55 protein-coding genes (1 of these 55 cut by a window edge) are annotated in these 55,441 nt (G+C 70.6%); 22 read left to right on the plus strand and 33 right to left on the minus strand.

The features are described 5' to 3' along the window. The first annotated feature begins 192 nt into the window (after positions 1 to 192). A complete protein-coding gene (locus ABZ027_RS16635) occupies positions 193 to 1,056 on the plus strand; it encodes an alpha/beta hydrolase (RefSeq protein ID WP_356768785.1) in 864 nt (287 codons plus the stop codon). Here the strand turns inward: ABZ027_RS16635 and ABZ027_RS16640 are convergent. Continuing rightward, a complete protein-coding gene (locus ABZ027_RS16640) occupies positions 1,053 to 1,946 on the minus strand; it encodes an NYN domain-containing protein (RefSeq protein ID WP_356768787.1) in 894 nt (297 codons plus the stop codon). The genes ABZ027_RS16635 and ABZ027_RS16640 overlap by 4 nt on opposite strands. Positions 1,947 to 2,181: 235 nt before the next feature. On the opposite strand from ABZ027_RS16640, the gene ABZ027_RS16645 reads away from it, so the two are divergent. Continuing rightward, entirely contained in the window at positions 2,182 to 2,334 is a 153-nt protein-coding gene (locus ABZ027_RS16645) for a hypothetical protein (RefSeq protein ID WP_356768789.1), read from the plus strand. Between the two features lie 89 nt (positions 2,335 to 2,423). Here ABZ027_RS16645 and ABZ027_RS16650 read toward each other — a convergent pair whose 3' ends face one another. The 3 genes from ABZ027_RS16650 to ABZ027_RS16660 all read right to left on the minus strand — a co-directional run bounded on the left by ABZ027_RS16650 (position 2,424) and on the right by ABZ027_RS16660 (position 4,794). Beyond that, positions 2,424 to 3,029: a MarC family protein gene (locus ABZ027_RS16650; protein ID WP_356768791.1), complete on the minus strand. Its 606-nt coding sequence runs from the start codon at positions 3,027 to 3,029 to the stop codon at positions 2,424 to 2,426. 48 nt (positions 3,030 to 3,077) lie between these two features. Further along, a complete protein-coding gene (locus ABZ027_RS16655) occupies positions 3,078 to 3,935 on the minus strand; it encodes a PHP domain-containing protein (protein ID WP_356768793.1) in 858 nt (285 codons plus the stop codon). A gap of 217 nt (positions 3,936 to 4,152) precedes the next feature. Then, positions 4,153 to 4,794 (minus strand): DUF6758 family protein, encoded by a 642-nt coding sequence (locus ABZ027_RS16660; RefSeq protein WP_356768795.1) that lies wholly within the window; start codon positions 4,792 to 4,794, stop codon positions 4,153 to 4,155. 161 nt (positions 4,795 to 4,955) lie between these two features. On the opposite strand from ABZ027_RS16660, the gene ABZ027_RS16665 reads away from it, so the two are divergent. Further along, complete coding sequence (locus tag ABZ027_RS16665; RefSeq protein ID WP_356768797.1) at positions 4,956 to 6,206, plus strand: MFS transporter; 1,251 nt, start codon at positions 4,956 to 4,958, stop codon at positions 6,204 to 6,206. A gap of 42 nt (positions 6,207 to 6,248) precedes the next feature. On the opposite strand, the gene ABZ027_RS16670 is transcribed toward ABZ027_RS16665, so the two are convergent. Further along, complete coding sequence (locus tag ABZ027_RS16670; protein WP_356768799.1) at positions 6,249 to 6,845, minus strand: suppressor of fused domain protein; 597 nt, start codon at positions 6,843 to 6,845, stop codon at positions 6,249 to 6,251. Positions 6,846 to 7,344: 499 nt separating this feature from the next. Here ABZ027_RS16670 and ABZ027_RS16675 point away from each other — a divergent pair, with 499 nt between their 5' ends. Beyond that, on the plus strand, positions 7,345 to 8,463 hold the full coding sequence (locus ABZ027_RS16675; RefSeq protein WP_356768801.1) for a magnesium and cobalt transport protein CorA: 1,119 nt from the start codon (positions 7,345 to 7,347) through the stop codon (positions 8,461 to 8,463). A gap of 23 nt (positions 8,464 to 8,486) precedes the next feature. Continuing rightward, complete coding sequence (locus ABZ027_RS16680; RefSeq protein ID WP_356768803.1) at positions 8,487 to 8,999, plus strand: hypothetical protein; 513 nt, start codon at positions 8,487 to 8,489, stop codon at positions 8,997 to 8,999. 34 nt (positions 9,000 to 9,033) lie between these two features. Here the strand turns inward: ABZ027_RS16680 and ABZ027_RS16685 are convergent, their stop codons facing one another. Further along, positions 9,034 to 9,786: a hypothetical protein gene (locus ABZ027_RS16685; RefSeq protein WP_356768805.1), complete on the minus strand. Its 753-nt coding sequence runs from the start codon at positions 9,784 to 9,786 to the stop codon at positions 9,034 to 9,036. A gap of 283 nt (positions 9,787 to 10,069) precedes the next feature. Here ABZ027_RS16685 and ABZ027_RS16690 point away from each other — a divergent pair, with 283 nt between their 5' ends. Genes ABZ027_RS16690 through ABZ027_RS16700 form a run of 3 tightly spaced genes read left to right on the plus strand, consistent with a single transcriptional unit; the run spans position 10,070 to position 13,196 of the window. Further along, on the plus strand, positions 10,070 to 11,422 hold the full coding sequence (locus ABZ027_RS16690; protein WP_356768807.1) for a CBS domain-containing protein: 1,353 nt from the start codon (positions 10,070 to 10,072) through the stop codon (positions 11,420 to 11,422). Continuing rightward, positions 11,412 to 12,020, plus strand: coding sequence for a DUF1003 domain-containing protein (locus ABZ027_RS16695; protein WP_356768809.1), 609 nt, complete (start codon positions 11,412 to 11,414; stop codon positions 12,018 to 12,020). Before ABZ027_RS16690 ends, ABZ027_RS16695 begins: the two co-directional genes overlap by 11 nt. A 42-nt stretch (positions 12,021 to 12,062) precedes the next feature. After that, the gene (locus ABZ027_RS16700; protein ID WP_356768811.1) at positions 12,063 to 13,196 is read left to right on the plus strand and encodes an Mrp/NBP35 family ATP-binding protein; all 1,134 of its coding nucleotides are present in this window, start codon (positions 12,063 to 12,065) and stop codon (positions 13,194 to 13,196) included. Positions 13,197 to 13,343: 147 nt separating this feature from the next. On the opposite strand, the gene ABZ027_RS16705 is transcribed toward ABZ027_RS16700, so the two are convergent. The 5 genes from ABZ027_RS16705 to sigE form a co-directional block, all read right to left on the minus strand. After that, entirely contained in the window at positions 13,344 to 14,000 is a 657-nt protein-coding gene (locus ABZ027_RS16705; protein ID WP_356768813.1) for a hypothetical protein, read from the minus strand. A 230-nt stretch (positions 14,001 to 14,230) separates the two neighbouring features. Then, a complete protein-coding gene (locus ABZ027_RS16710; protein WP_356768815.1) occupies positions 14,231 to 14,671 on the minus strand; it encodes a sec-independent translocase in 441 nt (146 codons plus the stop codon). 199 nt (positions 14,672 to 14,870) lie between these two features. Beyond that, positions 14,871 to 16,577, minus strand: a complete 1,707-nt coding sequence (locus ABZ027_RS16715; protein WP_356768817.1) for a trypsin-like peptidase domain-containing protein — start codon at positions 16,575 to 16,577, stop codon at positions 14,871 to 14,873. A gap of 147 nt (positions 16,578 to 16,724) precedes the next feature. Continuing rightward, complete coding sequence (locus ABZ027_RS16720) at positions 16,725 to 17,720, minus strand: zf-HC2 domain-containing protein (protein WP_356768819.1); 996 nt, start codon at positions 17,718 to 17,720, stop codon at positions 16,725 to 16,727. After that, the gene (gene sigE / locus ABZ027_RS16725; protein ID WP_356768821.1) at positions 17,717 to 18,490 is read right to left on the minus strand and encodes an RNA polymerase sigma factor SigE; all 774 of its coding nucleotides are present in this window, start codon (positions 18,488 to 18,490) and stop codon (positions 17,717 to 17,719) included. The genes ABZ027_RS16720 and sigE overlap by 4 nt, the downstream gene beginning before the upstream one ends. Before the next feature lie 163 nt (positions 18,491 to 18,653). Between sigE and ABZ027_RS16730 the strand changes: the two genes are divergently transcribed. Beyond that, positions 18,654 to 19,352, plus strand: coding sequence for an O-methyltransferase (locus ABZ027_RS16730; protein WP_356769067.1), 699 nt, complete (start codon positions 18,654 to 18,656; stop codon positions 19,350 to 19,352). Positions 19,353 to 19,473: 121 nt separating this feature from the next. On the opposite strand, the gene ABZ027_RS16735 is transcribed toward ABZ027_RS16730, so the two are convergent. After that, a complete protein-coding gene (locus ABZ027_RS16735) occupies positions 19,474 to 19,641 on the minus strand; it encodes a DUF3117 domain-containing protein (protein ID WP_003966491.1) in 168 nt (55 codons plus the stop codon). A gap of 380 nt (positions 19,642 to 20,021) precedes the next feature. Here ABZ027_RS16735 and ABZ027_RS16740 point away from each other — a divergent pair, with 380 nt between their 5' ends. Further along, entirely contained in the window at positions 20,022 to 20,825 is an 804-nt protein-coding gene (locus ABZ027_RS16740) for an enoyl-CoA hydratase-related protein (RefSeq protein WP_356769069.1), read from the plus strand. 78 nt (positions 20,826 to 20,903) lie between these two features. Here the strand turns inward: ABZ027_RS16740 and ABZ027_RS16745 are convergent, their stop codons facing one another. Both ABZ027_RS16745 and ABZ027_RS16750 read right to left on the minus strand, forming a co-directional pair. Continuing rightward, positions 20,904 to 21,482, minus strand: a complete 579-nt coding sequence (locus ABZ027_RS16745) for a DNA-3-methyladenine glycosylase I (RefSeq protein WP_356768823.1) — start codon at positions 21,480 to 21,482, stop codon at positions 20,904 to 20,906. Beyond that, a complete protein-coding gene (locus tag ABZ027_RS16750) occupies positions 21,479 to 21,832 on the minus strand; it encodes a DivIVA domain-containing protein (RefSeq protein WP_356769071.1) in 354 nt (117 codons plus the stop codon). The genes ABZ027_RS16745 and ABZ027_RS16750 overlap by 4 nt, the downstream gene beginning before the upstream one ends. A 130-nt stretch (positions 21,833 to 21,962) precedes the next feature. Here ABZ027_RS16750 and folP point away from each other — a divergent pair, with 130 nt between their 5' ends. Then, on the plus strand, positions 21,963 to 22,823 hold the full coding sequence (gene folP / locus ABZ027_RS16755) for a dihydropteroate synthase (RefSeq protein WP_356768825.1): 861 nt from the start codon (positions 21,963 to 21,965) through the stop codon (positions 22,821 to 22,823). 69 nt (positions 22,824 to 22,892) lie between these two features. Here the strand turns inward: folP and ABZ027_RS16760 are convergent, their stop codons facing one another. Then, positions 22,893 to 23,651 carry a TIGR00730 family Rossman fold protein gene (locus tag ABZ027_RS16760; RefSeq protein ID WP_356768826.1) on the minus strand — a complete coding sequence of 253 codons (759 nt, stop codon included), beginning with the start codon at positions 23,649 to 23,651 and terminating at the stop codon, positions 22,893 to 22,895. Between the two features lie 110 nt (positions 23,652 to 23,761). Continuing rightward, on the minus strand, positions 23,762 to 24,841 hold the full coding sequence (gene dapE, locus ABZ027_RS16765; RefSeq protein WP_356768828.1) for a succinyl-diaminopimelate desuccinylase: 1,080 nt from the start codon (positions 24,839 to 24,841) through the stop codon (positions 23,762 to 23,764). An 84-nt stretch (positions 24,842 to 24,925) separates the two neighbouring features. Between dapE and ABZ027_RS16770 the strand changes: the two genes are divergently transcribed. Next, positions 24,926 to 25,891, plus strand: a complete 966-nt coding sequence (locus ABZ027_RS16770) for a heavy metal transporter (protein ID WP_356768830.1) — start codon at positions 24,926 to 24,928, stop codon at positions 25,889 to 25,891. A 272-nt stretch (positions 25,892 to 26,163) separates the two neighbouring features. After that, entirely contained in the window at positions 26,164 to 26,613 is a 450-nt protein-coding gene (locus tag ABZ027_RS16775; RefSeq protein WP_356768832.1) for an ATP-binding protein, read from the plus strand. 187 nt (positions 26,614 to 26,800) lie between these two features. Here the strand turns inward: ABZ027_RS16775 and ABZ027_RS16780 are convergent, their stop codons facing one another. Then, on the minus strand, positions 26,801 to 27,895 hold the full coding sequence (locus ABZ027_RS16780; protein ID WP_356768834.1) for a bifunctional succinyldiaminopimelate transaminase/glutamate-prephenate aminotransferase: 1,095 nt from the start codon (positions 27,893 to 27,895) through the stop codon (positions 26,801 to 26,803). A 103-nt stretch (positions 27,896 to 27,998) separates the two neighbouring features. Further along, positions 27,999 to 28,319: a ferredoxin gene (gene fdxA, locus ABZ027_RS16785; RefSeq protein WP_003973842.1), complete on the minus strand. Its 321-nt coding sequence runs from the start codon at positions 28,317 to 28,319 to the stop codon at positions 27,999 to 28,001. A gap of 141 nt (positions 28,320 to 28,460) precedes the next feature. On the opposite strand from fdxA, the gene ABZ027_RS16790 reads away from it, so the two are divergent. Both ABZ027_RS16790 and ABZ027_RS16795 read left to right on the plus strand, forming a co-directional pair. Then, on the plus strand, positions 28,461 to 29,516 hold the full coding sequence (locus ABZ027_RS16790) for a GNAT family N-acetyltransferase (protein ID WP_356768836.1): 1,056 nt from the start codon (positions 28,461 to 28,463) through the stop codon (positions 29,514 to 29,516). A 26-nt stretch (positions 29,517 to 29,542) separates the two neighbouring features. Continuing rightward, entirely contained in the window at positions 29,543 to 30,394 is an 852-nt protein-coding gene (locus ABZ027_RS16795) for a transglutaminase-like domain-containing protein (protein WP_356768838.1), read from the plus strand. A gap of 781 nt (positions 30,395 to 31,175) precedes the next feature. Here the strand turns inward: ABZ027_RS16795 and ABZ027_RS16800 are convergent. The 7 genes from ABZ027_RS16800 to mshB all read right to left on the minus strand — a co-directional run bounded on the left by ABZ027_RS16800 (position 31,176) and on the right by mshB (position 38,935). Next, a complete protein-coding gene (locus tag ABZ027_RS16800) occupies positions 31,176 to 31,790 on the minus strand; it encodes a response regulator transcription factor (protein ID WP_356768840.1) in 615 nt (204 codons plus the stop codon). Continuing rightward, the gene (locus ABZ027_RS16805; RefSeq protein WP_356769073.1) at positions 31,787 to 32,974 is read right to left on the minus strand and encodes a histidine kinase; all 1,188 of its coding nucleotides are present in this window, start codon (positions 32,972 to 32,974) and stop codon (positions 31,787 to 31,789) included. Before ABZ027_RS16805 ends, ABZ027_RS16800 begins: the two co-directional genes overlap by 4 nt. 5 nt (positions 32,975 to 32,979) lie before the next feature. After that, entirely contained in the window at positions 32,980 to 33,720 is a 741-nt protein-coding gene (locus ABZ027_RS16810) for an ABC transporter permease (protein ID WP_356768842.1), read from the minus strand. After that, positions 33,717 to 34,640: an ABC transporter ATP-binding protein gene (locus tag ABZ027_RS16815; RefSeq protein ID WP_356768844.1), complete on the minus strand. Its 924-nt coding sequence runs from the start codon at positions 34,638 to 34,640 to the stop codon at positions 33,717 to 33,719. Before ABZ027_RS16815 ends, ABZ027_RS16810 begins: the two co-directional genes overlap by 4 nt. Positions 34,641 to 34,808: 168 nt before the next feature. After that, on the minus strand, positions 34,809 to 37,394 hold the full coding sequence (locus tag ABZ027_RS16820; protein ID WP_356768846.1) for a hypothetical protein: 2,586 nt from the start codon (positions 37,392 to 37,394) through the stop codon (positions 34,809 to 34,811). A 258-nt stretch (positions 37,395 to 37,652) separates the two neighbouring features. Then, complete coding sequence (locus ABZ027_RS16825) at positions 37,653 to 38,066, minus strand: DUF6113 family protein (protein WP_356768848.1); 414 nt, start codon at positions 38,064 to 38,066, stop codon at positions 37,653 to 37,655. After that, on the minus strand, positions 38,063 to 38,935 hold the full coding sequence (gene mshB, locus ABZ027_RS16830) for an N-acetyl-1-D-myo-inositol-2-amino-2-deoxy-alpha-D-glucopyranoside deacetylase (RefSeq protein WP_356768850.1): 873 nt from the start codon (positions 38,933 to 38,935) through the stop codon (positions 38,063 to 38,065). The genes ABZ027_RS16825 and mshB overlap by 4 nt, the downstream gene beginning before the upstream one ends. Positions 38,936 to 39,234: 299 nt before the next feature. Here mshB and ABZ027_RS16835 point away from each other — a divergent pair, with 299 nt between their 5' ends. Beyond that, a complete protein-coding gene (locus tag ABZ027_RS16835; protein ID WP_356768852.1) occupies positions 39,235 to 40,041 on the plus strand; it encodes an SDR family oxidoreductase in 807 nt (268 codons plus the stop codon). Between the two features lie 36 nt (positions 40,042 to 40,077). Continuing rightward, entirely contained in the window at positions 40,078 to 40,962 is an 885-nt protein-coding gene (locus ABZ027_RS16840; RefSeq protein ID WP_356769075.1) for a helix-turn-helix transcriptional regulator, read from the plus strand. Between the two features lie 137 nt (positions 40,963 to 41,099). Here the strand turns inward: ABZ027_RS16840 and ABZ027_RS16845 are convergent, their stop codons facing one another. Then, a complete protein-coding gene (locus ABZ027_RS16845) occupies positions 41,100 to 41,294 on the minus strand; it encodes a hypothetical protein (RefSeq protein ID WP_356768854.1) in 195 nt (64 codons plus the stop codon). 186 nt (positions 41,295 to 41,480) lie between these two features. Here ABZ027_RS16845 and ABZ027_RS16850 point away from each other — a divergent pair, with 186 nt between their 5' ends. Continuing rightward, the gene (locus ABZ027_RS16850; protein WP_356768855.1) at positions 41,481 to 43,622 is read left to right on the plus strand and encodes a prolyl oligopeptidase family serine peptidase; all 2,142 of its coding nucleotides are present in this window, start codon (positions 41,481 to 41,483) and stop codon (positions 43,620 to 43,622) included. Here ABZ027_RS16850 and ABZ027_RS16855 read toward each other — a convergent pair. From ABZ027_RS16855 to ABZ027_RS16885, 7 genes are all read right to left on the minus strand, one after another. After that, positions 43,613 to 44,197 (minus strand): SUKH-4 family immunity protein, encoded by a 585-nt coding sequence (locus tag ABZ027_RS16855; protein WP_356768856.1) that lies wholly within the window; start codon positions 44,195 to 44,197, stop codon positions 43,613 to 43,615. The genes ABZ027_RS16850 and ABZ027_RS16855 overlap by 10 nt on opposite strands. A 14-nt stretch (positions 44,198 to 44,211) precedes the next feature. Beyond that, a complete protein-coding gene (locus ABZ027_RS16860; RefSeq protein WP_356768858.1) occupies positions 44,212 to 44,739 on the minus strand; it encodes an SUKH-4 family immunity protein in 528 nt (175 codons plus the stop codon). Between the two features lie 201 nt (positions 44,740 to 44,940). Next, positions 44,941 to 46,035: a dipeptide ABC transporter ATP-binding protein gene (locus ABZ027_RS16865; RefSeq protein ID WP_356768860.1), complete on the minus strand. Its 1,095-nt coding sequence runs from the start codon at positions 46,033 to 46,035 to the stop codon at positions 44,941 to 44,943. Continuing rightward, complete coding sequence (locus ABZ027_RS16870) at positions 45,998 to 47,011, minus strand: ABC transporter ATP-binding protein (protein ID WP_356768862.1); 1,014 nt, start codon at positions 47,009 to 47,011, stop codon at positions 45,998 to 46,000. Before ABZ027_RS16870 ends, ABZ027_RS16865 begins: the two co-directional genes overlap by 38 nt. Positions 47,012 to 47,020: 9 nt before the next feature. Beyond that, entirely contained in the window at positions 47,021 to 48,061 is a 1,041-nt protein-coding gene (locus ABZ027_RS16875) for an ABC transporter permease (protein ID WP_356768864.1), read from the minus strand. Further along, positions 48,054 to 48,977 (minus strand): ABC transporter permease, encoded by a 924-nt coding sequence (locus ABZ027_RS16880; RefSeq protein WP_356768866.1) that lies wholly within the window; start codon positions 48,975 to 48,977, stop codon positions 48,054 to 48,056. Before ABZ027_RS16880 ends, ABZ027_RS16875 begins: the two co-directional genes overlap by 8 nt. A 7-nt stretch (positions 48,978 to 48,984) precedes the next feature. Beyond that, positions 48,985 to 50,613 carry an ABC transporter substrate-binding protein gene (locus tag ABZ027_RS16885; RefSeq protein ID WP_356768868.1) on the minus strand — a complete coding sequence of 543 codons (1,629 nt, stop codon included), beginning with the start codon at positions 50,611 to 50,613 and terminating at the stop codon, positions 48,985 to 48,987. Between the two features lie 466 nt (positions 50,614 to 51,079). Here ABZ027_RS16885 and ABZ027_RS16890 point away from each other — a divergent pair, with 466 nt between their 5' ends. The 4 genes in view from ABZ027_RS16890 to ABZ027_RS16905 are tightly spaced (each overlapping or abutting the next) and all read left to right on the plus strand, a layout consistent with a single transcriptional unit that may run on beyond the window. Then, on the plus strand, positions 51,080 to 52,954 hold the full coding sequence (locus tag ABZ027_RS16890; protein WP_356768870.1) for an ABC transporter substrate-binding protein: 1,875 nt from the start codon (positions 51,080 to 51,082) through the stop codon (positions 52,952 to 52,954). Then, a complete protein-coding gene (locus ABZ027_RS16895; protein WP_356768872.1) occupies positions 52,947 to 53,996 on the plus strand; it encodes an ABC transporter permease in 1,050 nt (349 codons plus the stop codon). Before ABZ027_RS16890 ends, ABZ027_RS16895 begins: the two co-directional genes overlap by 8 nt. After that, positions 53,993 to 54,952, plus strand: coding sequence for an ABC transporter permease (locus tag ABZ027_RS16900; protein WP_356768874.1), 960 nt, complete (start codon positions 53,993 to 53,995; stop codon positions 54,950 to 54,952). The genes ABZ027_RS16895 and ABZ027_RS16900 overlap by 4 nt, the downstream gene beginning before the upstream one ends. Beyond that, positions 54,949 to 55,441 carry the 5' portion of an ABC transporter ATP-binding protein gene (locus ABZ027_RS16905; protein ID WP_356768876.1) on the plus strand. Its footprint extends 506 nt past the window's final position, so the window shows 493 of its 999 coding nt (coding positions 1-493); it begins with the start codon at positions 54,949 to 54,951; its stop codon lies beyond the right edge, outside the window. The genes ABZ027_RS16900 and ABZ027_RS16905 overlap by 4 nt, the downstream gene beginning before the upstream one ends.

Raw genomic sequence — 55,441 nt, forward strand, 5'->3', positions numbered from 1 at the left:
AACGGCGGTGCCTTCATCCGCGGTCACATCCTCGCCGGCACAGCCACGGAGGTTCCTATCCCCGGCACCGGGCTTTCCGTCCCCGGCTTTGTGAGGAACCGGGCCGTCGACGTTTCCCGCCCCGGGCCACCGACCTGCGCGCCCCGCCTCCCGACCCGGTACGGCGGGACGCCGACCCGATAATCTCCCCCCGTGAGCCGTCGCGTCTCCTTCACCCCGCCCCCCGGCGCCCGCGCCTACCCCCTGCGCACCGCACGCGGTGAATTCGCCGTCGTGGACAGCCCGGTGGTCGGCGCCGAGCCGAGGGGCACCGTCCTGATGCTGCCCGGGTTCACCGGCAGCAAGGAGGACTTCACGCTGCTGCACGAGCCGCTCACGGCGCGCGGATACCGGATCGTGGCGGTGGACGGGCGGGGCCAGTTCGAGTCGGACGGCCCCGAGGACGACGAGTCCGCCTACGCGCGGGAAGAGCTGGCGCGGGACGTGCTCGCGCAGGCCGAAGCCGTCGGGACGCCCGTGCATCTGCTGGGGCACTCTCTCGGCGGGCAGATCGCCCGGGCGGCGGTACTGCTCGACCACTCCCCCTTCCGTTCGCTCACACTCATGTCCTCCGGCCCGGCGCAGATCTCCGACTCCCAGCAGCAGCGCGTGAAGCTGCTACGGGACGCGCTCGCCGTGATGGGCATGGCCGAGGTATGGGAGGCAATCCAGGCGATGGGTCCGCCGGAGGAGGTCGGCGGGCCCGCCGTCGGCATCGGCGACCAGGTCCAGCTGCGGCGCCGCTGGCTGGGTACAAAGCGCGCCCAACTCCTCGCCACGGGACGCGAGTTGTGCACCGAGCCGGACCGGGTCGCCGAACTCGCGGCCGCCCCGCTGCCCTTCCACGTACTGTCGGGCGCCCACGACGACACCTGGCCGGTGACGCTCCTCGACGACATGGCCGTACGGCTCCGGGCGCGCCGGACGGTCGTCCCCGGCGCCGAGCACTCCCCGAACGCGGACCAGCCCGAGCCGACCGCACACGCCCTCGCCGACTTCTGGGACGGCTCCCGCTAACACAAGGTCTGCAGGTGCTCCCAGAACCCGTCCCGCAGGGACCGGCGCAGGTCCGCCTGGCCGCGCAGCGAGTACTGGAGCAGCCCTTCCGCCTCCACCAGGAGTTCCTGGTCCACGGAGCCGGGGAGATAGGGGTGGCCCGGCAGGAGTTCGACGAGTGACTCGCGGCCCCGCGCGGCCAGCCACTTCGCCGCGATCTGCGCGCCCACGAAACGCACGCCCTCGCGGGTGGGACGGGACGCCGTCGCCTCGTAGGCGGGGGCCACGCGCCGGGACACGTACGGCTTGAAGAAGTCGAGGTCGAAGGTGCGCTGGCTGTCGACCTCCCAGAGCAGCGGCTCGGCCTGGTTGCGGCCCTCGGGCGCCTCGATGCCCCACAGGTGCACGCGGGCGCCGTACCCCTGCGCCGCCTCCACCGCGGAGACCAGGTCCTCGTCGCCGCCGAGCAGTGCCGCGTCGCTGATGGCGCGGTGCCGGGCGAGGGACTCCAGGTCGGAGCGGATGAGCGAGTCGACGCCCTTCTGCTGGTTGTTCGCGTTCAGGTTGCCCAGTCGGACCTTGACGTCCGGGAGCTCGGCGATGGACTGCTGCTCCGCCGTGTGGATGCGGCGTCTGGCGCCGTCGTACCAGTAGACCCTGAGCAGCCGGCTGTCCGCGAAGATGGTGCGGGCCCGGTCGATGAGCGCCTCGATCAGCCCCTCGGCGTCGAGGTCGTAGGAGCGGCGGTCCTCCGTACCGGCCACCAGTCGCCCCGCTGCCGCGTACAGGTATCCCGCGTCGACGAAGATGGCGTGCGTCGAGGGCGTCTTCGCCACCTCGGCGAGCATGCGTTGGAGCAGCTCGTTGGTGCGGTCGATGCGGGCACTGAGGGCCGCGAGGTCTTCGTTCATCGCCACCATTGTCCCGGCGGTCACGCTGCGAACACAACTGGTCCCGGTCAGTCTCCTCCCGGTTCGTCCACACCGCTTACCGGTCAGTAGTTAGCCGTTCGAAAAATTTCTTTAGCGTAGGGAATGTTTGTAACACGCATCCCGTTGACTAGTACGGAACAGGGAGCACCGATGCCTCTTGTTCCGTCCGCCAAGTAGTTCTCCGCAGGAGGATGACCAGACGAAGGGAGAAGCCATGCGCTTCGAAATCATGCGACTGGACGATGTCGACGGTACCCCCGTGGACAGCACCGTCGTAGACGCCGCCTCCGTCAACCGTATCGTTCAGCAGGCTGCCTCGATCGGGCAGCGGCTGTGGATCCGCCCGGCCGACGCCTCGGCCTCATAACCCCGGGTCCCTCTCCGTTTTCAGAGCCCCCGTTCGGTACCGATGCCGAGCGGGGGCTCTGCGCGTACCACACGCCCAGGGGCGGCCGCCTATCCCGCTCGGACCACCTGGGTGACCCCGTTGATGATCTGCTGTACGGCGATCGCGGAGAGCATCATGCCCGCGAGGCGCGTCACCAGGACCACGCCGCCGTCCTTGATGACCCGGATGATCACCAGCGAGTACCGCATCACCACCCACAGAACGACATGGACAGCGATGATCGCCGACCACACCGACACCTGCGACACGAGACCGTCGGTCTTCTGGACGGCCAGGATCACCGACACGATCGCGCCCGGCCCGGCCAGCAGCGGCATGCCCAGCGGTACCAGGGCCACGTTGACGTCCTTGGTCTGTTTCGGCTCGTCCGTCTTGCCGGTGAGCAGGTCAAGCGCGACCAACAGGAGCAGCAACCCGCCCGCGATCATCAGCGCGGGCACGGAGACATGCAGGTAGTTGAGGATCTGGTGCCCGAGGAGCCCGAAGACGGTGATCACCCCGCCGGCCACGCACACGGCCTGGAAGGCCATCCGCTTCTGCACCTTGGCCGGGCGGCCGGCGGTCAGTGCGAGGAAGATCGGGGTGATCCCGGGGGGATCCATGATCACGAAGAGGGTCAGGAAGAGGGAGCCGAAGATGGCGACGTCGAACATGAAGGCCTTGCGGAACGGGAGAGGGAAGCGGACGTGCGGGAGGTGACCTCAGGCCCCGCCGGTCCCCGGCACCGGGAAGGCGCCCGTCGCACGTCGCGTGATCTCCCCGTACACCTCGGGGTCGGTCGTGTACTCGCCGAGCGAGACGGTCTTGCGGCTGCCGTGGTAGTCGGAGGAGCCCGTGGTCAGGAGTCCCAGTTCCGCGGCGAGCGCCCGCAGTCGCGTGCGCGCGTCCGTGTCGTGGTCCATGTGGTCGACCTCGATGCCGTCCAGTCCGGCCGCGGCCATCTCGGCGATCGCGGATTCCGGCACCGTACGGCCCCGCTTGGCGGCGGCCGGATGCGCGAACACGGTGACCCCGCCCGCGCCCTTGACCAGCCGGATCGCCTCGAACGGGTCGGTCTCGTGCTTCGGTACGTAGGCCCGGCCGCCGTCCGCCAGCCACTCCTCGGTGAACGCGTCACCCACGGTGGGCACGACGCCGAGGTCGACCAGGGCGGTGGCGACATGCGGGCGCCCCACCGATCCGTCTCCGGCGATCCGCGCGACCTGCTCCCAAGTCACGGGCACACCCAGCTCGTTGAGCTTGGCGACCATCGCCCGCGCCCGCGGCACCCGGTCGTCCCGCACCAGCTCCCGCTCGGCGAGCAGCGCCGGCTCCTCGGGGTCGAAGAGGTAGGCCAGCATGTGCATGGAGACGCCGTCGATACGGCAGGACAGCTCGGCCCCGGTGACCAGCGTGAGCCCCTCCGGCAACGCGGCGGTCGCCTCGGCGTACCCACGGGTGGTGTCGTGATCGGTCAGGGCGACGACGTCCAGACCGGCGAGGGCGGCATTGCGGACCAGCTCAGAAGGGGTGTCCGTACCGTCGGACGCCGTGGAGTGGCAGTGCAGATCGATACGCACGACACGGACTCCAAGCAACGACGGGACAGCAACAGACGCTCCAGGATAACCGGACTTCCACCACCCCTGTCACACCCGCAGCAGGGATTCACCCCCTACACACCCCCACAGCAGCACCCCAAAGGGGCGCGGGGAACTGCGCGACCAGCCACCAAGCACCCGCGGACGACCACGAACCGCGGCCCCCACCACCCAACTCACCCACCCCAGCGGAGCGCTACGGCTTGAGCAAGCGCGGCGACAACGCCCCGCACGGCACCAACTCCACCTCCGCGCCCGCGTCCCGCAGATCCGTCAGCACCAGTTCGTCGTACATCAGCAATCCGGACTGCTCGGGCCACACCACCGCCCACACCCACAGCCCCAGCGCCTCGCCCGCGAAGACGGCGCGGTCACCGGGGGCGCCGGCCACATGCCAGAGCGGGGTCGGACGGCCGGCGGCCAGCACCTTGGCCTGGGGCGGCTTCTCCACGCTCATGTACGGGCCCGGGTCCGGGCCGTCGATGCCCGCATAGCGCGCGCCGAGACCGACGCCGAGTTCCTCGGCCACCAGGATCAGCTCACCCATGCCGCCCAGCGGTCCGGGCCCGGAGCAGGCCACCGCCGTCGCCCGGCCGCCGCTGCGGTCGTCGCCCGCGCAGGCGACGCCGGTGAACAGCCAGCCGACCGGCAGCGGCCACGGCATCCACACCGGCACCTTGGTGCGGTGAACCACCACTTGGAGGGCCTCGACGCTGGGCGGGATCACGGGCTGCACCGGATGCACGGTGCCGTGCAGATCGCACTGCCAGCTATCGGCGAAGAGTCCGGGAGCCCTGACCCGGCCACCACACTTCGGGCAACTGGGTTCGCCCCTCATAGCGCCCCACGGTCCTACCACCCGCCCGCCACGTCAAGGGACGATCACCCGTCCGAGCGGAAGCCGCTCACCTGGGAAAACTAGATGTAGCTTGCATTTATTAGGCACCCTAACCTATTGTGTGTATATACCAACTACCTCACTCGGGATGGGAGCACACGATGGGAGCACGCCAGGACCCCGCAAGCCAGGATCCCTTCGACGCGGGAGCCGGCAGCATCCTGCGCCAGCCCAAGGCGGTGTGGGCCACGGCCGGCGCGTCCGTCGTCGCCTTCATGGGCATCGGACTCGTCGACCCGATCCTGCCGTCCATCGCCTCGGGCCTGAACGCCACCGCCAGCCAGGTCTCCCTCCTCTTCACCTCCTACTTCCTCATCACCGCGATCGCGATGCTGGTCACCGGCTTCGTCTCCAGCCGGATCGGCGGCAAGAAGACCCTGCTGCTCGGCCTCACGCTGGTCGTGGTCTTCGCGGGCCTCGCGGGCACCTCGGGTTCGGTCGGCGAACTGGTCGGCTTCCGGGCCGGCTGGGGCCTCGGCAACGCGCTGTTCGTCTCGACCGCCCTCGCGGTCATCGTCGGCGCGGCGGCCGGCGGGAGCGCGGCCGCGATCCTGCTGTACGAGTCCGCCCTCGGCCTAGGCATGGCGTGCGGGCCCCTGCTGGGCGCACTGCTCGGTGACGCCAGCTGGCGCTACCCCTTCTTCGGCACCGCGTTCCTGATGGCCATCGGCTTCCTGTGCATCACCGTGTTCCTGAAGGAACAGCCGAAGCCGGCCCGGAAGACCTCACTGCTGGACCCGATCAAGGCCCTCGGCCACGGCGGCCTCGCCTCCGCCGCGGGCTCGGCGTTCTTCTACAACTACACGTTCTTCACCGTGCTGGCCTTCACCCCGTTCGTGCTCGACATGACCCCGTACAAGTCGGGAGCGGTCTTCTTCGCCTGGGGTGTGCTGCTCGCGGTCTTCTCGGTGATCGTGGCCCCGCGCCTGCAGGAGCGGTTCGGCTCCCTGAAGGTGCTCGGCGGCTCGCTGGTACTGCTCGCGGCCGACGTACTCGTCCTCGGATACGGCAGCCACACCATGGCCGTGGTCTGCACGATCCTGTCCGGTGCCTTCATCGGCGTGAACAACACCGTGTACACGGAGCTGGCCCTGGGCGTCTCGGACGCGCCGCGTCCGGTGGCCAGCGCGGGCTACAACTTCGTGCGCTGGTTCGCGGCGGCCGCCGCGCCCTACTTCGCGCCGAAGATCGAGGAGTGGACCGACATCCACATCCCGTTCGTGGTCGCGGCGGTGACGGCACTCCTGGGCGCGCTGGTGGTCGTCGTACGCCGGAAGGCGCTCACGCACGAGGCAGAGGAGCTGGAACCGCAGCACGCGACCGAGGACAGCGTCGCCGTGTTCGTCAACTGACACATTTCGGCCACCGGTTGGTGACCTTCCTCACCTGGAGGGTCAGGCCAGCGGGACGGACCTGCGGGACGGATCCCGCAGGTCCGTCCCGTTCGTCAGCCAGCGCTCCTGGAGGGCCTGGGCTCCGTGCACGCGCTTCCAGGCCGCCTCGTTCGGGGTCATCGGCAGCAGCGGCAGGAACCGTACGGGATCCAGGGGGTCATCGAGCTCCAGGTCCTCCACCAGACCGCCGGGCTCGGCGACCAGCACCGAGGTGAACGGGGCGTCGGGCCACAACGGTCCGCCGACGTCGAGGGAGGCTCCGGGAGCCACGATCAGACCCTCGACCTGCGGGGACGCGGCGAGAACGGCGAGCGGACGAAGCACCTTGTCGGTGTCGGCGAGACCGGAACGCACCGACAGGAACAGTTCGGCACGCGGGCCCTTGACCGGGTCGGCGAGCGCCGCCGTGGGGTCGGTCATGGGGTGCGCGGACATGCCGAGCGTGGCGTAACGGACCACCCCGCCCTCCTGGCCGGTGTCCTGGAAACGCAGAACCTCGATGCGGTCCGTGCCGAGGAAGGTGACCGCCGCGCGGGCGTCCGGTGTGCCGAGCGCGGTGCGCAACCGGGCCTCGACCAGAGGAAGAACATCAGCCATGCGGCGAGCATAGAACTCGTCAGTACAGGGCAAAGCAGCGCCTTGACAGTTCGGGCGACTGCTACTCTTGCCCGGTGGTTCGGGGCAGCACGCAGAAGCGTCGCGGTCAAGCCCCGACGCCGACGACACTCCCTTACGAGGGACCGGCCGGAGGAGGTGGGGCTGCAATGGACCGAAGTCGACCGTGCAGTAGCACCCGCTCTTCCCGCCGCTGATGTAGCTGCTCCGGTTCTGGCTGACTGCCACCTCTCGCACTCACTGCACCGCGGAAGAGCGCTTCGTTTCGTTTTACCTGATCTGTCTGATCTGCCTGCCTGAATCAGTACCTGTATCAGTAGCGAAGCTCGCCACCGCGACGGTGCGGTGCTCCCCGCTTTGTGGACGTGCCAAACATTCCTCGCCTCCCTCGAAGAGGAGGCCCCGTGTCAGGACGTCCCCATTCCGGGTTGTTCCACCCGTCGCCGGCGGCCTTTCGTTGCCTGTCACGAAGGAGCCAGCCATGTCGATGATCCGCGACCTGCGTGCCGTGGTCCGCCCGTCCCGCATCTCCCTGCGCAAGGACACCGGCCTCTACGACACCACCCGTGACCCCTCGACGCCCTCCGCCGTCGTCGACTGCGCCGTCTACCGCGACGGCGCCCGCGTCGAGCAGGACAAGCCCCTGACCCCGCACGACGCGATGCGCGTCGTGCGCCGCGACGGCGGCTTCGTGTGGATCGGGCTGCACGAGCCGACCGAGGCCGAATTCGCCGGTATCGCCAGGGAGTTCGGACTGCACCCGCTGGCCGTGGAGGACGCCGTGCAGGCCCACCAGCGGCCCAAGCTGGAGCGGTACGACGACTCCCTCTTCACCGTCTTCAAGACCATCCACTACGTCGAGCACGACCGGCTCACCGCCAACAGCGAGGTCGTCGAGACCGGCGAGGTCATGTGCTTCACCGGACGGGACTTCTTCATCACCGTGCGGCACGGCGGCCAGGGCTCGCTGCGGGCCCTGCGCCACCGCCTCCAGGACGACCCCGAGCTGCTCGCCAAGGGCCCCTCGGCGGTGCTGCACGCGATCGCCGACCACGTCGTCGACGGCTACATCGCGGTCGCCGACGCGGTGCAGGACGACATCGACGAGGTGGAGACCGAGGTCTTCTCGCCGGGGCGGCGGGGCGGGGTCTCGCGTGGTGTGGACTCGGCGCGGATCTACCAACTCAAGCGTGAGGTGCTGGAGTTCAAGAGGGCGGTGTCGCCGCTGCTGCGTCCCATGCAGCTGCTCAGCGAGCGGCCCATGCGGCTGGTCGACCCGGACATCCAGAAGTACTTCCGGGACGTCGCCGACCACCTCGCCCGCGTCCAGGAGCAGGTCGTCGGCTTCGACGAACTGCTCAACTCGATCCTCCAGGCCAACCTCGCGCAGGCCTCCGTCGCGCAGAACGAGGACATGCGGAAGATCACCTCGTGGGCCGCGATCATCGCCGTACCGACGATGGTCTGCGGGGTCTACGGGATGAACTTCGACTACATGCCGGAGACGCACTGGAAGTACGGCTACCCGGCGATCATGTCCGGCACGGTGGCCCTCTGCCTGGTCATCCACCGCACGCTGAAGCGCAACGGCTGGCTCTGACGGCAGCTGGTTAGGGTGGACGCATGAACTCCGAGCTGCTCGAACGGGCCCTCGTCGAGGAGGCCACGAAGAAGTCCGGCCTCCTCTGGGCCCAGGGTCCCGGTTCGCCGGCCCGTGCCCTGTGGCACGTGTGGCACGAGGGCGCGGCCTGTCTGGTCGGCGACGGGCCCGGTGAGCAGCCCCTGCCGGGGCTGGCCGACGGGGCCGACGCCGAGGTCACGGTCCGCAGCAAGGACAAGGGTGGCCGGCTGGTCTCCTGGACGGCGAAGGTCGTGGAGCTGGCGTCCGGGTCCCCCGAGTGGGAGGCGACGGTCGCCGAACTCAAGGGAAAGCGCCTGAACGCGCCCGACGGTGAGGCGATGACGGAGCGCTGGTCCCGCGAGTGCCGGGTCCTGCGCCTGGAGCCGACCGGCGCGAGAGCGCCGCTGCCCGACGGCGACCTGGCCGAGGCCCCGCTGCCGACCCCGGCGACCACCCGCGGGCCGATGCCGGCCGGCCTGCCGCGGCTGCTCGGGAGGAAACGCCGGCGCAAGTAGCCGGGAGAGCGGCGCGGTTCGGCACCAAAAGGGCCTACGACGTCGGCAACTGCTTGCCGTAGTCCACCGTCTCGTCCTTCTCCGGTTCGGCCAGGGTGAAGTCCTTGCCCCAGGCCGAGAAGGTCAGGGTGCCCGCGCCGCCCGCCCTGACCAGGCGCAGGGGGTAGGGCTTCCCGTCGAGGGAGACGTCGAGGGTGCCGCCGGAGCCGGCGTCGCCGGTGACGCGGACGGTGCGCAGGCCCGCCTGCTCGTGGCGGCCGTCCGTTTCCAACGTGCCGTGCAGGGTCAGCAGACCGTCGAGGAGGACGTCCATGTCCGTGAAGACGCTGAACTTCTTGTACGAGGGGTCGCCCTGGGGCACCTTCACGTACTTGCCGTCGAGCTTCTCGCCCGCCGCGGTGTCCCCGTCGTCGCCCTTGCCGTCCGCGCCGGTCCAGAAGTCCGCGTCGGCCTTCAGGAAGAGCTCCTCGCCCACCCGCAGCAGCTGGAAGGTCGTCCCCTCCGCGGTCACCGCCCCGGAGGCACCGTCCGCCTTCAGCCGCATGTCGAGCTTGTACGTACGGCCGCCTGCGACCACGTTGCCGGCCAGCCGCACGGTGTCGGCGGACTCGGCGGCGGAACGGGACCGGGCCTGGATCTGGGCGGCGGACAGCTTGCCGACCCCGTTGGTGCCCTTGTCCGGGTCCTCTCCGCCGCATCCCGTCAGGACCGTCCCCGTCGCGGCCAGGGCGCACACGGCACCCACCAGTGCGGCCCTGCGGGGCAGGCGCCGGGGAATCGCAGTCACAGGTGGGGCTGCCTTTCTGACGAGGGTCCTTCAGGGGGCCTGGCGCGATGAGCGCCCGCGCGACCCGGCCGGGCACGGTGCGAGGACCCCTCTGCGGCGTACGGCAGCGTACCGGGGTCCGGCGGCCCCGGCTGAGCCGGACCGTCCGGACCGCTCACCAGGGCGTATCCGATGCGGACGGGCTAGCCTGAAGCCCACCCGAGCGGGCAATTCGGATAACGGACCCAGCAGGCGACCCAGGACCCGACTTCTCACGAATCCCGCACGAAAAGGAAGCACAGCCATGGCAGCCGGCGCCCCCCGGATCTTCGTCTCGCACCTCGCCGGCGTCGCGGTCTTCGACCCGACCGGCGACCAGGTCGGCCGCGTGCGCGACCTGGTGGTCATGCTGCGCGTCGGACGCCGTCCGCCGCGCCTGCTCGGGCTGGTCGTCGAACTGGCCACCCGCCGCCGTATCTTCCTGCCCATCACCAGAGTCACCGGCATCCAGTCCGGCCAGGTCATCACCACCGGCGTGGTCAACGTCCGCCGCTTCGAGCAGCGGCCCACCGAGCGGCTGATGCTCGGGGAACTCCTCGACAGGCGCGTCACGCTCGTCGAGACCGGCGAGGAGGTCACCGTCCTGGACGTGTCGGTGCAGCAGCTGCCGGCCCGCCGGGACTGGGAGATCGACAAGGTGTTCGTCCGCAAGGGAGGCAAGGGCGGCGCCTTCCGGCGCAGGGGCGAGGCGCTGACCGTCGAGTGGTCCGCCGTCACCGGCTTCGCCCTGGAGGAGCACGGACAGGGCGCCGAGAGCCTCCTGGCCACCTTCGAGCAGCTGCGCCCGGCCGACCTCGCCAACGTGCTGCACCATCTCTCCGCGAAGCGGCGCGTCGAGGTCGCCGCCGCCCTCGACGACGACCGCCTAGCCGACGTCCTGGAGGAACTCCCGGAGGACGACCAGATCGAGATCCTCGGCAAGCTGAAGGAGGAGCGCGCCGCGGACGTCCTGGAGGCCATGGACCCGGACGACGCCGCCGACCTGCTCGGCGAGCTGCCGACGAACGACCAGGAACGGCTGCTGAGCCTGATGAAGCCCGCCGACGCGGCCGACATGCGACGCCTGATGTCGTACGAGGAGCACACCGCGGGCGGGCTGATGACGACCGAGCCGATCGTGCTGCGGCCCGACGCCACCGTCGCCGACGCGCTCGCCCGGGTCCGCAACGCCGACCTCTCCCCCGCCCTCGCCGCGCAGGTCTACGTCTGCCGGCCGCCGGACGAGACCCCGACCGGCAAGTACCTGGGCACGGTCCACTTCCAGCGGCTGCTGCGCGACCCCCCGTACACCCTGGTCAGCTCGATCATCGACGACGACCTGCAACCCCTCGACCCGGACGCGGCGCTGCCCCTGGTCGCCGGGTTCTTCGCGACGTACGACATGGTCGCGGCGCCCGTCGTGGACGAGGCCGGGTCGCTGCTGGGCGCGGTGACCGTGGACGATGTACTGGACCACATGCTGCCGGAGGACTGGCGGGAGACCGAGTTCCACCTCGACGAGGACGAGACCGAGGCCGCCGAGGCCGACCGCGCGGAGGACGAGGACGCGGCCGAGCCGGACGGCAAGGACGAGGAGGTGGCCCCGCATGACTCCTGAGCGCGACTCCGGCACCCGCGAGCGCACGCCGGCGGGCGCCACCGCCACCACACGGCCCCGTACGGCCCGTCTGGACCAGCCGCGGCAGTCCCGGCGCCGGATCCTGCCCGAGTGGGACCCGGAGGCCTTCGGACGGCTCTCGGAGCGCATCGCGCGTTTCCTGGGCACCGGCCGGTTCATCGTGTGGATGACGGTCGTCATCATCGCGTGGGTGCTGTGGAACGTCTTCGCGCCGCGGGACCTGCGCTTCGACAACTATCCGTTCATCTTCCTGACCCTGATGCTGTCCCTCCAGGCCTCCTACGCGGCCCCGTTGATCCTGCTCGCGCAGAACAGGCAGGACGACCGCGACCGGGTCAACCTCGAACAGGACCGCAAGCAGAACGAGCGGTCCATCGCGGACACCGAGTACCTGACCCGGGAGATCGCCGCCCTGCGGATCGGTCTGGGCGAGGTCGCGACCCGGGACTGGATCCGCTCCGAGCTGCAGGACATGGTGAAGGAGCTGGAGGGACGGCGCGACGGTCACCACGAGCACAGCGCATTCCACGCGGTTCCGGCAGAACGGCCGCGGGGACGTGACGCAGACGACCGCTGAGAGGCTTTCCGGGGCCGGTGTGCGGCGCCGTACCATCGTCCTATGGCTACGGAAGACGCGGTGCGCGAGGCACTGGCGACGGTGAACGACCCCGAGATCAACCGACCCATCACCGAGCTGGGGATGGTCAAGTCGGTGGACATCGGTGCGGACGGGGCGGTCGCGGTCACCGTGTACCTGACGGTCTCCGGCTGCCCGATGCGCGAGACGATCACACAGCGGGTGACGGACGCGGTCGCCGCGGTGGAGGGCGTCACCCGGGTCGACGTCACGCTGGACGTGATGAGCGACGAGCAGCGCAAGGAGCTGGCGACCGCGCTGCGCGGAGGCCAGACCGAGCGCGAGGTCCCGTTCGCCAAGCCGGGCTCACTCACCCGCGTGTACGCGGTCGCCTCCGGCAAGGGCGGCGTCGGCAAGTCGTCGGTCACCGTGAACCTGGCGGCGTCAATGGCCGCGGACGGTCTGAAGGTGGGCGTGGTCGACGCCGACATCTACGGCCACTCGGTGCCGCGCATGCTGGGTGCCGACGGCAGCCCCACCCAGGTCGAGAACATGATCATGCCGCCGTCCGCGAACGGCGTGAAGGTCATCTCCATCGGCATGTTCACTCCGGGCAACGCCCCGGTCGTCTGGCGCGGCCCGATGCTCCACCGCGCCCTCCAGCAGTTCCTGGCGGACGTGTACTGGGGCGACCTGGACGTCCTTCTGCTGGACCTGCCGCCGGGCACCGGCGACATCGCGATCTCCGTGGCCCAGCTGGTGCCGAACGCCGAGATCCTGGTCGTGACGACGCCTCAGCAGGCGGCGGCCGAGGTGGCCGAGCGGGCGGGCGCCATCGCCGTGCAGACCCACCAGAAGATCGTCGGTGTGGTCGAGAACATGTCCGGCCTTCCGTGCCCGCACTGCGACGAGATGGTCGACGTCTTCGGCACCGGTGGCGGCCAGTCCGTCGCCGACGGCCTGACCCGCACGACCGGGGCCACCGTCCCGGTGCTCGGGTCCATCCCCATCGACGTGCGCCTGCGCGAGGGCGGCGACGAGGGCAAGCCGGTCGTCCTGACCGACCCGGACTCCCCGGCGGGCTCCGCACTGCGGGCGATCGCCGGGAAGCTGGGGGGCCGCCAGCGCGGCCTGTCGGGACTGTCGCTGGGGATCACTCCGCGGAACAAGTTCTAGAGCCCCACCCCGGAGGGGCGCGGGGAACTGCCCGACAAGCCACCAAACACCCGCAGCCGCCGGACAACGAGACGGCCTACGGCGAAGGGGCGCCGCACACAACGGCGCCCCTCAGTCATGCGCAGGCTGGGTCATGCGCAGGCCCGGTCATGCGTACGCGGAAATGTCCTTGATCAGGGCGAAGCCCAACCCGTACGCGCTCATGCCTCTCCCGTACGCGCCCACGTGCACGCCCTCCTGGGTCGGCCCGGCCAGAACCCAGCCGAACTCGGACTCCCGGTAGTGGAAGGGCGTGGGCACCCCGTCCACCGGCAGGGACAGGGTGGACCATTCCGAGCCGTCCAGGTCGTCGGCCAGCGCCCACGCCGTCTCGGTCTGCTGTTCCAGCCAGTCGTCGCGCAGCGTGTGGTCCATGTGTCCGGGCCAGGTGAAGGACAGCAGACCCACGCCCGCGAGCCAGGCCGCCGAGGACACCGACGTGGCCTCCAGGAACCCGGTGCCGTCGGGGCTCCTGCGGGAGGGATTCGCCGCGACGGTCACCACCACCGCGAACTTGTCCTTGTCCTCCGACGCCTCGTTCCGTACGGAGGGCTCGTCGCCGTGTCCGATCGAACCGTGTTCGACGGCCCCGTCGGCCGCCGTCCCCACCTGCATCAGCCAGCGTTGTCCCGTGAAGGCCTCGTCGAGGCCGTACCACGGGAAGGGCGCCAGCAGGTAGCCGTCGACCGTGTGCCGGGCGGAGGGGACGGGTTGTCCGCCCTCCGCGGCCGGCGTCTGCGCGCCTGCCCGACTCGTCGTCTCCATGTGCCCGGACGCCTCCTCGTTCTCGTCGGACCGAACGGCCCGCCCCCCTTCGGGCGGCGTTGCTGATTCGCGTACGGCCCGCACAACAACTCGGCAGCATATCCACACCGCTCCGAGCAGCCGGGAAAGCGCTCGCCGCGTGGGTCGTTCTCAGGGCCCGTTCGGGCCGTACAGCGGCTGGACGGAGTATGAAACGCGTCACGTGCTGTCGCGCACGAGGTGGCTGGGGCTCAGGTGGCGTCCGCGTCGAAGGGCGGGCGGTCGTCCGGCTTCTCGGGCTTCTTCGTCATGTCGACGGTGCCGCCGGAGGTGTCGGAGGACGACCCGGACGAGGTGGAGGAGTCCGACTCACGGCTGTGCACGGCGTCCGTGACCTCGGCCATCTCCTTCTTCAGGTCGAAGCCGTTGCGGATCTCCTTGAGTCCCAGGTCGTCGTTGTCCAACTGCTTGCGGATGAACGTCTTGGGATTGAGGTCCTCGAACTCGAAGTCCTTGAACTCCGGGCCCAGTTCGCTGCGGATGTCCTCCTTGGCGCTCTCCGAGAACTCCCGGATCTTGCGCACGGTCCGCATCACGTCCTGGATGACCTTCGGGAGCTTGTCCGGACCGAAGACGAGCACGGCGAGGACGACGAGCGTCACCACCTCGAGCGGTCCTATGTCATTGAACACCTGAGCTCCTTGCGATGTCCTCGGTCCTCGGCCCTCGGTGGTCAGTGCGGGTCTTCCGTGGTCCGGGCCGGGTCCACGGTACCCGGCGATCCCGTACGACCGGTACTGTCCCGAGGGTTCCGGCTGGGACCGGATGGGCGGTTTTCCGGGTTGTTTGCCTTGCGGGTCGGGGCCCGGGCCCGTCACCTGTGAGGTTTTGTCAGTCGGCGGACGATCCGAGAACCAGCGACAGGGTCTTCTTCTCGCCTTCGCGCTGCACGGTGAGTTCCAGCCGGTCGCCCGGACGGTGGGCGCGGGTCTTGACGATGAGCTCCTCGCCGGAGTGGACGCGCCGACCGTCGACCTCGGTGATGACGTCGCCGGCCTTGATCCCGGCCCGGGCACCGGGGCCGCCGACGGTGACCGCGGGGCCGCCGCCGGCGCCCCTGGAGTCGACGCGGGCGCCGTCGCCGGTGTAGTCCATGTCGAGGGTGACTCCGATGACCGGATGGGTTGCCCGACCGGTGTTGATCAGCTCCTCGGCGACGCGCTTGCCCTGGTTGATCGGTATGGCGAAACCCAGGCCGATGGAGCCTGCCTGGCCGCCGTCGAGGTCGGAGCCGCTGTCCGCGGAGCGGATCGCGGAGTTGATGCCGATGACACGGGCCCGGGCGTCGAGGAGGGGGCCGCCGGAGTTGCCGGGGTTTATCGGCGCGTCGGTCTGCAGGGCGTCCACATAGGACACGTCACTCCCGCCGCTCCCCTTGCCGCCGTCACCGCCTTCACCGCCGGCGGTGATGGGACGTTCCTTCGCGCTGATGATGCCGGAGGTGACGGTGCCGGCCAGGTCGAAGGGGGCACCGATGGCGACGACCGGGTCGCCGACCTGGACGTTGTCCGAGTTGCCCAGGGGCACCGGCTTGAGACCGCTGACGCCTCGGACCCGGACGACCGCGAGGTCGTAGCCGCTGTCCCGGCCGATGACGGTGGCCTCGGCGGTGTCACCGCTGTTGAAGGTCACGGTTATCTCCCCGTCGGCACCGGCGGGCTCCACGACGTGGTTGTTGGTGAGGATGTGGCCGCGGGCGTCGAGCACGAACCCGGTACCGGTGCCCTCTTCCGCGGCGCCGTTCACATGCAGCGTCACCACGCCGGGCAGGGCCCGGGCGGCGATCCCGGCCACGCTGTCCGGAGCCCGCCCGGCGGGCTCGGCGGCGGCCTGCGGCAGCTCCACCGCCCCCAGCCCACCGTTGCGTTCCAGATACGCCCCTACGACGCCGCCCACGCCCCCGGACACGACAGCGAGCAGCACCGCGGCCCCGACCAGCGCTTTCCTGACCCGCTTCCGCCGCTGGTCCCTGTCGGCGACAGCGGCACCGGTCTGCTGGAGCGGGCCGGTCACGGGCGCCCAGGGGTCGTAGTTCTGCCAGGGGGTGGACGGGGGCGGTGCCTCTGCGGCGGGGGCGGGCGCGGGAGCCGCCACGTCCGGGGCTACGGCTGCCGCGGCCGACGCGGGCTCGGGGACCGGGGCTGTCGGGTGCTGTACGGGCGGAGCGGGTGCCCAGGGGCCGGGGCGGCCGTACGGAGGGGTGCTGTAGGGGTCGGGATCGTGCAGGGGCCCGGGTCTCTCGGCCGGGCTGACCGGGGCATCCGGCACGACGGGTTCCGCGGCCCTGAGTTCATAGTCCCCGTCCGGCTCCGCCGACGGCACGTGCGGCGGCCTCAGCGCGAAGTCACCACTACCGGAGACATCGGCAGGATCGGGATGCGTGGCGCGGGCACTCGGCCCGGCGCCGGTCGGTGTCGCCGTCGACATCGGCGAAGGTTCCGCCGCGGCCGCCCCGCCTGTCGCTGCCCCGCTCACGTCGGTCGCCTCGCCCGGCGTCGGCGCCGGACGGTCCGCCTTCGTGGGCTTCCCCTCGTTCATGCTCTCCCCCACAGTCACGGCCACCGGGACCGGCCGTGACCCGGTCCGCCGGTCCGGCCCACGCCCCGTGCGGGTCGTCGGCGGTGGCCGATGTTCGTCGACTCCCCTGGATTCAACCAGGTTCGCGGGCGGCCACGCGGAGACCGGTCAGCGGGGGGTGCCGGAGTCGGAGGGGGAGGGAGCGGAGGGCAGGTCGGGGATGGTCGCGGCGAGCAACCCGAGCGAGGCGAGGTCCGGGGTGCTGGACCACGCGGACAGGGCGACCGGCGGCGTGGCGGTGAGCGGACGTATCAGCGGCGACATGGCGGCCGCGCCGGCCACCACGGGCGCCGCCAGAGCGTGCACGGCCTCCTGGTACCCGCTCGCGGTGGGCTTCGGTACACCGGGCAGAAGCGGTGCGGACACCTCGGTCGGGGCGGCCGGGGTGCTGCCGAGCGGCCCCTGGCTCTGCGTGAGCAGCGGACCCACCCCACGGCGGCGCTGGCTCTCGGCCGACGTGGCGGTTCCGGTGCCCGGTGTGCGCGCCGGAGTGACGTTGCTGCCGGTGCCGGTGGAGCCGCGCGCGTCCGCGGTGAGGTCGCCCGGTGTCACCGTGGAGACGCCGCCCAGCGCGATCGCGGCCAGGGACACCGCCCCGGCTGCGGCGAAAGCGAACCGCCGTCCGCGTGATCCTGACCGGTCGCCCTCGTGACGGCTGACGTCGTGAATACGGAAACCGCGATCCACGGAGGAGGGCGGCAGCAGAGAGGCGTGCGAACCAGCCGGAACGTAGCCGAACTCGAACCGCTCACCGCGCTTCAGGCCGAAGACCCCGGTGGGCCCGGGGCGTCCGCCCAGTCCGCCGGTGATACCCGACCCGCCGAACGGCATGTCGTCGTCCGCCGGGTCACCGACGGCCGGAAGCCCCTGGAGGCGTGCCAGGAAACTCTCCGAGGGCGGCGGCGGGGCGGCCTGAGCGAAGACGTTCTTCAGTCGGCGCTGTGCGTCGGCCTCGGCCTTGCACTTGGCGCAGGTGGCCAGATGCGCGAGCACTCGGTCGCGCGACTCATGACCGAGCTCTCCATCCACCAGGGCGGCGAGCCGGTCTCCCAGATGCTGTTCCGCGAGGCGCCCCTCGCCGGGTTTGGGCCGTGATCCACTCACGCGGTCGCGCCCCCTCCCCCCAGCGCGGGAACACGGGCCATGAAGGACCGGCGCTCGGCCCGGGCCTCCGGCGAGCGGTGCGCGAGGGCCTTGCGCAGCTGCGAGCGGCCACGATGGATCCGGGACCGGACCGTACCGAGCTTGACGCCCAGGGTCGCGGCGATCTCCTCGTACGACAGTCCTTCGATGTCGCACAGGACGACGGCGGCGCGGAACTCCGGGGCGAGGGTGTCCAGTGCCTGCTGGACGTCCGCGTCGAAGTGCGCGTCGTTGAAGACCTGCTGCGGCGACGGCTCGCGGCTGGGCAGGCGCTCGGCCGCCTCCTCACCGAGGGCGTCGAAACGGATGCGCTGCTTGCGGCGGACCATGTCCAGGAAGAGGTTGGTGGTGATGCGGTGCAGCCAGCCCTCGAAGGTCCCGGGCGTGTAGGTCGAAAGGGAGCGGAAGACGCGGACGAAGACCTCTTGGGTGAGGTCCTCGGCGTCATGCTGGTTGCCCGTCAGCCGGTACGCGAGCCGGTAGACCCGGCCGCTGTGCGTGCTGACGATCTCCTCCCAGGTGGGCGGAGTCCACGCCTGCCCGTCCGCGTCGGTGGAGAAGGTCGCGGTCTGGGCGTACTCAGCGGCGTGGCTGTGGTCAGCAGCGGTGTCGTTCACGGATTTCGGCCTGCCCGCCGACCCGAGAAAGCGCCGCAGCACTCCTCCCCGATCCACAGGTACGGCCGCACCTCCCCTGTCGGCTCTGGTGGTGTCCAGTGGAGCCCCTACCATAGCCACCTCGCCCGTTAGCTCCGGATAAGCGGTTTTACGAGAATTTGATCTGGGCTGACACAGCTCAGGCGGCTGCGTCAGCACTTGCTCGAGCTCTCGCTCGTCACCGTGATCCAACCGTGTCCCCCCGCTCTGTCTCCCACTCCTCTAAACGCCCGGTCCCATCTGCGGGTTCCCGGCGCCAACGGATACAGTCACGCCCAGGCAACCACGGGGACAGGAGAGGGTCATTACCGGCAACCGGCAGACGAGCTGGGCGTTCGCCGACGCCTATGTCGCCGAGGACGAAACCCTGCGCTGGGCCCGTGACCGGGCCCGCGAGGCCGGGTTGCGCTCGGTGTCGCCCGGCACGGGTGCGGCGTTGCGGTTGCTCGCTGCCACCGTGGACGCCAAGGCGGTCGCCGAGATCGGCACCGGGACCGGCGTGTCCGGGATCCATCTGCTGCACGGCATGCGCCCGGACGGTGTCCTCACCACGGTGGACCCCGAGCCGGAACACCAGCAGTTCGCCCGCCAGGCCTTCCGCGCCGGCGGCTTCGCCAGCAACCGGGCCCGCTTCATCCCGGGCCGCGCCCTGGACGTGTTGCCCCGGCTCGCGGACGCGGGCTATGACCTGGTCTTCTGTGACGGCGACCGGCAGGAGTTCATCGACTATCTCGCTGAATCGTTGCGTCTGCTGCGTCCCGGCGGCCTCGTCGTTTTCGAAGGAGTCTTCGCGAACGGCCGGACGGTGGACTCGGGCCCGCAGCCCACGGAGGTCCTGCGGCTGCGGGAGCTGCTGCGGGCCGTGCGCGAGAGCCAGGACCTGATGCCGTCGCTGCTCCCCGTCGGCGACGGACTGCTGTGCGCCGTCAAACGGTGACCCGCCCGACCGGGCGAAAAAACCGTCCAGGCAAGCCCTCCAAGTGATCGCGCTGTGAAAAAGCTGCCCCCGGTATCGCATGCGATACCGGGGGCAGCCGAAAGGGTATGGTCGCTTCCGCTCAGCCGACGACCTTCTTGAGGGCGTCACCGAGCGCGTCGGCCTCATCAGGGGTCAGCTCGACGACGAGCCGACCGCCGCCTTCGAGCGGAACGCGCATGACAATGCCCCGCCCCTCCTTGGTCACCTCGAGCGGGCCATCGCCCGTCCGCGGCTTCATGGCCGCCATGCTCGTTCCCCTTCCTGAAACCAGCTCATAGTCAAAGCCGACAGCCCTGGAGGGCACGCGGGTTCCTGGAGTGGGACACGCGACACCGGCATCGAACACATTGCTTCCCAGCCATTATCCCGCATCTCAGGACCCGATGACCAACATCAGTCGGCATCGCTTGGGCAACGCGCGCGAGCAAAACCACTCAATTCGGCGATGTGACTGCGATACTGCGCCCTCGCGCGGCACCTGGGCCGCCCCGAAGGCGGCCCAGAATTCTTTGACGCAGGTCACACGTCCGCTCCGGTTCCCTGGCGGCGATCTCCGCCATGCTGTCCTTCGGACACCGGGACGTACTGACCAGTACGTCCGAACCCGACACCGGAGGGGACACCACCATGGCCGACACCGTGCTGTACGAGGTGCGCGACGGACTCGCGACGATCACGCTGAACCGCCCCGAGGCGATGAACGCGCTGAACATCGAGGCCAAGGTCGCCCTCCGGGACGCGGTGCGGTCCGCGGCGGACGACGACGCCGTACGCGCGGTACTGCTGACCGCCGCCGGGGACCGGGCGTTCTGCGTGGGGCAGGACCTCAAGGAGCACATCGGGCTGCTGGCCGCCGACCGGGAGGCGGGCACCGGACAGACCATGAGCACGGTCCGGGAGCACTACAACCCGATCGTGCGGGCGCTGACGGAGATGCCCAAGCCGGTGGTGGCGGGGGTGAACGGGGTCGCGGCCGGTGCCGGGTTCGGTTTCGCGCTCGCCGCGGACTACCGGGTCGTGGCGGACACGGCGGCCTTCAACACCTCCTTCGCCGGCGTGGCGCTGACCGCCGACTCGGGTGTCTCCTGGACGCTGCCGCGGGTCGTCGGCCCCGGCCGCGCCGCTGACCTGCTGCTCTTCCCGCGGAGCATCAAGGCGCAGGAGGCGTACGAGCTGGGTGTCGCCAACCGGATCGTGCCGACGGGGTCGCTGCGCGGCGAGGCGGAGCAGGTGGCGCGGGCGCTGGCCGAGGGGCCGACGGTGGCGTACGGCGCGATCAAGGAGGCCGTCGCGTACGGGCTGTCCCATTCCCTGGCCGAGACGCTGGAGAAGGAGGACGAGCTGCAGACGCGGGCAGGTTCGTCCCAGGACCACGCGATCGCTGTGCAGGCCTTCGTCAACAAGGAGAAGCCGAAGTACCTGGGCCGGTGAGTTCGTTAGTTCAGCGCCGTCAGGGGCCGCGGGTTCTACGTGGTTGATCGCGCAGTTCCCCGCGCCCCAGAAGGGGCGCTACCTCGCGACGCAGTCCTCCAAGTGGTCGTTGACCAGGCCGCACGCCTGCATCAGCGCGTACGCGGTGGTCGGGCCGATGAAACGCAGGCCCCGCTTCTTCAGGGCCTTCGACAGGGCCGTCGATTCCGGGGTGACCGCCGGTACGTCTCCCAGGGCCCTGGGGGCGGGCCGGCCGGCCGGGTCCGGGGCGTGCGACCAGATGAGGTCGTCGAGCTCGCCCGGCGCCCACTCGGCCAGGACCCGCGCGTTGGCGAGTGTCGCGTCGATCTTGGCGCGGTTGCGGATGATGCCCTCGTCGACGAGGAGGCGCTCGCGGTCCTCGTCGGTGAAGCCGGCCACCTTGGCGATGTCGAAGCCGGCGAAGGCGGCGCGGAAGCCCTCGCGGCGGCGCAGGATCGTGATCCAGGACAGCCCGGACTGGAAGGCCTCCAGGCTGAGGCGTTCGTACAGGGCGTCGTCGCCGTGGACCGGGCGGCCCCATTCCTCGTCGTGATACGTCACGTAGTCCGGGGTGGACAGGGCCCAGGGGCAGCGCGGCGCGCCGTCCGGACCCGCGAGGGCCGCTGAGTCGCTCACGGCTGGTCCTCCCGCCGGGCGGACTTGTCGAGGGACAGGTGCGCCGCGGCGGCCTGCGCGCCGGCCAGCGCGGACTCCAGGTCGGAGATGCGGGCGTCCCGCTCGGCGAGTTCGGCGCCGAGGCGGCCGAGCGCGTCGTCGACGTCCGCCATGCGGTAGCCGCGGGCGGCGAGCGGGAAGCGGAGCGACTCGACGTCCGTCCGGTTCACCGGGCGGTCCGGGGGCAGCGGGTCCTGCAGCCGCTCGGGGGCGGCCTCCGGCAGCGGGCCGCCGCCCTCGCCGCCCCCCACGACGGCGAGCGTCACCGCGGCGACCACCACGGCAAGCGCGATGACCAGGAACAAGAACATAACCATCGCGGACGTCCCCACGGTCTGAGCTCGGTGTCGAATGTGTCAGGGTCCGATCGTGCCATGCGAGTCTGACAGTTAGGGTCGCAGGCGGTCGGTTGCCCGTACGAACTAGGAGAGGTCACAGGGGATGCTCAGGCTGGGCAGGCGGGAATTCGAGCCGCACGAACCGGTGATCATGGCGATCGTGAACCGGACCCCGGACTCCTTCTACGACCAGGGGGCCACCTTCCGCGACGAACCCGCCCTCGCGCGCGTGGAGCAGGCGGTGGCTCAGGGCGCTGCCGTCGTCGACATCGGCGGAGTGAAGGCCGGGCCGGGCGAGGAGGTGACCGCCGAGGAGGAGGCGCGGCGGACCGTCGGTTTCGTGGCCGAGGTGCGCAGGCGCTTCCCGGACGTCGTGATCAGCGTGGACACCTGGCGGGCCGAGGTCGGCGAGGCGGTCTGCGAGGCCGGGGCGGATCTGCTGAACGACGCGTGGGGCGGCGTGGACCCCGGGCTGGCTGAGGTCGCGGCCCGGTACGGCGTGGGGCTGGTGTGCACCCACGCGGGCGGTGCTCAGCCTCGGACGCGACCGCACCGGGTGGCGTACGACGACGTCATGGCCGACATCCTGGGGGTGACCCTGGGGCTCGCCGAACGGGCCGTGTCCCTGGGGGTGCCCCGGGAGTCCGTGCTGATCGATCCCGGGCACGACTTCGGGAAGAACACGCGGCACAGCCTGGAGGCTACGCGGCGGCTCGGCGAGATGGTCGCCACCGGGTGGCCGGTGCTGGTGTCGTTGTCCAACAAGGACTTCGTGGGCGAGACCCTGGACCGGCCGGTGAAGGAGCGCGTGGTCGGGACGCTGGCCACGACGGCGGTCTCGGCGTGGCTCGGGGCGCAGGTGTACCGGGTGCACGAGGTGGCCGAGACACGGCAGGTGCTGGACATGGTGGCGTCGATCGCGGGCCACCGCGATCCGGCGGTGGCCCGGCGGGGACTGGCGTAGGGCAGCGGTCGGGCCCCTTCGCCGCGGTGGGTCGAGAATCCCCTCCCGACCCACCGGACGATCACAGGGTTAGCGGCCCGCCTCCTTGGACACCAGCGCCACCGCCTCGTCCACGTCGTCCGTCAGGTGGAACAGCATCAGGTCCTTCTCGGACGCCTTGCCCTGGGCGATCAGGGTGTTGGTCAGCCAGTCCACCAGGCCGCCCCAGTACTCCGTGCCGAACAGGACGATCGGGAAGCGGGTGACCTTCTGGGTCTGGACCAGGGTCAGGGCCTCGAAGAGTTCGTCCAGCGTGCCGAGGCCGCCCGGCAGGACCACGAAGCCCTGCGCGTACTTCACGAACATCATCTTGCGCACGAAGAAGTAGCGGAAGTTGAGACCGATGTCGACGTAGGGGTTCAGTCCCTGCTCGAAGGGCAGCTCGATGCCCAGCCCGACGGAGATGCCCTTCGCCTCCAGGGCGCCCTTGTTGGCGGCCTCCATGGCGCCGGGTCCGCCGCCCGTGATGACCGCGAACCCGGCCTCCACCAGGCCCCGGCCGAGCCGCACGCCCGCGTCGTACTCCGGCGAGTCCACGGGCGTCCGGGCCGAGCCGAACACGCTGATCGCGGGCGGGAGTTCGGCGAGTGTGCCGAAGCCCTCGATGAACTCCGACTGGATGCGCAGTACCCGCCAAGGGTCGGTGTGGACCCAGTCCGAGGGGCCGCCCGCGTCCAGCAGCCGCTGGTCGGTGGTGCTCGCCTGGACCTGTTCGCGCCTGCGGAGGACCGGTCCGAGGCGCTGCTCCTCCGGTGGCCGCTTCTTGCCCTCGGGGTTGCCAGTAGCCATGTGCGCTCCCTCCGCTTGCAGGTTTTTCCACCTCAGCGTAGATCCACGCGGGTTACGGAGGGGGGACCTGCGCATGTCCGCCACGAAGCGCCACCCGGCACAGCGTGCCGTCAGGACGTCAGCCAGGACCTCAGACGCTCCTCGGTCTGTGGGATCAGCGACACCTTCACCCGCTCGTCGACCTTGTGGGCGAGGAGCGGGTCACCCGGGCTGTAGTTCACCGCGGGGACCCCGAGCGAGCTGAAGCGGGCCACGTCCGTCCAGCCGAACTTGGGGCGGGCCACGCCGCCGACCGCCTCCATGAAGGCCTGCGCGGCCGGATGGGTCAGGCCGGGGCGGGCGCCGCCGGCGTGGTCGTCGATGACGAACTCGTCCACACCGCAGTCCGCGAAGTACTCGCGTACGAAGGCCTCCGCCTCCTGCTCGCTGCGGTCGGGCGCGTAGCGGAAGTTGACGACGATCGTGCAGGCGTCGGGGATGACGTTGGTGGCGACGCCGCCCTCGATCCGTACGGCGTTGAGGCCCTCGTGGAACTGCAGGCCGTCCACGACCGGCTTGCGCGGCTCGTAGGCGGCGAGCTTGGCGAGGGCCGGGGCGGCCGCGTGGATCGCGTTGGATCCCATCCAGGCGCGCGCGGAGTGCGCCCGCTCTCCGGTGAACTTCAGAAACACCCTGAGAGTTCCCTGGCAGCCGCCCTCCACCTGGCCGTCCGTCGGCTCCAGCAGGACCGCGAAGTCGCCCTCCAGCCACTGCGGGTGTGCCTCGGCCACATGCCCGAGGCCGTTCAGATGGGCTGCGACCTCCTCGTTGTCGTAGAACACGAAGGTCAGGTCCCGGTTGGGCTCCGGGACCGTCGCCGCGATGCGCAATTGCACCGCCACCCCCGACTTCATGTCGCTGGTGCCGCAGCCCCACAGGTACCCCTCGTCGTCCAGCCGGGAGGGGACATTGGCCGCGATGGGGACCGTGTCGATGTGGCCGGCGAGGATGACGCGTTCCGATCGGCCCAGGTCGGTGCGGGCGACGACGTTGTTGCCGTACCGGTCGACGGTCAGATGCGGCAGAGCGCGCAGAGCGGTCTCGATCGCGTCCGCGAGCGGCTTCTCGGTGCCGCTCTCGGAGGGGAAGTCGACGAGCTGCGCGGTGAGCCGCGCGGCGTCCAGCGTGAGGTCAAGTGGGGTGTCGGCCATGTTGTCGACCCTAACGCCCGGGGCCTTCGAGCAAGTGTCCACATCCGGCACTCCCGCCACACTACGCTCCAGTATCTTGTGCGGATGCCAGAGCTGTCCCCTACTCCCAAGCGTCGCGGCCGCCTGCCCCGTTTCCTGGCGGCCTTCGTCGTCCTGTGCGCCGTCGCCGGTTACCTCGTGGTGCAGTACGTCACCGGGGGCGGGGGCGCGCCCGGGTGCAAGGTCGTCTCGGGCGACGGCGACGGGGCGACGTACGAGTTCACCCCTGAGCAGGCGGTCAACGCGGCGACGATCACCGCCGTCGGTACCGGGCGCGGGATGCCCGAGCGGGCGGTGACGATCGCGCTGGCGACCGCGCTGCAGGAGTCCGGGCTGCGCAACATCCAACACGGCGACCGGGATTCGCTCGGCCTGTTCCAGCAGCGTCCCTCACAGGGCTGGGGGAAGCCGGAGGAGATCATGGACCCGACGTACTCGGCGGACGTCTTCTACGCCCACCTGGCCAAGGTGCCCAAGTACCTGGACCTCCCGTTGACCGTCGCCGCGCAGCGTGTGCAGCGCAGCGGTTTCCCGTCGGCGTACGCGAAGCACGAGCAGGACGCCAAGATCCTCGCCGCCGCCCTGACCGGACAGTCGGCGGCCACGCTCACCTGCGAGGGGCGTCAGGCCGTCACCTCGGCCGCGGGCCCGGACGCGGTGCGCTCCGCGCTCGCCCGGGACTTCGGGCGCGAAGCGCTGGAGCCGGCCGGTGCCGTGGTGAGCGGGGCGGCCGGGCCCACGCCCTCGGCGAGCGCCGGGAGCGGCGGCGACGGGCGGACGGTGACGCTGTCGGTGCCCGAGGAGACGACCGCGGGGGCCGGCCGGAGCCTGCGGGAGCGGGGCTGGCAGCTGGCCCACTGGGCGGTCGCCAACGCCTCCGCGCTGCACATCGAGCGCGTGTCGTACGGCGGACGGCAGTGGGTCGCCGGGAACACGAACAGCCAGTGGCGTGCGGGCGGCGCCGGGACGGCGCAGGACACCCGCACGGTGCGGATCGTGACTGCGCAGTAGTACGGGGGCTCACTCGGACGGGTCACGTCGGCCCGGTTCGGGGTTCGGTGTGCGCAGGTTTTCGGCTGGTCACTCCCCGGTCGGTCGAAGCCCTTGGGGGCAAAGGGCCGTAAGGATTCAGCAGACTGTCAGATCGGGTGCCATTTGCCCGTTTTTATCCGCAGATGATAATGCGACGTATTACCAACTCTTTACGTTGGGTCGCCGCAACCTTCGCGGGCTTCGAGCGGTAGTCACTGCGTCCGAGATCGTTTCCTCGTCGAAGGAGCAACATGTCCCTCCCCCTGACCCGACGGATCGCCCGTGCCGCGCTGCTCGTCGCTGCGGGAGCCGCGGCCGGGGTCGGTGCGGCCGGCTCCGCCAGCGCGGCCCCCGAGCTGCCTGCCGCCCCGAACCTCGGCGGGCTGACCGCCCTGGACGGGGCCAACGTCGGCAACAGCGTCGACGGCGCGGCGCACAACCTGACCGGTACCGCTGGTGACACCGGCAGCAAGGCGGTCAAGAAGGCGGTGCCGGCGGTCGGCAAGACCGGTGGCAAGGCCGTGAAGAAGGTGGCGCCCGCGGCCCAGAAGGTGGCCGCCGACGCGGCGGGCTCCGCCAAGGACGTCGCCGGTGACACGACGAAGACCGCGACCAAGGGCGGCCTGCCGACGGACTCGCTGACCAAGGGCGGGCTCCCGGCGGCCGACCAGCTGCCGGCGAAGGGTCTTCCCCTTGGCTGATGTCAGCTGACATCAGCTGACACCGGCTTGCATCGGCTGACACCAGCGCACATCGGCTGGACGTCCGGCGCTACGGCGGCGGGGCCCGGGTTTCTCTCCCTGGGCCCCGCCGTTTCCGTCTGCCGGAGTCGACCCGCGTGTGCCTGCGCCGCCTCCGCGCGCGCCGGTGCCGACTGCGTCGCCGTGCCTACGTCAGCCGCTCCACGGCCGCCCGCACCCGCTCGTCGGTCGCCGTCAGGGCCACCCGGACGAACTGCTCGCCCGCCTCGCCGTAGAAGTCGCCCGGGGCCACCAGGATGCCCAGCTCGGCCAGGTGGCCGACGGTGGCCCAGCAGGACTCGTCCCTCGTCGCCCACAGGTAGAGGCTGGCCTCGCTGTGCTCGATGCGGAAGCCGTGGGCCAGCAGGGCCTCGCGCAGGGCGCCGCGGCGAGCCTCGTAGCGTTCACGCTGCTCTCGGACGTGGGCGTCGTCGCCGAGGGCCGCCACCACGGCCGCCTGGGTCGGGGCCGACGTCATCAGGCCGCCGTGCTTGCGGATCTGCAGCAGCGGGGCGAGGACGGCGGGGTCACCGGCCAGGAAGGCCGCGCGGTAGCCCGCCAGGTTCGAGCGCTTGGAGAGCGAGTGGACCGCGACGATGCCCTCGTACGAGCCGCCGTTCACGTCCGGGTGGAGCACCGAGACCGGGTCGGCCTCCCAGCCGAGCTCCAGGTAGCACTCGTCGGAGAACAGCAGGACGCCGTGCTCGCGGGCCCAGGCGACGATCCGGGTCAGCTCGTCCTTCGACAGCACCCTGCCCGTCGGGTTGGACGGCGAGTTGAGCCACAGGAGCCTGAGGTTCGCCGGGTCCAGCTCGGTCGGGTCGTCGTAGACCTCGTGGTCGGCGCGGGCGAGGCGGGCGCCGACCTCGTAGGTCGGGTAGGCCAGGCGCGGGTAGGCCACCCTGTCGCCGGGGCCGAGGCCCAGCTGGGTGGGGAGCCAGGCCACGAGTTCCTTGGAGCCGACGATCGGCAGGACGTGCTGGTGGGTGACCTCACGGGCGCCCAGTCGGCGCTCCAGCCAGCCGGTGATCGCGTCACGCAGCGCGGGGGTGCCCCACACCGTCGGATAGCCCGGGGAGTCCGCCGCGTCGATGAGCGCCTTCTGGATCAGCTCGGGGACCGGGTCGACCGGGGTGCCGACAGACAGGTCGACGATGCCGTCCGGGTGCGCGGCGGCGGTCTTCTTGTACGGCTCCAGCTTGTCCCAGGGGAAGGTGGGAAGAAGGTCGGAGACTGCGGACACGGGTCTGGCTCACTTTCTTCTACGGCAAACGCCTCGGCCCCGTACGGCGATCAAGGGTGATCTGGCCGTACGGGACCGAGGCGGCACGCTTTGCGGGCCGCTCTTACTGGTTCTGCGGCGGGAGCGCGGCGACGAAGGGGTGGTCGCGCTCGATCAGCCCCAGCTTGCTGGCACCGCCCGGGGAGCCGAGCTCGTCGAAGAACTCGACGTTCGCCTTGTAGTAGTCCTTCCACTCCTCGGGAGTGTCGTCTTCGTAGAAGATCGCCTCGACCGGGCAGACCGGCTCACAGGCACCACAGTCGACGCATTCGTCCGGGTGGATGTACAAGGACCGCTGGCCCTCGTAGATGCAGTCGACCGGGCACTCCTCAATGCACGCCTTGTCCTTGACGTCGACACAAGGCTGCGCGATGACGTAGGTCACGCTGTCGTTCCTCCTCGATAGGGCGCTGGCGAGCCGTCTTCAGGCTCCGCCACCTGGCGCGCGGGAGCGCGGCGTCGTCGATGCCCGCCCCTAGTATCTCCGTTCTTGGGCATGATCCGAACAGGAGGGGTGAACTGACCTGTGGAAATCTCTGCGACAGGACGCCTCGTGGTCCGTATCTCCGCAGCTGACGTGGGCAAACGGGTGTCCGTCCGGCGGCTCGGCGATCCCGGAGCCGGGGATGAGAAGTTCACCGACACGGTGGGCGTTCTCACATCATGGGACGAGGGTGTGCTACGGATCACGCGCCGGGACGGCCAAAGTGTCCGTATTCCGGAATCCGCGCTGGTGGCAGGCAAGGTCGTACCGCCCGCCCCGGCCCGGCGGCGCGGTCCCGCCGCGTCCTACGAGGAGCTGGCGCGCGTCGCCGCGCGGGCCTGGCGGCCGGTGGAGAGCGAGCGGCTGGGCGACTGGGAGCTACGGGCTGCCTCCGGGTTCACCCGCAGGGCGAACTCGGTGCTGCCGCTCGGCGACCCCGGTCTCCCTCTCGACATGGCCCTGACCGCCGTACGACGCTGGTACGGGGACCGTGGGCTGCCCGCCTACGTGCAGACCGCGACCGGGGCCGAGGGCACGCAGGAGACGCTGTGCGCGGAGCTGGAGCGGCGTGGCTGGACGCGGGAGGTGACCGCCGAGCTGTGGACCGGGGCGCTGGCGCCGGTCGCCGACCGGGCGGATGCCTCGACGGTGGCGCTGTCCCGGGAGGTGGACGAGGCGTGGCTGGCGCGCTATCAGCGCAAGGGGGTGAGCGAGGTGGCCTTGAAGGTGCTGGGGTTGGGGTCCCCCCGGTCGGGCGAAGCCGAGAGCGGAGGGGGACCGTCGGTGTGGTTCGCCACGGTCCCCGGCTCGTCGCCGGGTGAGGCTCCCGCGGCCGTCGGGCGGTGTGTGGTCGACGGGCGGTGGGCCGGTTTCGCCGCCGTGGAGGTGGCTCCGGAGCAGCGGCGGCGGGGGCTGGCGACCGTCGTGATGGCCGCGCTCGCCCGGCGGGCGCTCGACGAGGGCGCCTCGGCCGCGTGGCTCCAGGTCGAGGCCGACAACGCGGGGGCGCGGGCGCTGTACGCCGGGATGGGGTTCTCGGCGCATCACGCCTACCACCACTACCGGGCTCCCGGAAGTGTCGAGAACGGGCGGTACTGACCGCCGTGAAAGGGCACGAGCCTGCTATGCCTCCACCCATTCCGCCACCGCCCGAACGCTCCGCTCAGCTGCGGCGGCGGTTCGCCGAAGAGGCCCGCTCCGAGCGGCCTGATCTGTCCCTGCTGTGCCTGCTGGTCGGCGCGGAGGCGGACGGGACGCTGGACGAGGCCGGAATGGACGCCGCGCAGATCGAGCTGGACCGGCTGGCCGGGCAGCTGCCGTTCCGGCCCGGCGGGCCGCGGTCCTGGGCGGTCGCGCTGTGCGAGCTGCTCGGCGAGCGGTACGGGTTTCGCGGGGCCGCCGCGGACTACCGGCGCCTGGAGTCGTCGTTGCTGCACCGGGTGCTGCTGCGGCGGCGCGGGCTGCCGATCCTGCTGTCGGTGGTGTGGATGGAGGTGGCGCGGCGGGCCGGGGCGCCGGTGTACGGGGTGGCGTTGCCGGGGCACTTCGTGGTCGGGTTCGGTCCGCCCGAGGAGCAGGTGCTGGCCGATCCCTTCGACGGCGGCCGGGTACTGACCGGGTCCGACGCGGAGGTGCTGGTCGTGGGGGCGACAGGGGTCTCCTTGGACCCGTCGATGCTGAGCCCCGCGGAGCCGTTGGACGTGGTCCAGCGGATCCTGAACAACGTGCGGGCATGGGCCGCGACCCGGCCGGAGCGGTCGGACGTCTCACTGTGGGCCGTCGAGCTGTCCCTGCTGCTGCCTTCGCACCCGGCGCGGTTGCGGTACGAGCGTGCGCAGCTGTTGGTCCAGCGGGGCGATTTCCTCGCCGGAGCCGCGGAGTTGGAGGCATACGCCGAGGTCGTGGGCCCGGTGGACGAGCCGGCCGCCGCGGGAGTGCGGAAACAGGCGCATGCGGCGCGGGCGATGTTGAACTGACTGGGGTGGTGCGGGGGGCTGCCGGCGCGAGGTGTGGGCGGGTGCCGGCGTGAGGGTGGGCGGCTGCGGGCGTCGTGAGGTGTGGGTGGCTGCCGTCGTGAGGTGCGGTTCAGCTGCCGCCGTGCGAGTCCGGTGACCGCCGCCGCGCGGGCCCCGGTGACGGCGTTCACGCGGGTGCGGGCGGCTGCCGCCGTGCGGGCCCCGGTGACCACCGCCGTGGCGGATGCCGGTGACCGCCGCCTGCGGGCCCCGGCTACCGCCACCGTGCGGGTGCGGGCGGCTGCCGCCCTGCGGGCCCCGATTGCCACTTCACGCGGGTGCGGGCCACTGCCGCTTTGCGGACGTCCGGTGGCCGCCGCCCCGCGGGCCTCGGTGACCGCCGCCGTCCGAACCCCTGCGTCTGCCGCCGTGCGGGCCCCTGACGACCGCCTTCACGCGGGCGCGGGCGGCTGCCGCCACGCGGACGTCCGGTGACCACCGCCGCGCGGGCCCCCGCGATTGCCGCCGTGCGGGCCCTTGATGACCGCCTTCACGCGGGTGCGGGCTGCTGCTGCCACACGGACGCCCAGTGACCACCGCAGCGGGGCGCCCCGCGACCGCCGCCCTGCGGGGCCCTGACGACCGCCTTCACGCGGGCGCGGGCAGTGCCGCCACGCGGACGCCCGGTGACCGCCGCCGCGCGGCCCCCCGCGACCGCCACCCTGCTAGCCCCGGTGACCGCCCTCGCGCGGATACCGGCGACCGCCCCCGTATGGGAGCCGGTTCGGGGTCGCGGCTGGGTCTACAGCCAGCCCTTCTCTCTGGCGATCCGTACCGCCTCCGCCCGGTTGCGTACCGCCAGTTTCTGGATCGCTGTGGAGAGGTAGTTGCGGACCGTGCCCTGGGACAGGTGCAGGGTCGTGGCCAGTTCGGCGTTGGTGGAGCCGTCGGCCGCCGCGCGCAGCACCTCCCGCTCCCGGTCGGTCAGCGGGTTGGCGCCCTCCGCCAGGGCCGCCGCCGCCAGCGTGGGGTCGATCACCCGCTCCCCCGCCAGCACCTTGCGGACCGCTTCGGCCAGTTGCGCGGCCGGGGCGTCCTTGACGAGGAAGGCGTCGGCGCCGGCCTCCATGGCGCTGCGGAGGTAGCCGGGGCGGCCGAAGGTGGTGAGGACGACCAGCTTCAACTCCGGTATCTCCCGGTGGAGTTGGGCGGCGGCCTCGATGCCCGTGGCGCCCGGCATCTCGATGTCCAGGAGGGCCACGTCCACGGCGTGCTCCCGGGCGGCGGCCAGGACCTCGTCGCCGCGGGCCACCTGGGCGACGACCTCGATGTCGTCCTCCAGGCCGAGCAGGGCGGCCAGCGCCTCGCGGACCATCGACTGGTCCTCGGCGAGCAGGACCTTGATCGTGCGGGTCACGCGCCGGATCCTACGTCGCCCGATGAGTCGGCCGGCACGCGGGCGACCAGGCGGAAGCCGTGCCGGGTCCCGCCCGCATCGAGGGAGCCGCCCGCTTTCTCCAGACGCTCGGTGAGGCCGGTCAGGCCGTTGCCGGCGGCGGCGCCCGGGCCGCCGGAGCCGTTGTCCTCGACGGAGAGTTCGAGGACCGGTCCGTCGAGGGTCTGGCGGCGCACCAAATCCACCGTGCAGCGACCGGCCCCGCTGTGCCGTACGACGTTGGTCACCGCCTCGCGCAGGGCCCAGGCGAGGGCCGACTCGCTGTCCTCGCCGACGCCCTCCAGGCCTGGTTCGGCGGGGACCTCGACGGTGATGCCGGCCGCCGTCAACGCGACCCGGGCACCCGCGAGTTCGTCGGCCAGGCGCGGGCGCCGGTAGCCGGAAACGGCCTCGCGGACGTCGACCAGGGCCTGGCGGCTGACCTGTTCGATGTCGGCGACCTGCTGGGCGGCCTTGTCGGGATGCGCGGGCAGCATCCGGCCCGCGAGCTCGCTCTTGAGGGTGATCAGGGACAGCGAGTGGCCGAGCAGGTCGTGCAGGTCCCGGGCCAGACGCAACCGCTCCTCGTTCGCGGCCAGTTGGGCAACCGTGGCGCGGGCCTGACGCAACTCGACGGTGGTCCGCACGAGTTGGCGTACGCCGGTCATCGCGAACCCGATGAGCAGGAGCGTGATGACCAGGTTGAGCGCGTCGTCCTCTCCGACGTACAGGCCGACGAGGGTCATCGCGCCGGCGGTCAGCGGGATCGTCCAGTACGCCGCCCGCAGCGGGAGCGTGGCGCCGCAGGCGACGGAGACGTACACGAACAGGCCGAGCCAGTGCGGGCCGAGGGTGACGCTCAGCAGGATCGCGAGCGCGCCGAGGAGGGCGATCAGGGCCCCGACGAGCCGGGCGGGCAACGCCGACCTGCTCATGTTCCGGAACACCAGGGTCAGATAGATCCCGACGAAGACCACCAGGCCCAGCGAGCCGGCCAGCGTGCCGCCGGCGGTGTGGTGGCCGGAGGCCAGGTCGTGCACGATGGGGCTGAGGAAGACCAGCCAGACACCGATCCACAGCACCTTCGGCCGCAGTTCACGCCGGTTGCGGGGGGACTGCCCCAGCGGCATCAGCGGCAACTCGTCGGCCGCGCGGCCCTGCCTCATGACGCTCACGCCTTCAACGTGTCCTTCCGGTACAGCCAGGCCGCGCCGCCCGCGAACAGGACGAAGGAGACGACGAGGATGGCGATGTCCTGGACGTGCGGGGCGCGACTCTGTTCGATTGCCTGCCCCAGAGCAGCGTACGCGTGGGTGGGCAGCCACTTGGCGATGTCCTGCAGCCAGTCCGGGAAGGTCGTCGTCGGCATCCACAGCCCGCCCAGCATCGACAGGCCGAAGTACGTCAGCATGGTGATCGGGCGGACCGCGTCCCCGCTGGCGAGGTAGCCGATGGCGACGCCGAGCGCGGCGAAGACCAGGCTGCCGGCCCAGATGGCGCCGGTCAGCGCGAGCCACTGCCAGGCGTCCAGCCGTACGTCCTTCGCGAGTGCGGCGACAGCGAAGACGATCACGATGGACGGGAGGCTGACGACCGCGGCGCTCGCGGTCTTCGCGAGGACGTAGCCCCGGCCCGGCAGCGTGGTCAGCCGCAGCTGCCGTACCCAGCCGGCCTCCCGTTCCTTGGCGATGCGTTCGCTGTTGCCCATCAGGACGGCGGTCAGGGCGCCGAAGGAGGCCATCGAGACCATCATGTACGTCGGGACGGTCAGGCCGGTGCCGTCGACCTTCGTGGTGCCGTCCGCGTTGCCCGCGATGATCAGGAACAGGACCGACGGGTAGATCACGGAGAAGAACAGGAACTTGCGGTTGCGCAGGGCGCGGGTGAGTTCCAGCTTGATGAGGCTGTTCACTTCGACTTCGCCTCCTCGGCGGCGGTGATGGCGACGAAGGCCTGCTCCAGGCCGAGGCCGGCGACTTCGAGGTTGCGGGGGTAGAGGCCGAGGCCGTAGAGGGCGTGGACGGTCGCGTCGGCGTCGGAGGACTGGATGCGGACGGTGCGCCCGCTCGTGTCGAGGGCGGTGAGGAAGGGCAGCTCCCGCAGCGAGGCCACGTCAAGGTCGCCGTCCAGGTCGCCGTCCAGGTCGAAGGAGATCCGGCGGGCGCCCGCCTTCGCCTTGATCTCGGCGGCCGTGCCGTCGGCCAGCAGGCGGCCCCGGTGCAGGACGAGCACCCGGTCGGCGATGGCGTCGGCCTCTTCGAGGTAGTGGGTGGCGAACAGGACCGTACGCCCCTGGTCGGCCTGTTCGCGCATGGTCGCCCAGAAGGCCTGGCGGGTGGTGACGTCCATGCCGGTGGTCGGCTCGTCCAGGACGATCAGGTCGCTGTCGCCCGCGGTCGCGAGGGCGAAGCGGACGCGCTGGGCCTGGCCGCCGGAGAGCTTGTCGACCTTGCGGTCGGCGATCTGCGCGACGCCCGCGCGTGCGAGCACATCACCGACCGGGTACGGCCTGGGGTGCAGGGCGCAGGCCAGCCGCACCAGTTCCGCGACCGTGACCTCGTCCATCAGCCCGCCGCTCTGCAGCATGGCGCCCACGTGTCCGGCGACGATCGCCTCCCGCGGGGTGCTGCCGAAGAGCCGGACGCTGCCGCTGTCGGCGTGCTTGAGGCCGAGCAGCAGGTCGAGGGTGGTCGACTTGCCGGCGCCGTTGGGGCCCAGCAGCGCGACGGTCTCCCCCGGGCTCAGGGTCAGGGTCAGGCCGTCCACTGCCCGGACGGCGCCGTATGCCTTGCTCACCTGGTCGAACGCGACCACCGAGGCTGTCGTTGTCATACGGCCATGGTGGCTTCGGGGGTACGGGCGCGGGCAGTGTCGGGCGTCCGGAGTGCCGCATGACAGATGTCATGTGTCATGCCGTACGGCACCTCGGGCCCGTGGGACGCGTGAGGCCCGCCCCCGCAGGGTCGGGCCTTCACATGTGCACTAAGCGGCGGTGCCGGGTCAGTTCGGGCTGGTGTCGATGACTCCGGTGCGCTCCGCCGTCGTCTTGCCGCGCAGCGCCTTGCCCAGCGCTGAGGCGACGTCCTGCGGCAGGACGTCACGCTTTCCGCTCGCGCCGTCGATCTTCACGCCGACGAAGGTGGTGCCGTACGCCTCCTTGAGCGCCTTGAGGTCGTACGTCTCCACGAGCTTGCCGTCGACGGCCTTGAAGCCGAGGATCTTCGGCAGTGACACGGGGCCGAACTGGATGCTGTGCGCCGCGTCGGTCTGGACGGTGGCGAGGGCGGACATCGCCGGTTCGGCGAACTCCTTCATCATCCGGTCGACCTCGGCGTTCGAGACCGTCGGCTTCCTGGTGGTCGTCGGGAGCGCCACCGCGGGGGCCGTGCCGGTCTCCACCTGGGTGCGGTACGCCTCCTCGACCGCCGCGGTCGACCGGTTGACGTCGATGCCCTGGCCCGTCTTGCCGTACACGGCGACGGCCTTGCCGTTCTTGAACTCGATGGTGCCGTCGTTCGCCGAGCCGGAATCGCCCGCGGCGTCCTGGAGTTCGGCGTGCAGCTTCTCCTCGTCGACCGGCATGACCGGCTCGACGACCCGGTGGTTGCCGAACAGCGAACCGATCACCGAGACGGGGTTGTAGTCGCTCGTCGCGGCGTTGCTCGCCGTGGCCTGCATGTCGAACTGGAGCCCGGCCTGGTCCGGCTTCAGCGTGACGGTCTTACCGCCCACCGAGAGCTTCAGGTCCTTCTTCACCTGCGAGGCGAAGGCGCCGTTCAGTTTCTCGACGGCGTCGTCACGCGTGCCGCCGCCGATGTCGACGCCGAGCACGGTGGTGCCCTTGGGCACGTCGGAGTGGTTCATGAGCAGCCCGGCGCCGTAGGCGACACCGCCGAGCACGATCACACCGCCGACCAGGAGCCCCAGCTTGCTGCGACCCTTCTTCTTGGGCGCGGCGGCGGGCTTGTTCTGCGTGCCCGTGTCGGACGGCTTCGGGGCCGTCTGCGCGGCCGGACCGTTGGCGTGCGCCCCGGGCGGGAAGGTCGCCTTGCGGTCGGACGGCACCACGGGGATGCCGCTGCTGACGGTGTGCCCGGAGACGTTGTCCGAGGCGCCGCCGAAGTGGGGGCCGCCCGGTTCGGGGGCCGGCTTCTGCGGGGTGAGGATCGCGGTGTCGTCACTCAGGCCGCCGGATCCCTGGGCAGGGCCCGCGCCGGGTCCACGACCGGCGAGGGGTCCGGCACCGAGGGGCGTGCCCGGGCCGCCGGGACCACCGGGGCCGGTCGGACCGCCGAGACCTGCGGGGGCGCCTGGGCCGCCGGGGCCGGAGGGGGCACCGGGACGGCCCGGGCCTCCGGGACGGCCTGGGGCGCGGACCCCACCGGGGGCGCCAGGTCCGCCGGGACCGCCGGGACCACGGAGCCCGTCAGAACCGGCGGGACCGGACGGGCTTCCCGGGCCACCCGGTCCACCGGGCCCGGGGAAGCCGTTGCCCCCGCCAAGGGTGTCGCCCGCCTTGAAGCCGTCCGGGGCGTTGAAGTCACGGGACGCTCCGAAGCTGTCCGTTCCCGGGCCTGCGGGCGGCACCATCGGTCCGTCACCGGTGACCGGGCCGCCGGTCGGACCCGCGGGGCCCCGGCCCTGCGGACCGCCCGGCCCGCCGTGACCGTTCGGTCCGTTGAAGCCGCCGGGACCGCCGGGACCGCCGGGACCGCCGTAGGCACCCTGGCCGTTCTGGCTGTCCGGGCCGCCCGGGCCGTCTTGACCGCCGAAGCCGCTCAGGTCCTGGTCGTAGGCGCTGAGGGCGCTCTGACCGTGCTGGCCCTCCTGGGGGCCCGCCTGGGCACCCCGGCCGCTCTGACCGCCGTTCGGGTTCCCGTTCTGATTGCCGTTCTGCCCGCCGTTGTCCGAGAAGAACGGCAGCTCGTCGCGGCGTGACTCGTCGGGGCGGGAGCCGTTGCCCAGCGGGCCCGCGGCGAGCGCCTCGGTGACGTCGAAGGAACCGGTGCCGCCGCCGTGGCCGGGAGCCACCAGGCCGCCGGTCGCACCGCTCAGCCCGGCACCGTTCGTACCGCCGGGACGGGGGGCGCCCGGCACGCTCATGGAACCGACCACGCCTCCGGGCCGGGCCCCACCGGACCGCGTGCCACCGGACGGACCGGCGCCACCGGACGCGCCCGGACCCGCGGACCCGGCCGCCGGACCGCCGGACGCGTTCGGGCCGCCCGAACCGACGGGCAGACCGGCCCCGTTGGAGGAGCCACCGCCCTGACCGCCCTTGGCGGGCCCGGACTTGCGGATGGGCGCGAACCAGTCGCTGGTCTTCTCCTCGCCGGCCGGCGCGGGCTCGGCGGACGGCTCGGCGATGCCGGTGGACATGGTGGCCCCGGGCGCCGACGGCGTCTCGGTGTCCCTCCGGTCGTCGGAGACCTCGGCCCCGGCGACGGGCTTGCGCATGACGACCGGCGGAATGGGCCGCGATCCGGGGATGTTGATCCGGATCCGGGTCGTCAGCGTGGTCTCGGTCTTGCGTTCCTCCGGCCGCGCGGCCGAACGACCTGCGTCCGGACCGCCGTCGGAAGCCACGGGCGTGCCGTACGGCGGGGTTCCCGAAGGGTATGCGGCTCCGCCGCGCCCGTTGGGCCCGGAGGACGGACTGTCAGTTTCACGACTCAAGGCAGGTTCTCCCGGTTGGCTCCGCCGCCCGCGTTACGACCTCTCTCGGGCGACTCGGCGGCGCGCACCACCATACTGGCCACGTCTGGCGCGTATCCCACGACCGCTGGGGAAACCATCACGGGACTCCCACGGACTCCCGCGGACTTCGTACGGCGAAGTGGTACGTCACTTGCCAAGTCGGACGGCGTCGCCGTCCGGTTGCCGCCCCGGAGCAAGGGTGGCGCAGATCACAGCCACCGCCATACCGCCGAGCAGGAAGAGATAGGAGCCGCTTCCCGCGGCGAAGACGAAGTCGCCTTCCGGGCGGCTGGCGGTGAGCAGGATGACCGCGATCATCCAGCCACCGGCCGGCGCGACGGCCCCGCCCCGGCTCCCGGCGGCGCGCGCCCCGCCGACACAGAGGCCCGCCTCACCGGCGAGCGCGAGCAGCAGACCGCCCGGGAACAGACCGGACTGCACCAGCGCCCCGGCCACCCCGACGATCGCACCGAGCACGAAGAGCCCCAGGTAGGCGGCGGCTCGTCCGAGAGACGGCCGGTGCAGCGGCTGGGCCAGCATGGACGTCGTACGGTCGCTCATGACGCCTCCTCGACGTCGTCCGGCCCGATCCCCGCGAACAGGTCCGTCTCTTTCGCGCCCGCCCGTTTCCCGCGCACCAACTCGTAGTACTCGGTGCTGAAGACGGGCTGGGCGAGTTCGTTGGAGAGGACGAAGTACGGTTCCGCCACGGTGACCTGCGTGGCGTGCGCGCGCATCGCGGCGGTCTTCGCGGCGACGTATCCGGCGCCCTCGATCTCGGTGGTGATCCGCTCGTCGTCCACCACACCCGGTACGTCGTCGATGACGGCCGACTTGGCGAAGGGGAGGCCGAGCAGCTCCCGCTCCAGCCGTGCGAACGCGTCCTCGGCGACGGAGCGGGGCACCCGGTTCCAGTAGACCTTGGCGATCTCGTGTCCCGACTCCGCGGCCAGCTCGACGGCCCGCATGGCCACCCGGTGCGCCTGGATGTGGTCGGGGTGGCCGTAGCCGCCGTTGTCGTCGTACGTGACGAGGACCTGCGGACGGACCTCGCGGATCACCTCCACGAGATGCCCGGCCGCCTCGTCGACGTCGGCCTGCCAGAAGCAGGCGGGGTCGTCGTTGTCGGCGATGCCCATCATCCCGGAGTCCTGGTAGCGCCCGTCACCGCCGAGCCGGCGGAAGTCGTCGACGCCGAGTTCACGCATCGCCGCCGTGAGCTCACCCGCCCGGTGCTCGCCCAGAGCGGCGCCGGTCAGGTGCGCGAGGCCGGGCGGGATGACCTCGCCCCGCTCGCCGAGCGTGCAGGTGACCAGGGTCACCCGGGCACCCTCGGCCGCGTAGCGGGCCATGGTCGCGCCGTTGTTGATCGACTCGTCGTCCGGGTGCGCGTGCACCAGCAGCAGACGCCGGGCGGGCAGTTCCGTCATGGGGCCACCCTACGAGCCCCTCCCCCTTCGCCGGCCACCTGCCCGGGCGCCTGTCCCCCACCGCTGAGCGCTCGCCAGATAGAAGCTGCGGCGGACTCGGATGTCATGCGGCCATGCCTGCGCCATCCACCAGGCAAGGGAGGCCCTCGCAGTACCTGTATCACCAGGCTCTCCCAGACGTCCAAAACGCCTGTCAACATGAACACGCACTGCAGCTTTCCCTCCATCAGTTCAATTCAGCTGCCCCGAATGCGCGGCCATGTCGGCGCATTCTTCTACGACGGAATGAACGGAGACCAATGGTGGACAATCAATTCACCACTCACACAGAACTTTTCGATCTGAGTGGGAAGTACGCCCTTGTCACTGGCGGCACCAAGGGCATTGGGATGATGATAGCGCGCGGTCTTCTCCAGGCGGGCGCCCGCGTCGTCATCAGCTCACGCAAGGCCGACACGTGCGCGGAGGCACAGCGCTTACTCTCCGAATTCGGCGACGTTCAAGCAATCCCCGCCGACCTGTCCAGGCACGACGAGTGTCAGCGCCTCGCTGATCTTGTCAAGGGCGATTCGGAACGCCTGGACATCCTTGTCAACAACGCGGGAGCGATGTGGCGCGAGCCGCTGGCGACGTTCCCGGACGAGGCCTGGGACGCAGTGATCGACCTCAACCTCAAGTCGCCGTTCTGGCTGGTGCAGGCGCTGCTCCCCGCACTTCGCAGGGCGGGCACCGTCGATGATCCCGCGCGGATCATCAACATCGGCAGTATCGCCGCCATCCACGTCGCCCAGTCGCCCAACTACTCGTACGCGAGCAGCAAAGCGGCACTCCATCAACTCACCAGAGTGCTTGCAAGGGAGCTGGGCCCACAGCACGTCACGGTGAACGCGGTAGCACCGGGAGTGTTCCCGTCGCAGATGATGGCGTCCACGCTCGATGCCATCGGCGACACGATCGCGGCGGCGGCCCCTCTGCGCCGGCTCGGCCGCGACGACGACATGGCGGGTGTCGCCGTGTTTCTCGCCAGCCGGGCTGGGGCCTATTTCACGGGCACCGTCATCCCGGTAGACGGCGGCATCGCGACGACCGCATCGGGTACCCCTTAGAGTTCGGGACGGGCTTACGGTGAGGAGATGGCCACGATGGATCTACGCACCGAGATCCGGGAGTTTCTCAACTCGCGTCGCGCCCGCATCGCACCCGAGCAGGCGGGCCTGCCCGCTTACGGCGGCAACCGTCGGGTCAAAGGTCTGCGCCGCGAGGAGGTGGCGCTACTGGCGGGGGTATCGGTCGACTACTACGTGCGCATGGAGCGCGGCAGCCTCGCCGGTGCCTCCGACGGCGTGCTCGACGCGTTGGCCTCTGCCTTGCAACTCGACGAGGCCGAGCGCGACCACCTGTTCCACCTCGCGCGCCAATCCAGGGCGCCCAGCGGCCCACGTCGGCGTAGGCCTGCCGTGACGGTGCGCTCGACGCTGCAGCAGGTGCTCGACGCGATCTCCGATGCGCCGGCCTGGATCAGTAACGGCCGTTATGACGTGCTCGCCATGAATCAACTCGCTCGCGCGCTGTTTTCACCGGTGCTGGCCGACCCACGACGGCCCGCGAACACAGCGCGGTTCGTCTATCTGAACCCCGAGGCGGCCAGAGACTTCTTTGTCGACTACGACCAGGTTGCCGGTGACGCGGCCGCGAAGCTACGCATGGAAGCCGGCCGCAACCCGCACGACGAGGAGCTGATCACCCTGGTCGGCGAACTGTCAACGCGCAGTGAGCTGTTTCGGCAGCGGTGGGCGTCTCAGGACGTGCGGCTGCACCGGTCCGGCCGCAAGCGTGTGCGCCATCCGATCGTGGGCCGACTCGACTTGGACGTCGAGTCCCTGGCACTGCCCGCCGAACCCGGCCTGCACCTCAACGTCTACACCGCACCCGCGGGCACACCGACCGCTGACAATGTGACGCTCCTGGCGTCGTGGGCGGCCACCCAACAGACGCTGGCGACCGAGCTCGAAGCACGCAACGGATAGTCCAACCCCGTCAGCCGCATGGTTCAAGAGCAGCTACAGCGGCGGTACCAACGGCGAGTCCGGCCGGTTGCCGGGTCGGGCCGGTGGGCTCTCGTGGCGTGCAGCCCGGAGCCCACATGCCCTCCTGACGGCGCGGGTCAGAACTTGATGCTGCCGATCATGCCCGCGATGTTCGTCGTCAGCTCGCTGATCGTCGGGGCCATCGTCGACGAGGCCAGGTAGAAGCCGAGCAGGACGCACACGACCGCATGCCCTCCCTTCAACCCTGACTTCTTGATCAGAAGGAAGACGACGATCGCCAGCAGCACTACCGCCGAAATCGAGAGTGCCAAGGCGGCTCACCTCCAAAGAACCCAGGGACATGGGGATCGGACGGGACGGAACATGAAGGATAGATAAATCCGTACAGCAGGCAGCAGGTTGATACCCACTATGCGCTAGTGATCATAACTATCCGTACGTGCGCATCGATCGGCGCACGGCCGCACAAGGGGGCGCATGGCCAATATGGTCAGGGGATGACGACCGAGCCTGACTCCTTCCCCCGCCGGCACGCCCGTACCCAGCGCTTCACGCTCGGCGCGCCGCGCGCGTTCACCGTGTCGCCCGACGAGTCGCGTGTCGTGTTCCTCCGCTCGAGCTCGGGCACCGACCGGGCCAACTCGCTGTGGGTGCTGGACCTGGCGGACGGCGGGGAGCGCGTGGCGGCCGACCCGCGCGCCCTTCTCGGAGGTGCGACGGAGCACCTCTCGCCCGAGGAGCGGGCGCGGCGCGAGCGCAGTCGGGAGGGCGGTGGCGGCATCGTCGGATACGCCACCGACACGGCCGTGGAGTTGGCGTGTTTCGCCTTGTCAGGACGGCTTTTCGCGGCGGAGTTGCGCGTGGGCACGGCACGTGAACTCCCTGCCCCCGGCCCGGTGATCGACCCGCGCCCCTCCCCCGACGGGCGGCACGTCGCGTACGTCTCTCAGGGCGCCCTGCGGGTGACGGGCGCCGACGGCGAGGGCGACCGGCCGCTGGCCGAACCGGAGCTCTCGGCGGAGGCGACCCAGGTCACCTACGGTCTGGCGGAGTTCATCGCGGCGGAGGAAATGGGACGTTCGCGGGGCTTCTGGTGGTCGCCGGAGTCGGACCGGCTGCTGGTCGCGCGGGTGGACGACACGCCGGTGCGGCGGTGGTGGATCTCCGACCCGGCCCACCCGGAGCGTGATCCACAACGCGTGCCGTACCCGGCGGCGGGCACCGACAACGCGGACGTACGGCTGTTCGTGATCGGCCTGGACGGAGTGCGTACCGAGGTCGTCTGGGACTGGGCGCGCTACCCGTATCTGGCGCATGTGCACTGGTCAGCGGCGGGTGCTCCGCTGCTGCTCGTACAAGCGCGCGACCAGCGCAGTCAGCTGTTCCTGGCGGTGGATCCGGATACCGGGCGGACCCGGATGGTGCACGCGGACGAAGATCCAATTTGGCTTGATCTTTTCCCCGGGGTGCCGTGCTGGAGCCCGTCCGGGCAGCTGGTCCGTATCGCGGACGAGGGCGGCGCGCGGGTCCTCGCGGTCGGTGAACGTCCGTTGACCGGCACCCAGTTGCAGGTCCGTGCGGTGCTGGACGTCTCCGCGCACGACGTGCTGGTGTCGGCGTCGGCGGGCGAGGAGGCCGAGTCCCCGGAGATCGGGGAGGTGCACGTGTACCGGGTGAACGAGCTCGGGGTGGAGCGGGTGTCGCAGGAGCCCGGCGTGCATTCGGCGGTGCGCGCCGGGGGCGTGACCGTGCTGGTGTCCGCCGTCCTCGACCGGCCGGGTGCCCGGGCGCGGGTTCTGCGCGACGGAAAAGAGACGGCGGCTGTCACCTCGTACGCCGAAGATCCCGGTATGTCCCCGATCGTGACACTCACTGAGGGGGGCGCACGCCGAATCCCGTGCGCCCTGCTTATGCCTACGGACTACACCGACGACAATCCCCTCCCGGTCCTCCTCGACCCCTACGGCGGTCCGCACGGCCCCCGCGTGGTCGCCGCGCACAACGCGCACCTCACCTCGCAGTGGTTCGCCGACCAGGGTTTCGCCGTGGTCGTCGCCGACGGCCGGGGCACCCCGGGACGTTCCCCCGCCTGGGAGAAGGCGATCCACCACGACCTCACCGTCTCCCTGGACGACCAGGTGGAGGCGCTCCAGTCCCTCGCGAAGAGGTACCCCCTGGACCTCTCCCGGGTGGCGATCCGCGGCTGGTCCTACGGCGGCTGGCTGGCGGGGCTGGCGGTCCTGCGCCGCCCGGACGTCTTCCACGCGGGCATCGCGGGCGCCCCGGTCACGGACTGGCGGCTGTACGACACCCACTACACGGAGCGGTACCTGGGCGACCCGGCCACGCACCCGGAGTCGTACGCGCAAAGTTCGCTGGTCACCGACGAGGGCCTGTCCTCGCCCGCCGATCCGCACCGCCCGCTGATGATCGTGCACGGCACGGCGGACGACAACGTGGTCTTCGCCCACGCCCTGCGCCTGTCCTCGGCGCTACTGGCAGCCGGCCGCCCGCACGAGGTGCTGCCCCTGTCGGGCGTCACCCACATGACCCCACAGGAACAGGTCGCGGAGAACCTGCTGCTGCTTCAGGTGGACTTCCTCAGGCGGGCTCTCGGGCCGGCCGCCGGTCAGAAGTAGAGGCCGCCTTCGAGGTTGTCGAACAGTTCGACCCACTCGCTGTACTCATGGGCGAAGGGCAGCGGGTCGACCAGTCGGATGCCGGCCGTCAGTTCATCGACTTCGCGCTTGCGGCGTATGTACTCCGCGTCGTCGTCCTCGTCGTCGTCAGGGCTGTAGGACTCCACACAGCCGAGGAAGGAGATCACCGTCTTCGCGAGCGACGAAAGATCGCCGTGTACCGGAATCGCCTCCTTCGACGCGTCGGTGTACTGGTACACCACCCCCGTCTCCGGGTCGACGACGACCGCGTTGACAGGAAAGTTGCCGATCTTGACAAGCTTCTTGACACCTGCGGGGAAGGTCCAGCCGCGTTCGGCCTCCTCCGCACAGTCCCAGATGAATCCGGGATCGAATTCCGGGGGGAGGCCGAACGAGAGCTCGTACTCTGCAGAGTTGGGGAGCCCCACACGAACCAGAAAGTCCAACCGTTCTCCCCGGAAGCCGTACTGCCGCGCCGTCTCCCCCGGCATACGGACGGCGTCCTCCACCAGGCCGACATTCATCAAGGCGTCGCGATCAACGTCGAAGAGCATGCTCGGACCTCGCCCTACCCCGACAGGCCGTCAAGGATCTCCTCAAGCATGGTGTTCCACTCCGAATCCTCGTCCTCAAGCGGCAAGGAGTCGAAGCCGGTTACCGCTTCACGGAACTGGTGCACCGCCGCCTCCGCATCGCTGCCCTGAGCGCGCGCGTCGAGCAACTTACGGAACTCGGTGAGGCAGTACGCGAGTGACTCGACATCGCGGTGCAGTACCAGGCTTTCCTCCTCCCCCTCCGGATACGCATGCACGTTCCCGGAGTCCGGGTCGATGACCACGAGCGTCGTGCGCAGGTAACCAAGAGCCGGCCAGTGCCGACGCGCGGGAGGACACTCGAACTCGCCGTCTTCGAGGCCCACCAAAGCACCCAGCTCGATCGGGTCCGGGTCGTCGATTCCGACGTCGGCACGCACCAGGAAGTGCCGGGTGGCCGGGTGGCCGGGAGGCCGACTGGGCCAAGAAACGCGGCGGTCGCGGGTTCGAGGGCCACGCATCGTTCTTGTGCTTCTGGTCGCTCTGATCGTAGTCAGCCACATGGGTTACCGGGACATCCGACCGCCGTTCGGGCGCGAAAAAACGGGCCGGGAGACATGGCGCTCCCGGCCCGTTCACGGCACCCGCACGGCCGTACGCTGTTCAGCCTGACGCGTCCGTATATCGGGATCGGGTCGGTTAAGTTGCTTGCGTGTTAACGCGGTTGGTGGTCATTTGTGCGGTTATTCCCGCCCTCGGTGAGATCATCCGCCGCCTCGCAACTCCCCGTCGTCCCCACCTCCCTCCCCCGGCACCACCCGCTTCTCCTCCGCGAAGTGGCACGCCGAGTCGTGGGCGGCGGGGCCGGGCAGGTAGCGGAACTCGGCGGGCACCGCGAGTGCGGGCACCTCCAGGGCGCACCGCTCCCGCGCCTTCCAGCAGCGGGTGCGGAAGCGGCAGCCGGAGGGGATGCTCGTCGGGGACGGCACGTCGCCCGCCAGGATGATCCGCTCACGGTGTTCACGTGCCGTCGGGTCCGGGACGGGTACGGCGGACAGCAGCGCCTGGGTGTAGGGGTGGGTGGGGTGGTCGTAGATCTCGGCGTCCCTGCCGGTCTCCACGATCCGCCCGAGGTACATCACGCCGACCCGGTCGGAGATGTGCCGGACGATCGACAGGTCGTGCGCGATGAAGACGTAGGACAGCTCGAACTCGTCCTGCAGGCCGGCCATCAGGTTGATGACCTGCGCCTGCACCGACACGTCGAGCGCCGACACCGGCTCGTCGGCGACGATGACCTCCGGGCGCAGCGCGAGCCCCCTGGCGATGCCGATGCGCTGGCGCTGGCCGCCGGAGAACTGGTGCGGGTACCGGTTGATGTACTCCGGGTTGAGACCCACGACGTCCAGGAGTTCCTGCACCTTGCGGCGCCGGTCGCCCTTCGGGGCCACCTCGGGGTGGATGTCGTACGGCTCCCCGATGATGTCGCCCACGGTCATCCGGGGGTTGAGCGAGGTGTACGGGTCCTGGAACACCATCTGGATGTTGCGCCGCACCGCCTTCAGCGCCCGCCCGGACAGCCGGGTGATGTCCTCGCCCTTGTAGCGGATCTCACCCGCCGTCGGCCGTTCCAGGCTCACCAGCATCTTGGCGACCGTCGACTTGCCGCAGCCGGACTCGCCCACGATGCCCAGGGTCTCGCCCCGGTTCAGGGTGAAGTCGACGCCGTCGACGGCCTTGACCGCGCCGATCTGCTTCTTGAACAGGATGCCCCGGGTGAGCGGGTAGTGCTTGACCAGTCCGCTGACCTCCAGGATCGGCTCAGTCGAGGTCGGGGTCGGGGCCGGGGTCGAGGCCATGCAGACACTCCCTCCAGAAATGGCAGGCGCTGCCCCGGCCCGCGTCCGAGTCGGTCACCTCGTACAGCGGGGGCACGTCGGTGCGGCACACGTCCTGGGCCATCGGGCAGCGTGGGTGGAAGGGGCAGCCGGACGGGATGTTCATGAGGTTGGGCGGCAAACCCTTGATGGCGTAGAGCTCCTGGCCCTTCTGGTCCAGGCGCGGGATGGAGTCCAGCAGGCCCCGGGTGTACGGGTGGGCGGGCGCCTTGTAGATGTCGTGGACCGGGGCCGACTCGACGATCCGACCGGCGTACATGACGGCGATCCGGTCGGCGACGTCGGCGACCACACCGAGGTCGTGGGTGATCAGGATGAGACCCATGTCGTACTCGCGCTGCAACTCCGCGAGCAGGTCCATGACCTGCGCCTGGACCGTCACGTCGAGGGCGGTGGTGGGTTCGTCGGCGATGATCAGCGCGGGCTGGAGCGCGAGCGCCATGGCGATCATGATGCGCTGGCGCATACCGCCGGAGAACTGGTGCGGGTACTGCTTCACCCGCTCCTTCGCGCCGGGGATGCGGACGTGGTCCATCAGCTCGACCGCCCGGGCCCGCGCGTCCTTGCGGGACATGCCCCGGTGCACCACGAACATCTCGCCGAGCTGGTCGCCGACGGAGAGCACGGGATTCAGCGAGGACAGCGCGTCCTGGAAGATCATCGCCATCTCGGATCCGCGGATCCTGCGTCGTTCCTCCTCCTTCAGTTTCAGCAGGTCCCGGCCCTGGAAGAGGATCTCGCCGCCGGTGATCCGGCCCGGCGGGGTGTCGAGGATGCCCATGACGGTCTGCGCGGTCACCGACTTGCCGGAGCCGGACTCCCCGAGCACCGCGAGCGTCTCGCCCGCGTCCACGCCGTAGTCGACGCCGTTGACGGCCTTGGCGACGCCGTCTCTGGTCCGGAACTCCACGTGCAGGTCACGCACTTCGAGCAGCATCGCGGCGGCTCACCTCAGCTTCGGGTCGAGGGCGTCGCGCACCGCGTCGCCGAGCATGATGAACGCGAGCACGGTGAGGGCGAGCGCCCCGGCCGGCCAGAGCAGCATGTGCGGGGCCTGGCGGATGTAGGGGGACGCCGCGGAGATGTCGATCCCCCAGCTGACCGTCGGCGGCTTCAGCCCCACCCCGAGGTACGACAGGGTCGCCTCCAGCGCGATGTAGGTGCCGAGCGCGATGGTCGCCACGACGATCACCGGTGCGACGGCGTTCGGCGCGATGTGCCGCAGCAGCAGCCGGGAGTTGGAGGCGCCCAGTGCCCGTGCCGCCTGGACGTAGTCGTGCTGTCTGGCGGTGATGACGGAGCCGCGGGCGATGCGGGAGACCTGCGGCCAGCCCAGCAGCACCATGAACCCGATGACCGGCCAGACGGTGTTGCTGGTCACCACGGAGAGCAGTACCAGGCCGCCGAGGACCACGGGGATCGCGAAGAAGACGTCGGTGATCCGGGACAGGATCGAGTCCGGGAGCCCGCCGAAGAACCCGGCGAGCCCGCCGAGGACCGATCCGAGGATCCCCACGCCGAGGGACGCGCAGACGCCGACCGTGACGGAGGTCCGGGCGCCGTAGACGGTGCGGGTGTAGACGTTGCAGCCCTGGCCGTCGTAGCCGAACGGGGCGCCCGGCTGGGAGCCCTCCTGGGCCTTGGCGAGGTCGCACTTGAGGGGGCTGCCGGAGGCGATCAGCGACGGCCAGAGGGAGATGACGACGAGGAAGACGATCACCAGGCCGGAGATGATGAAGACCGGGTTGCGGCGCAGGTCGCGCCAGGCGTCGGACCAGAGGCTGCGGGGCTTGCCGGACGGGCCCGCGCCTCCCGGTGCGTCCGGGTCCCGTCCGTCGGTGTCGTCCGACGACCGCTGCTCCAGCGCCTCGCCCTCGCTGGTGGCGAGGTCCATGGCGCCGCCCATCCCGGTCGCGGCGATCGCGCCGTCCTCGGCCGCGCGGCCCCCGCCCGTCCGGTACGGCTCCTGCGGCGTCGGCTCAGGCATAGCGGATCCTCGGGTCGAGGACGGCGTACAGCAGGTCGACGAGCAGGTTGGCGATCAGGAACACCAGGACGAGCACCGTCACGAAGCCGACGACGGTCTGGGTGTTCTGGCGCAGGATCCCCTGGTAGAGCTGGTAGCCCACGCCATGGATGTTGAAGATCCGCTCGGTGACGATCGCGCCGCCCATCAGCGCGCCGATGTCGGCGCCGATGAAGGTGACCACGGGGATCAGGGAGTTGCGCAGCAGGTGCCGGGTGATGACGCGCCGCCTCGGCAGACCCTTGGCGACGGCCGTACGGACGTAGTCGGACCGCTTGTTCTCCGCGATGGAGGTGCGGGTCAGGCGGGTCACGTAGGCGAGCGACACGGAGGCCAGGACCAGCCCGGGCACGATCATCTCGCCGAACGTGGCCTCGGTCGACACCGACGGTTTGATCCAGCCCCACTCGACGCCGAGCAGGAGCTGGAGCAGCAGACCGGTGACGAAGGTGGGCACGGAGATCACCACGAGGGTGAGCAGCAGGACCGAGGTGTCGACGGGCCGCCCGCGCCGCAGACCGGTGACGACACCCAGGGTGATGCCGATGACGATCTCGAAGACGATCGCCACGATCGTCAGCCGGATGGTGACCGGGAAGGCCGTCGCCATCAGCTCGGTGACCTCCTGACCGTTGAAGGCGGTGCCGAAGTCGCCGGTGAAGACGTTGCCCATGTAGGTCAGGTATTGCCGCCACACCGGCTTGTCGAGGCCGAACTCCTTCTTCAGCTGGGCCGCCGTCGCCGCGTCGCACTGCCTCTCACCGCACAGGCCCGCGATGGGGTCGCCCATCACGTTCACCATCAGGAAGATCAGCAGGGTGGCTCCGATGAACACCGGGATCATCTGGAGCAGGCGCCGGACGACGTACCGTCCCATGGCCGGCTCAGCTGACCTTGATCTCGTTGTAGACGGGGACGCTGAAGGGGTTGAGGTTCACGTCGGACAGCCGCTCGGAGTAGCCGGCGCTGCCGTTCTGGTACCAGAGCGGGATGGCGGCCATGTTGTCCCGGACGACCTTCTCGGCCTGCTGGAAGGTCTGGACGGCCTTGGTGGTGTCGGTCTCGGCGTTGGCCTGGTTGACGAGGTTGTCGAAGTCCTTGTTGGACCACTTGCCGTCGTTGGAGGAGGCGTTGGTGTAGTAGAGCGGCTGGAGGAAGTTCTGGATGAGGGGGTAGTCCATCTGCCACCCGGCCCGGAACGGCCCGCTCATCTTCCGGTCGGTGATCTGGTTGCGGAAGTCGGCGAAGGTGCCGACCGGGTTGCCGACGCAGGCCTTGTCGTTGTCGAGCGCGTTGTTGATGGAGTTGCAGACGGCGTCGACCCACTCCTTGTGGGAGCCGGTGTCCGCGTTGTACGTGATCTTCACCTGCCCGCCCGGGAGTCCGCCGCCCTCCTGGATCATCTTCTTGGCCTCCGTGGGGTTGTACACGCAGGCGTTGCCGCACAGGCCGCTCTGGTAGCCGCCGTCCTTGCCGAGGACCGGGGAGGTCCAGTCGGTGGCGGGGGTGCGGGTCTTCTGGAAGATGGTGTCGGTGATCTGCTTCCGGTCGATCGCCATGGACAGGCCGGTACGGACCTTGACGGACCCGCTCTGGTTCCAGTCGCTGTCGTAGAACGGGAAGGCGAGCGTCTGGATGATGCCGGCCGGGGTGTTGAGGTACCGGCCGGAGAGGTCGCTGTTGGCGTTCTTGAGCTGGGCGGCGGGGATGTCGTCGACCAGGTCGAGGTTGCCTGCCATCAGGTCGGTGTAGGCGGTGTTGTTGTCGGTGTAGACCTTCAGGTCGACGCCGCCGTTCTGCGCCTTGTCCGGGCCGGGGTAGTCGTCCCACTTCCGCAGGGACATCTGGGAGCCCTTGGTGTACGAGTCGACGGTGTACGGGCCGTTGCCGACCGGCTTGGCCACCCAGGCGTCGTGGTCGTCGAAGAAGGCCTGCGGGAGCGGCGCGAAGGCGTTGTATCCGAGGGTGTCCGGGAACGACGAGAACTTCTGGTTCAGCTTGACGGTGAAGGTCTTGTCGTCGACGACCTTGAGGCCGGAGAGGGTGTCGGCGGTCTGCTTGCCCCCGTTGTCCGGGTGGACCTGGGCGTAGCCGTCGATGTAGCTGAAGAAGTACGCGTTCCGCTGGTTGTTCTTCAGGCTGGCGCCGTAGTTCCAGGCGTTGACGAAGGACTTGGCGGTGACGGCCTCGCCGTTGCTGAAGGTCCAGCCGTCCTTGATGGTGATGGTGTAGTTCTGCGAGTCCGAGGTGTCGATCTTCTGGGCCATCATGTCCTCGGCCGCGCCGGTCTTGGAGTCGTACCTCTTGAGGTTCCGGAAGATCATGTCGAGTACCTTGCCGCCCTGCACCTCGTTGGTGTTGGCCGGCTCCAGTGGGTTCTGCGGATCGCCCCAGGAGGCGCTGAGCACGGCGCCGCCGTCGCTGCTGGCGCTGCTGTCGCCGCCGCAGCCGGACGCCGCGAGGACTACCGCCGCCGCGCAGGCGGCCCATCTGGCGTGCGTGGCTCCACGCATGGAGTGCCTCCTCCTGAGTGCCCGTGCAGTGCGGTGTGCAGCCGGCGCCGGGATCCTGAACCGTTACCGGTCAATATCGGCCCATAGCGCCCATGGCGCATGCGAGCGCGGGCCGGATGGGTCACCGTCCTCCCAGCCGTCCGACGCCCATGCCCGGACGGGGGAACGTCAGGCCGAGAAGCCGCCACGCCTTAACCTGGGGCCCTTCACAGGTGTGGACCAATGACTGCCGCGAATGACTGCCGCGTCCGCGTCACCGGATGATTTCCGCAGGCCACACGGCCTTCACGCGCCGTTGACGCGCGTGGAACGCGCTGATAGACACACTCATCATTCCCGTCGGCGACACCCGTCCGGTCCGAGCCGGCACTGCGAGAGAACACAGAGAACAGAGAGAACACTCCGACAGCACGACAGCACTCCGACAGACCGTTCCTGTGCGAGCGATGACGCGAGGTCACGACCCATGAGCACACGAGTCCATGGCAGGGGGCCCTCGGGCCCGAGGAGATCACGGTCCCGCGTCGGCCGGCTCGCCGCCGTCGCCGGTGCCGGCGCCCTGGCGTTATCCGCCGGGCTCGCGACCCCGCTCGATCCGGCGCCCCGGCAGGCCGCGGCGGCGGACGGCAAGAGCGTCCTGACCGTGGCGGTCGCCCAGAGCGTCGACTCGCTGAGTCCGTTCCTGGCGCAACGGCTGGTCAGCACCAGCATCCACCGGCTGATGTACGAGTACCTGACCAACTACGACCCCAAGGACAACCACGCCGTCCCGGGCCTGGCCACCAAGTGGGAGCCGTCCGCCGACAAGCTGACCTGGACCTACACGATCCGCTCCGACTCCATCTGGTCGGACGGCCAGAAAGCCACCGCCGAGGACGCGGCGTGGACGTTCAACACGATGATGACCGACGAGGGCGCCGCCACCACCAACGGCAGCTTCGTCTCCAACTTCAGGAAGGTCACCGCGCCCAGCCCCACCCAGCTGGTCATCGAGCTGAAGAAACCGCAGGCCACGATGGTGGCCCTGGACGTGCCGATCGTGCCGAAGCACGTCTGGGAGAAGGTCGACGACTTCTCCAAGTTCAACAACGACAAGAGCTTCCCCGTCGTCGGGAACGGGCCGTTCGTCCTCACCGACTACAAGCCCGACAGCTACGTCCGCCTCAAGCCCAACAAGAACTTCTGGCGGGGCGCTCCCAAGTTCGACGAGCTGGTCTTCCGCTACTACAAGGACCAGGACGCCGCCGTCGCCGCCCTGCGCAAGGGTGAGGTCTCCTTCGTCGCCGGGTCCCCGTCGCTGACCCCCGCTCAGGCGGCCTCCCTGAAGAACGAGAAGAACATCCGCGTCAACGACGCCCCCGGCCGACGCTTCTACGCCCTCGCCACCAACCCGGGAGCTCGCGCGAGGAACGGCAAGAAGTTCGGCGACGGCGACCCCTCCCTGCTGGACCCGCGGGTCAGGCACGCCCTGTTCATGGCGGTCGACCGCGAGACCATCATCGACAAGGTGTTCCAGGGGCACGCCGTCGAGGGCGAGGGGTACATCCCGCCCCGCTTCTCGCAGTACTTCTGGAAGCCCTCGGCGGACCAGGAACTCGCCTACGACCCGGCGAAGGCGGCCCAGCTCCTCGACCAGGCGGGCTACAAGAAGAACAGCTCCGGCAAGCGCCTCGGCAAGGACGGCAAGCCGATCACCTACCGCGTCCTCTGCCACGCCACCGACCCCAACGACAAGGCGGTCGGCCAGTACCTCCAGGAGTGGTGGGGCGAGCTCGGTATCGGGATCACCCTGGACTGCCTGGACAACGTCACCGATCCCTGGCTCGCGGGCACCTACGACCTCGCCTTCGACGGCTGGTCCGTCAACCCCGACCCGGACTTCGTCCTGTCGATCCACACCTGCGCGGCCCTGCCCGCCACCCCGAAGGACACCGGCGCCACCGACAACTTCATCTGCGACCGGCGCTACGACGATCTGTACGCCCGTCAGCTCGCCGAGTACGATCCCGCCAAACGGGCCACCCTGGTCAAGCAGATGGAGTCGCGGCTGTACGACCTGGGGTACATGAACGTCATGGCGTACCCGAACGCCGTCGAGGCCTACCGGACCGACCAGATCGCGTCGATCCAGACCATGCCGAGCGCGGCGGGCAACATCTACGGCCAGGACGGTTACTGGAGCTGGTGGTCGGCTGTCCCCGCGGCCTCGGACGGCTCGTCCGACGACTCCGGCGTCTCGACCGGCGCGGTCATCGGCGGTGTCGTGGCCGCCGTGGTCCTGGTGGGCGCCGCGGTGTTCTTCGTCCTGCGCCGCCGGTCCACCGCCGACGACCGTGAGTGACGTCCAGCACGCCGCCGGTGAGGCCCTCGCCGAACCGGCGGCACGCACCCCGCGGGCGCGCAGCACCACGGCCTACGTCCGCTACGGCGCCGGCAAGGTCGGCGGCGCCGCCGTCTCCCTGTTCGCCGTGCTGGTCACCGGGTTCTTCCTGTTCCGGCTGATCCCGGGCGACCCGGTCAAGACCATGACCGGCGGCCGCCCGGTGTCGTCGGCCCAACTGGCCGCCTACCGGCGGGAGTTCGGGATGGACCTGCCGTTGTGGCGGCAGTTCACCGACTACTGCGGCAAGGCGCTCACCGGCGACCTGGGCACCTCGTACCAGTTCCGTGCCCCGGTCGTCGACAAGATCGGCGAGGCGCTGCCGAACACGCTGCTGCTGACCGGCACGGCGTTCGTCCTGTACACCGCCCTCGGCATCGTCCTCGGCACCCGCGCGGCCTGGCGCCACGGCCGGCTCGGGGACCGGATGAACACCGGTCTGGCGCTGACCCTCTACTCCGTCCCGTCGTTCTGGCTGGGCCTGCTGCTGATCATCGTGTTCTCGGTGGGCGTCGGCCCGATCCCCGGGCTGTTCCCCACCGGCGGCATGGAGTCGGGCGGCGAGGAGGGATTCGGGTACGTCCTCGACGTGGCCCACCATCTGGTCCTCCCCGTCATCACCCTGGTCGCGGTCGAGTACGGGCAGACGCTGCTGGTCACCCGTTCGGCGCTGCTCGACGAGATGGGCAGCGACTATCTGACCACGGCGCGCGCCAAGGGCCTGCGGGACGACCTGGTCCGGCGCCGGCACGCCGTGCCGAACGCGCTGCTGCCGACCGTGACGCTGGTCTTCGTCAACCTCGGCCGGACCGTCGCGGGCGTGATCCTGGTGGAGACCGTGTTCTCCTGGCCGGGTCTTGGCGGACTGTTCTACCAGGCACTGAGCGTGCCCGACCTGCCCCTGGTGCAGGGGCTGTTCCTCTTCTTCGCCGCGGCGGTGATCATCATGAACACGCTGGCCGACCTGGTCTACCCGCTGCTCGACCCACGGGTGGGCCGATGACGACGGGCACCCCGGCCGACGCCCCGGCCGAGAGTCAGGCCGGCGGCCCCGACCCGGCGACCGGAGCCGGTCCGCGGCGGCTCGCCCGGCAGCGCCGCCGACGCTCCGTCGTACGGTTCTGGACGCGTTACCGCACGCACCGCGCCGGGCTGGTGGGCCTGGCCGCCCTCACCCTGTTCGCGCTGGTCGCCCTCACCGCGCCGCTCACCGTCGGCTCCGACGTGGCCGGGGTGACCGACGCTCCGGGGCAGCCCATGGAGGGACCGAGCGGCGAGTTCTGGCTGGGCACCGACCGGTTCGGGCGCGATCTGCTGGGGTTGCTGGTGTGGGGCTCGCGGGTCTCGCTGCTTGTGGGGCTGCTGGCGGCCGTGCTCTCGGTGGCCATCGGCACGCTGGTGGGGGTGACGGCCGGGCACTTCAAGGGCGGGTACGCGACCGTGCTGATGCGGGTCACGGACTGGTTCCTGGTGATGCCGACGCTGGTGCTCGCGATCGCGCTCGCCACCGTGATGTCCCGCTCGCTGGGCACGGTGGTGCTGGCGATCGGGGTGACCTCGTGGCCGACCACCGCACGGCTGGTGCGGGCGCAGACGCTGGCGGTGGAGTCACGGCCGTACATCGAACGCGCGAAGGCGCTGGGCGGCGGGCACTGGCACGTCATGTCGCGGCATGTGCTGCCCAACGTGATGCCGCTGGTGTTGGCGCAGGCGACGCTGATGGTGTCCGCCGCGATCCTCGCCGAGGCGACGCTGGCCTTCCTCGGGCTCGGCGATCCGACGGTGGTGTCGTGGGGCGGGCTGCTCCAGGAGGCTCGGGAGGCGGGTGCGGTGAGTTCCGGAGACTGGTGGTATCTGGTGCCGCCCGGCATCGCGATCGCCGCGGTCGCGCTGTCGTTCACGCTGTGCGGACGTGCGGTGGAGTCGGTGCTCAACCCCCGGCTGGGGGTGGACCGTTGACACTCCTCGAGGTACACGGCCTGGAGGTGACCTACCCGGGCGGGGCCGCCGCGGTGCGCGGCGTGGACCTGCGGCTCGCGGCGGGTCAGAAGCTGGGCATCGCGGGTGAGTCGGGGTGCGGCAAGTCCACGCTGGCGCTCGCGCTGCTGCGGCTGCTGCCGGCCGGCACCCACGTCGGCGGGCAGGTGCTGCTGGACGGCGAGGACGTGCTGACGATGCGGTGGGGGCAGGTGCGGGCGGTCCGCTGGGCGGGCGCCTCGATCGTCTTCCAGGGCGCGATGCACTCGCTGAACCCCGTGCACCGCGTCGGCGACCAGATCGCCGAGCCGATCCTGCTGCACCGCAGGGCCACCCAGGCGGCGGCGAAGAAGCAGGCCGGGGAGCTCCTGGAGCACGTGGGCCTGCCGGCGGCGCGGGCGTCGGCGTACCCGCACGAGCTGTCCGGCGGCCAGCGCCAACGCGTCATGATCGCCATGGCGCTCGCCTGCT

It is taken from the genome of Streptomyces sp. NPDC006332 (assembly GCF_040612855.1).
Lineage (GTDB): Bacteria > Actinomycetota > Actinomycetes > Streptomycetales > Streptomycetaceae > Streptomyces.

Bases quoted from the DNA above. Each gene is read 5' to 3' on its own strand.
- ABZ027_RS16760 (WP_356768826.1), bottom strand. From the start codon at position 23,651: ATGGCTACTGGCAACCCCGAGGGCAAGAAGCGGCCACCGGAGGAGCAG.
- ABZ027_RS16645 (WP_356768789.1), top strand. From the start codon at position 2,182: ATGCGCTTCGAAATCATGCGACTGGACGATGTCGACGGTACCCCCGTG.
- ABZ027_RS16735 (WP_003966491.1), bottom strand. From the start codon at position 19,641: ATGGCGGCCATGAAGCCGCGGACGGGCGATGGCCCGCTCGAGGTGACC.
- ABZ027_RS16835 (WP_356768852.1), top strand. From the start codon at position 39,235: ATGGTGGACAATCAATTCACCACTCACACAGAACTTTTCGATCTGAGT.
- ABZ027_RS16695 (WP_356768809.1), top strand. From the start codon at position 11,412: ATGACTCCTGAGCGCGACTCCGGCACCCGCGAGCGCACGCCGGCGGGC.
- ABZ027_RS16770 (WP_356768830.1), top strand. From the start codon at position 24,926: ATGCCAGAGCTGTCCCCTACTCCCAAGCGTCGCGGCCGCCTGCCCCGT.
- mshB (WP_356768850.1), bottom strand. From the start codon at position 38,935: ATGACGGAACTGCCCGCCCGGCGTCTGCTGCTGGTGCACGCGCACCCG.
- ABZ027_RS16860 (WP_356768858.1), bottom strand. From the start codon at position 44,739: ATGTGGCTGACTACGATCAGAGCGACCAGAAGCACAAGAACGATGCGT.
- ABZ027_RS16675 (WP_356768801.1), top strand. From the start codon at position 7,345: ATGTCGATGATCCGCGACCTGCGTGCCGTGGTCCGCCCGTCCCGCATC.
- ABZ027_RS16705 (WP_356768813.1), bottom strand. From the start codon at position 14,000: ATGGAGACGACGAGTCGGGCAGGCGCGCAGACGCCGGCCGCGGAGGGC.
- ABZ027_RS16715 (WP_356768817.1), bottom strand. From the start codon at position 16,577: ATGAACGAGGGGAAGCCCACGAAGGCGGACCGTCCGGCGCCGACGCCG.
- ABZ027_RS16670 (WP_356768799.1), bottom strand. From the start codon at position 6,845: ATGGCTGATGTTCTTCCTCTGGTCGAGGCCCGGTTGCGCACCGCGCTC.
- ABZ027_RS16880 (WP_356768866.1), bottom strand. From the start codon at position 48,977: ATGGGACGGTACGTCGTCCGGCGCCTGCTCCAGATGATCCCGGTGTTC.
- ABZ027_RS16865 (WP_356768860.1), bottom strand. From the start codon at position 46,035: ATGGCCTCGACCCCGGCCCCGACCCCGACCTCGACTGAGCCGATCCTG.
- ABZ027_RS16795 (WP_356768838.1), top strand. From the start codon at position 29,543: ATGCCTCCACCCATTCCGCCACCGCCCGAACGCTCCGCTCAGCTGCGG.
- ABZ027_RS16840 (WP_356769075.1), top strand. From the start codon at position 40,078: ATGGATCTACGCACCGAGATCCGGGAGTTTCTCAACTCGCGTCGCGCC.
- ABZ027_RS16700 (WP_356768811.1), top strand. From the start codon at position 12,063: ATGGCTACGGAAGACGCGGTGCGCGAGGCACTGGCGACGGTGAACGAC.
- ABZ027_RS16850 (WP_356768855.1), top strand. From the start codon at position 41,481: ATGACGACCGAGCCTGACTCCTTCCCCCGCCGGCACGCCCGTACCCAG.
- ABZ027_RS16740 (WP_356769069.1), top strand. From the start codon at position 20,022: ATGGCCGACACCGTGCTGTACGAGGTGCGCGACGGACTCGCGACGATC.
- folP (WP_356768825.1), top strand. From the start codon at position 21,963: ATGCTCAGGCTGGGCAGGCGGGAATTCGAGCCGCACGAACCGGTGATC.
- ABZ027_RS16660 (WP_356768795.1), bottom strand. From the start codon at position 4,794: ATGAGGGGCGAACCCAGTTGCCCGAAGTGTGGTGGCCGGGTCAGGGCT.
- ABZ027_RS16885 (WP_356768868.1), bottom strand. From the start codon at position 50,613: ATGCGTGGAGCCACGCACGCCAGATGGGCCGCCTGCGCGGCGGCGGTA.
- ABZ027_RS16665 (WP_356768797.1), top strand. From the start codon at position 4,956: ATGGGAGCACGCCAGGACCCCGCAAGCCAGGATCCCTTCGACGCGGGA.
- ABZ027_RS16650 (WP_356768791.1), bottom strand. From the start codon at position 3,029: ATGTTCGACGTCGCCATCTTCGGCTCCCTCTTCCTGACCCTCTTCGTG.
- ABZ027_RS16855 (WP_356768856.1), bottom strand. From the start codon at position 44,197: ATGCTCTTCGACGTTGATCGCGACGCCTTGATGAATGTCGGCCTGGTG.
- ABZ027_RS16815 (WP_356768844.1), bottom strand. From the start codon at position 34,640: ATGACAACGACAGCCTCGGTGGTCGCGTTCGACCAGGTGAGCAAGGCA.
- ABZ027_RS16805 (WP_356769073.1), bottom strand. From the start codon at position 32,974: ATGAGGCAGGGCCGCGCGGCCGACGAGTTGCCGCTGATGCCGCTGGGG.
- ABZ027_RS16870 (WP_356768862.1), bottom strand. From the start codon at position 47,011: ATGCTGCTCGAAGTGCGTGACCTGCACGTGGAGTTCCGGACCAGAGAC.
- ABZ027_RS16750 (WP_356769071.1), bottom strand. From the start codon at position 21,832: ATGTTCTTGTTCCTGGTCATCGCGCTTGCCGTGGTGGTCGCCGCGGTG.
- sigE (WP_356768821.1), bottom strand. From the start codon at position 18,490: ATGGTAGGGGCTCCACTGGACACCACCAGAGCCGACAGGGGAGGTGCG.
- ABZ027_RS16640 (WP_356768787.1), bottom strand. From the start codon at position 1,946: ATGAACGAAGACCTCGCGGCCCTCAGTGCCCGCATCGACCGCACCAAC.
- ABZ027_RS16775 (WP_356768832.1), top strand. From the start codon at position 26,164: ATGTCCCTCCCCCTGACCCGACGGATCGCCCGTGCCGCGCTGCTCGTC.
- ABZ027_RS16890 (WP_356768870.1), top strand. From the start codon at position 51,080: ATGAGCACACGAGTCCATGGCAGGGGGCCCTCGGGCCCGAGGAGATCA.
- ABZ027_RS16875 (WP_356768864.1), bottom strand. From the start codon at position 48,061: ATGCCTGAGCCGACGCCGCAGGAGCCGTACCGGACGGGCGGGGGCCGC.
- ABZ027_RS16900 (WP_356768874.1), top strand. From the start codon at position 53,993: ATGACGACGGGCACCCCGGCCGACGCCCCGGCCGAGAGTCAGGCCGGC.
- dapE (WP_356768828.1), bottom strand. From the start codon at position 24,841: ATGGCCGACACCCCACTTGACCTCACGCTGGACGCCGCGCGGCTCACC.
- ABZ027_RS16690 (WP_356768807.1), top strand. From the start codon at position 10,070: ATGGCAGCCGGCGCCCCCCGGATCTTCGTCTCGCACCTCGCCGGCGTC.
- ABZ027_RS16825 (WP_356768848.1), bottom strand. From the start codon at position 38,066: ATGAGCGACCGTACGACGTCCATGCTGGCCCAGCCGCTGCACCGGCCG.
- ABZ027_RS16680 (WP_356768803.1), top strand. From the start codon at position 8,487: ATGAACTCCGAGCTGCTCGAACGGGCCCTCGTCGAGGAGGCCACGAAG.